The sequence below is a fragment of the Pseudomonas sp. DWP3-1-2 genome, from assembly GCF_049896285.1.
GTDB lineage: Bacteria > Pseudomonadota > Gammaproteobacteria > Pseudomonadales > Pseudomonadaceae > Aquipseudomonas.
On the sequence record NZ_JAFCTZ010000002.1, the window covers coordinates 399,343 to 456,341 of the forward strand.

49 protein-coding genes (2 of these 49 only partly in view) are annotated in these 56,999 nt (G+C 59.5%); 28 read left to right on the forward strand and 21 right to left on the reverse strand.

Going from position 1 to position 56,999, the window contains the following annotated elements:
• Window positions 1-304 carry the 3' portion of a fimbria/pilus outer membrane usher protein gene (locus ACP7B0_RS07670; RefSeq protein WP_426140530.1) on the forward strand. 2,033 nt of this gene lie to the left of the window's left edge, so 304 of the gene's 2,337 nt are visible here — the last part of the coding sequence; its start codon lies beyond the left edge, outside the window; it ends in the stop codon at window positions 302-304.
• The gene (locus ACP7B0_RS07675) at window positions 301-756 is read left to right on the forward strand and encodes a spore coat protein U domain-containing protein (RefSeq protein WP_426140531.1); all 456 of its coding nucleotides are present in this window, start codon (window positions 301-303) and stop codon (window positions 754-756) included. The genes ACP7B0_RS07670 and ACP7B0_RS07675 overlap by 4 nt, the downstream gene beginning before the upstream one ends.
• Before the next feature lie 16 nt (window positions 757-772).
• Here the strand turns inward: ACP7B0_RS07675 and ACP7B0_RS07680 are convergent, their stop codons facing one another.
• The 4 genes from ACP7B0_RS07680 to ACP7B0_RS07695 form a co-directional block, all read right to left on the reverse strand.
• Window positions 773-3,238 (reverse strand): penicillin acylase family protein, encoded by a 2,466-nt coding sequence (locus ACP7B0_RS07680; protein WP_426140533.1) that lies wholly within the window; start codon window positions 3,236-3,238, stop codon window positions 773-775.
• 200 nt (window positions 3,239-3,438) lie between these two features.
• On the reverse strand, window positions 3,439-4,083 hold the full coding sequence (locus ACP7B0_RS07685) for a glutathione binding-like protein (protein WP_426140534.1): 645 nt from the start codon (window positions 4,081-4,083) through the stop codon (window positions 3,439-3,441).
• Window positions 4,084-4,194: 111 nt separating this feature from the next.
• Window positions 4,195-4,404, reverse strand: coding sequence for an SEC-C metal-binding domain-containing protein (locus ACP7B0_RS07690; RefSeq protein ID WP_426140535.1), 210 nt, complete (start codon window positions 4,402-4,404; stop codon window positions 4,195-4,197).
• Window positions 4,405-4,409: 5 nt separating this feature from the next.
• Window positions 4,410-4,898: an LEA type 2 family protein gene (locus ACP7B0_RS07695; protein WP_426140536.1), complete on the reverse strand. Its 489-nt coding sequence runs from the start codon at window positions 4,896-4,898 to the stop codon at window positions 4,410-4,412.
• 99 nt (window positions 4,899-4,997) lie between these two features.
• Between ACP7B0_RS07695 and ACP7B0_RS07700 the strand changes: the two genes are divergently transcribed.
• On the forward strand, window positions 4,998-5,546 hold the full coding sequence (locus ACP7B0_RS07700) for a hypothetical protein (protein WP_426140538.1): 549 nt from the start codon (window positions 4,998-5,000) through the stop codon (window positions 5,544-5,546).
• Here ACP7B0_RS07700 and ACP7B0_RS07705 read toward each other — a convergent pair.
• Both ACP7B0_RS07705 and ACP7B0_RS07710 read right to left on the reverse strand, forming a co-directional pair.
• Window positions 5,530-6,012 (reverse strand): YchJ family protein, encoded by a 483-nt coding sequence (locus ACP7B0_RS07705; RefSeq protein ID WP_426140539.1) that lies wholly within the window; start codon window positions 6,010-6,012, stop codon window positions 5,530-5,532. The genes ACP7B0_RS07700 and ACP7B0_RS07705 overlap by 17 nt on opposite strands.
• A 3-nt stretch (window positions 6,013-6,015) precedes the next feature.
• Entirely contained in the window at window positions 6,016-6,513 is a 498-nt protein-coding gene (locus ACP7B0_RS07710; protein ID WP_426140541.1) for a DUF6231 family protein, read from the reverse strand.
• Between the two features lie 429 nt (window positions 6,514-6,942).
• Between ACP7B0_RS07710 and ACP7B0_RS07715 the strand changes: the two genes are divergently transcribed.
• From ACP7B0_RS07715 to ACP7B0_RS07725, 3 genes are all read left to right on the forward strand, one after another.
• Window positions 6,943-7,647 carry an OmpA family protein gene (locus ACP7B0_RS07715; protein WP_426140543.1) on the forward strand — a complete coding sequence of 235 codons (705 nt, stop codon included), beginning with the start codon at window positions 6,943-6,945 and terminating at the stop codon, window positions 7,645-7,647.
• 195 nt (window positions 7,648-7,842) lie between these two features.
• On the forward strand, window positions 7,843-8,118 hold the full coding sequence (locus tag ACP7B0_RS07720) for a DUF1145 domain-containing protein (RefSeq protein WP_426140545.1): 276 nt from the start codon (window positions 7,843-7,845) through the stop codon (window positions 8,116-8,118).
• On the forward strand, window positions 8,111-8,869 hold the full coding sequence (locus tag ACP7B0_RS07725) for a collagen-like protein (protein ID WP_426140547.1): 759 nt from the start codon (window positions 8,111-8,113) through the stop codon (window positions 8,867-8,869). The genes ACP7B0_RS07720 and ACP7B0_RS07725 overlap by 8 nt, the downstream gene beginning before the upstream one ends.
• A 155-nt stretch (window positions 8,870-9,024) precedes the next feature.
• On the opposite strand, the gene ACP7B0_RS07730 is transcribed toward ACP7B0_RS07725, so the two are convergent.
• Window positions 9,025-9,690 carry a response regulator gene (locus ACP7B0_RS07730; protein ID WP_426140548.1) on the reverse strand — a complete coding sequence of 222 codons (666 nt, stop codon included), beginning with the start codon at window positions 9,688-9,690 and terminating at the stop codon, window positions 9,025-9,027.
• A gap of 3 nt (window positions 9,691-9,693) precedes the next feature.
• Window positions 9,694-11,082: an ATP-binding protein gene (locus ACP7B0_RS07735; RefSeq protein WP_426140549.1), complete on the reverse strand. Its 1,389-nt coding sequence runs from the start codon at window positions 11,080-11,082 to the stop codon at window positions 9,694-9,696.
• Window positions 11,083-11,217: 135 nt separating this feature from the next.
• On the opposite strand from ACP7B0_RS07735, the gene ACP7B0_RS07740 reads away from it, so the two are divergent.
• The 3 genes from ACP7B0_RS07740 to ACP7B0_RS07750 are packed head-to-tail and all read left to right on the forward strand — an operon-like array spanning window position 11,218 to window position 16,979.
• Entirely contained in the window at window positions 11,218-12,417 is a 1,200-nt protein-coding gene (locus ACP7B0_RS07740; RefSeq protein ID WP_426140550.1) for an efflux RND transporter periplasmic adaptor subunit, read from the forward strand.
• A 3-nt stretch (window positions 12,418-12,420) separates the two neighbouring features.
• Window positions 12,421-15,573: an efflux RND transporter permease subunit gene (locus ACP7B0_RS07745; RefSeq protein WP_426140551.1), complete on the forward strand. Its 3,153-nt coding sequence runs from the start codon at window positions 12,421-12,423 to the stop codon at window positions 15,571-15,573.
• Complete coding sequence (locus tag ACP7B0_RS07750) at window positions 15,570-16,979, forward strand: efflux transporter outer membrane subunit (protein ID WP_426140552.1); 1,410 nt, start codon at window positions 15,570-15,572, stop codon at window positions 16,977-16,979. Before ACP7B0_RS07745 ends, ACP7B0_RS07750 begins: the two co-directional genes overlap by 4 nt.
• 82 nt (window positions 16,980-17,061) lie before the next feature.
• Here the strand turns inward: ACP7B0_RS07750 and ACP7B0_RS07755 are convergent, their stop codons facing one another.
• Complete coding sequence (locus tag ACP7B0_RS07755) at window positions 17,062-17,526, reverse strand: CopD family protein (protein WP_426140553.1); 465 nt, start codon at window positions 17,524-17,526, stop codon at window positions 17,062-17,064.
• A 132-nt stretch (window positions 17,527-17,658) separates the two neighbouring features.
• Between ACP7B0_RS07755 and dinG the strand changes: the two genes are divergently transcribed.
• From dinG to ACP7B0_RS07785, 6 genes are all read left to right on the forward strand, one after another.
• Window positions 17,659-19,803 carry an ATP-dependent DNA helicase DinG gene (gene dinG, locus ACP7B0_RS07760; protein WP_426140554.1) on the forward strand — a complete coding sequence of 715 codons (2,145 nt, stop codon included), beginning with the start codon at window positions 17,659-17,661 and terminating at the stop codon, window positions 19,801-19,803.
• 369 nt (window positions 19,804-20,172) lie between these two features.
• Window positions 20,173-21,321 carry a serine hydrolase domain-containing protein gene (locus tag ACP7B0_RS07765; protein ID WP_426140556.1) on the forward strand — a complete coding sequence of 383 codons (1,149 nt, stop codon included), beginning with the start codon at window positions 20,173-20,175 and terminating at the stop codon, window positions 21,319-21,321.
• A 151-nt stretch (window positions 21,322-21,472) separates the two neighbouring features.
• Entirely contained in the window at window positions 21,473-22,561 is a 1,089-nt protein-coding gene (locus ACP7B0_RS07770; RefSeq protein ID WP_426140557.1) for an OmpA family protein, read from the forward strand.
• Between the two features lie 69 nt (window positions 22,562-22,630).
• A complete protein-coding gene (gene pdxH / locus ACP7B0_RS07775; protein WP_426140559.1) occupies window positions 22,631-23,278 on the forward strand; it encodes a pyridoxamine 5'-phosphate oxidase in 648 nt (215 codons plus the stop codon).
• Between the two features lie 170 nt (window positions 23,279-23,448).
• Complete coding sequence (locus ACP7B0_RS07780) at window positions 23,449-23,913, forward strand: glycine zipper 2TM domain-containing protein (protein ID WP_426140560.1); 465 nt, start codon at window positions 23,449-23,451, stop codon at window positions 23,911-23,913.
• Window positions 23,914-24,313: 400 nt separating this feature from the next.
• Window positions 24,314-25,177 carry a hypothetical protein gene (locus tag ACP7B0_RS07785; protein ID WP_426140563.1) on the forward strand — a complete coding sequence of 288 codons (864 nt, stop codon included), beginning with the start codon at window positions 24,314-24,316 and terminating at the stop codon, window positions 25,175-25,177.
• A 55-nt stretch (window positions 25,178-25,232) separates the two neighbouring features.
• Here ACP7B0_RS07785 and ACP7B0_RS07790 read toward each other — a convergent pair whose 3' ends face one another.
• The 4 genes from ACP7B0_RS07790 to ACP7B0_RS07805 form a co-directional block, all read right to left on the reverse strand.
• Window positions 25,233-26,012 carry a hypothetical protein gene (locus ACP7B0_RS07790; protein WP_426140565.1) on the reverse strand — a complete coding sequence of 260 codons (780 nt, stop codon included), beginning with the start codon at window positions 26,010-26,012 and terminating at the stop codon, window positions 25,233-25,235.
• A 470-nt stretch (window positions 26,013-26,482) separates the two neighbouring features.
• Window positions 26,483-28,093: an NAD(P)/FAD-dependent oxidoreductase gene (locus ACP7B0_RS07795; RefSeq protein ID WP_426140568.1), complete on the reverse strand. Its 1,611-nt coding sequence runs from the start codon at window positions 28,091-28,093 to the stop codon at window positions 26,483-26,485.
• A 242-nt stretch (window positions 28,094-28,335) separates the two neighbouring features.
• Entirely contained in the window at window positions 28,336-29,013 is a 678-nt protein-coding gene (locus ACP7B0_RS07800) for a COG3650 family protein (RefSeq protein WP_426140569.1), read from the reverse strand.
• Window positions 29,014-29,075: 62 nt separating this feature from the next.
• Complete coding sequence (locus tag ACP7B0_RS07805; protein ID WP_426140571.1) at window positions 29,076-29,675, reverse strand: short chain dehydrogenase; 600 nt, start codon at window positions 29,673-29,675, stop codon at window positions 29,076-29,078.
• A gap of 113 nt (window positions 29,676-29,788) precedes the next feature.
• On the opposite strand from ACP7B0_RS07805, the gene ACP7B0_RS07810 reads away from it, so the two are divergent.
• The gene (locus ACP7B0_RS07810; RefSeq protein ID WP_426140573.1) at window positions 29,789-30,724 is read left to right on the forward strand and encodes a LysR family transcriptional regulator; all 936 of its coding nucleotides are present in this window, start codon (window positions 29,789-29,791) and stop codon (window positions 30,722-30,724) included.
• A gap of 74 nt (window positions 30,725-30,798) precedes the next feature.
• Here ACP7B0_RS07810 and ACP7B0_RS07815 read toward each other — a convergent pair whose 3' ends face one another.
• The 5 genes from ACP7B0_RS07815 to ACP7B0_RS07835 all read right to left on the reverse strand — a co-directional run bounded on the left by ACP7B0_RS07815 (window position 30,799) and on the right by ACP7B0_RS07835 (window position 35,929).
• On the reverse strand, window positions 30,799-31,500 hold the full coding sequence (locus tag ACP7B0_RS07815; protein ID WP_426140574.1) for an ABC transporter ATP-binding protein: 702 nt from the start codon (window positions 31,498-31,500) through the stop codon (window positions 30,799-30,801).
• Window positions 31,501-32,268 carry a high-affinity branched-chain amino acid ABC transporter ATP-binding protein LivG gene (gene livG, locus ACP7B0_RS07820; protein ID WP_426140576.1) on the reverse strand — a complete coding sequence of 256 codons (768 nt, stop codon included), beginning with the start codon at window positions 32,266-32,268 and terminating at the stop codon, window positions 31,501-31,503.
• A complete protein-coding gene (locus tag ACP7B0_RS07825) occupies window positions 32,265-33,521 on the reverse strand; it encodes a high-affinity branched-chain amino acid ABC transporter permease LivM (RefSeq protein ID WP_426140578.1) in 1,257 nt (418 codons plus the stop codon). Before ACP7B0_RS07825 ends, livG begins: the two co-directional genes overlap by 4 nt.
• Window positions 33,518-34,447, reverse strand: a complete 930-nt coding sequence (gene livH / locus ACP7B0_RS07830) for a high-affinity branched-chain amino acid ABC transporter permease LivH (protein WP_426140581.1) — start codon at window positions 34,445-34,447, stop codon at window positions 33,518-33,520. The genes ACP7B0_RS07825 and livH overlap by 4 nt, the downstream gene beginning before the upstream one ends.
• Before the next feature lie 354 nt (window positions 34,448-34,801).
• On the reverse strand, window positions 34,802-35,929 hold the full coding sequence (locus ACP7B0_RS07835; protein WP_426140583.1) for a branched-chain amino acid ABC transporter substrate-binding protein: 1,128 nt from the start codon (window positions 35,927-35,929) through the stop codon (window positions 34,802-34,804).
• A 322-nt stretch (window positions 35,930-36,251) separates the two neighbouring features.
• Between ACP7B0_RS07835 and ACP7B0_RS07840 the strand changes: the two genes are divergently transcribed.
• Together ACP7B0_RS07840 and ACP7B0_RS07845 are read left to right on the forward strand one after the other, a co-directional pair.
• Window positions 36,252-36,557: a DUF2288 domain-containing protein gene (locus tag ACP7B0_RS07840; RefSeq protein WP_426140585.1), complete on the forward strand. Its 306-nt coding sequence runs from the start codon at window positions 36,252-36,254 to the stop codon at window positions 36,555-36,557.
• 266 nt (window positions 36,558-36,823) lie between these two features.
• Complete coding sequence (locus tag ACP7B0_RS07845; RefSeq protein ID WP_426140588.1) at window positions 36,824-38,215, forward strand: spinster family MFS transporter; 1,392 nt, start codon at window positions 36,824-36,826, stop codon at window positions 38,213-38,215.
• A gap of 670 nt (window positions 38,216-38,885) precedes the next feature.
• Here the strand turns inward: ACP7B0_RS07845 and rapA are convergent.
• Complete coding sequence (gene rapA / locus ACP7B0_RS07850) at window positions 38,886-41,732, reverse strand: RNA polymerase-associated protein RapA (RefSeq protein WP_426140590.1); 2,847 nt, start codon at window positions 41,730-41,732, stop codon at window positions 38,886-38,888.
• 213 nt (window positions 41,733-41,945) lie between these two features.
• Between rapA and ACP7B0_RS07855 the strand changes: the two genes are divergently transcribed.
• The 3 genes from ACP7B0_RS07855 (at window position 41,946) to ccoM (ending at window position 42,814) form a co-directional block, all read left to right on the forward strand.
• The gene (locus ACP7B0_RS07855) at window positions 41,946-42,284 is read left to right on the forward strand and encodes an aspartate-semialdehyde dehydrogenase (protein WP_426140593.1); all 339 of its coding nucleotides are present in this window, start codon (window positions 41,946-41,948) and stop codon (window positions 42,282-42,284) included.
• Window positions 42,285-42,389: 105 nt separating this feature from the next.
• Window positions 42,390-42,551, forward strand: coding sequence for a hypothetical protein (locus tag ACP7B0_RS07860; RefSeq protein ID WP_426140594.1), 162 nt, complete (start codon window positions 42,390-42,392; stop codon window positions 42,549-42,551).
• Window positions 42,552-42,703: 152 nt separating this feature from the next.
• Window positions 42,704-42,814 (forward strand): cytochrome c oxidase subunit CcoM, encoded by a 111-nt coding sequence (ccoM, locus tag ACP7B0_RS07865; protein ID WP_426140596.1) that lies wholly within the window; start codon window positions 42,704-42,706, stop codon window positions 42,812-42,814.
• A 162-nt stretch (window positions 42,815-42,976) separates the two neighbouring features.
• Here the strand turns inward: ccoM and ACP7B0_RS07870 are convergent, their stop codons facing one another.
• On the reverse strand, window positions 42,977-43,447 hold the full coding sequence (locus tag ACP7B0_RS07870) for a MaoC family dehydratase (protein ID WP_426140597.1): 471 nt from the start codon (window positions 43,445-43,447) through the stop codon (window positions 42,977-42,979).
• A gap of 61 nt (window positions 43,448-43,508) precedes the next feature.
• The gene (locus ACP7B0_RS07875; RefSeq protein WP_426140598.1) at window positions 43,509-44,453 is read right to left on the reverse strand and encodes a lysophospholipase; all 945 of its coding nucleotides are present in this window, start codon (window positions 44,451-44,453) and stop codon (window positions 43,509-43,511) included.
• A 210-nt stretch (window positions 44,454-44,663) separates the two neighbouring features.
• On the opposite strand from ACP7B0_RS07875, the gene fadD2 reads away from it, so the two are divergent.
• From fadD2 to ACP7B0_RS07910, 7 genes are all read left to right on the forward strand, one after another.
• The gene (gene fadD2, locus ACP7B0_RS07880; RefSeq protein ID WP_426140599.1) at window positions 44,664-46,352 is read left to right on the forward strand and encodes a long-chain-fatty-acid--CoA ligase FadD2; all 1,689 of its coding nucleotides are present in this window, start codon (window positions 44,664-44,666) and stop codon (window positions 46,350-46,352) included.
• A gap of 394 nt (window positions 46,353-46,746) precedes the next feature.
• A complete protein-coding gene (gene fadD1, locus ACP7B0_RS07885) occupies window positions 46,747-48,438 on the forward strand; it encodes a long-chain-fatty-acid--CoA ligase FadD1 (RefSeq protein WP_426140601.1) in 1,692 nt (563 codons plus the stop codon).
• 174 nt (window positions 48,439-48,612) lie between these two features.
• A complete protein-coding gene (gene hrpA / locus ACP7B0_RS07890) occupies window positions 48,613-52,524 on the forward strand; it encodes an ATP-dependent RNA helicase HrpA (RefSeq protein ID WP_426140603.1) in 3,912 nt (1,303 codons plus the stop codon).
• Between the two features lie 341 nt (window positions 52,525-52,865).
• Window positions 52,866-53,987, forward strand: coding sequence for a beta-ketoacyl-ACP synthase III (locus tag ACP7B0_RS07895; RefSeq protein WP_426140605.1), 1,122 nt, complete (start codon window positions 52,866-52,868; stop codon window positions 53,985-53,987).
• A 6-nt stretch (window positions 53,988-53,993) separates the two neighbouring features.
• Window positions 53,994-54,602: an RNA polymerase sigma factor gene (locus tag ACP7B0_RS07900; protein WP_426140606.1), complete on the forward strand. Its 609-nt coding sequence runs from the start codon at window positions 53,994-53,996 to the stop codon at window positions 54,600-54,602.
• Complete coding sequence (locus ACP7B0_RS07905; RefSeq protein ID WP_426140608.1) at window positions 54,596-54,841, forward strand: zf-HC2 domain-containing protein; 246 nt, start codon at window positions 54,596-54,598, stop codon at window positions 54,839-54,841. Before ACP7B0_RS07900 ends, ACP7B0_RS07905 begins: the two co-directional genes overlap by 7 nt.
• Before the next feature lie 103 nt (window positions 54,842-54,944).
• Window positions 54,945-56,999, forward strand: partial view of an NEL-type E3 ubiquitin ligase domain-containing protein gene (locus ACP7B0_RS07910; protein ID WP_426140609.1) — the beginning only. The gene runs 2,979 nt beyond the window's last position; 2,055 of the gene's 5,034 nt are visible here — the first part of the coding sequence; it begins with the start codon at window positions 54,945-54,947; the stop codon falls past the right edge of the window.

The following is a 56,999-nucleotide window of genomic DNA, read 5'->3' on the forward strand; positions in this document are numbered from 1 at the left end:
GGACCGTTCGGGGGTTGTGGTGAAATTCCCTATTCAGCACAGTCGCAGCGCCACGCTGATATTGCTTGATGAGCAGCACAAGCCTTTGCTGCTCGGCAGTCAGGCCGTGTTGTCCGGCAGTGGTGAAAAGGGGGTGGTGGGCTATGACGGTGTGACCTTCTTCCAGAACCTGGCGGAGCACGAGCAGGTTTGGGTGAGTGGGCCAGGGCAACCTCCGTGTTCTGTCCGTTTCGACTATCAACCGCAAGCCGATGCCATCCCTCAGATAGGGCCATTGATTTGCCGCTCTGGAGCCAGACCATGAAATTACCGGCCACATTCTGCTGCCTTGGCATTGCTTTGATCGGGGCTCCGGCGATGGCTTACGACTGTTCGGTCGCTGCGACGCCGTTGAACTTCGGGATGGTCGAAGGTCGCACGGGGCAGGTCACGCGCAGCACCGCGACCCTGACAGTGGTGTGTCAGAGCGGCAACAGTGCGGCCACGGTCAGCTATCAGCTTTTGTCTGACACCTTCAGCGCGGGGGATAAAACCATGATGGGCGGTAACGGCGAGGCGAGCTATCAGCTGTACACCTCGAGAAGTTATCAACAGGTGTGGGGCGACACCTCGGGTAACGCTATTTCGGACAGCTATACCCTGGCGGCAAACACCTCGCAAACCCGTGTTTACACGGTGTATGCCCGGATGCAGCCCGGCCTCAAAGTAGGGCCGGGGCAGTACACGGGCGTCAGCACGGTGCGGCTCATCTATTGAGTGGCCGGGTACTCGGCTATTTGCCAGGTATCAAGGTCAGCCGCTGCTTGCCATAGGCCTTCTCAAGATTCTGCGACTGCACCGGAATCGTCTGATACAGGCCCTTGAGCGAAGGGTCGATGCTGTCTGCGTAATGGGGGCTGGCCGGGTTGCCGGATTGACCGGTATTGATCTGGGCCATCATGGGTTCGGTCTGACTGAAGTCCACGATCATGCGCATGCCGGGTACTACAGGGCTGTCGAAGTTCGTGCCCCACAAATAGCCCGCCATGTTCAAGGTACTGCTGTCGCCGCCAGCCGGGCTCGCCCCATGATTAAGGTTATTGCCCAGTAACGGGTTGCTCTGCCAGACGTAGCGATGCAACTTGCCCCACTGCCAGGCTTTGTGATCGCTGCCCAACTGGCTGTCGCCCGCGGTGATGGCAGCGGCGAGGCTACGGGCCAGAATCGTGGGTTTGTCTTCTTTCTGCGGGGTCTTCACATCGTCCCAGAACGGGCTGTCTTCGCGGCCCAGCAGGTGATCCGCCTGCGGCGAGTAGGACAGGCTTGCGTTCTGCACCAGCGCGACCCAGGCCGGGCTGCCTTCCGGACCCAGTTCGTCGAGAAAGATCTGTTTGGCGCTTTCCTGCAAAAACAGCTCATACAGCGCCGCATCGGCAGAGGTAGCCGCCAGCTTGCCGTCGAACGCCATCAGGCGCGTGTACGCCTCTCGCGCTTTGCCTCGCTCGGCTTCGGGCAGGGCATCAATGGCTTGCTTGAGCGGTTTGATCATGCCGGGTGCTTCAAGCATGTTCTTGAGCTTGGCGGCGAATGGGGTGGTCTGGTCGTACTGCATGGCAACGACACTGCGGCTGTCCTGTTTGGCGCCTCTGACCAGCTCGGCGATGCGCTCGGCGCGTTCCGGTGTCTTCCACGAGTTGGACAGCTGCATGCCGTAACCCTTGGGGAACGTGCGCTGATTGGCGGTCCCGACCCAGCCTTGGGTGGGGTCCTGATCGTAGGGGTGCAGCATTGAGTCCGCGAAACCGTCCCAGTCATAGCGGCTGTCCCAGCCCGGAGAAGGCAGCAGGCCCAGGCCGTCACGGCGATTCGGGAAGCGACCGGTGACTTGCCAGCCGATGTTCGAGGCATCGGCGAACACCATGTTCAGTGCGATAGCACGGATTTCCCGGCTTGCATCGAAGGCTTGTTCCACTTTCGGGGCACGGGACAAGTCAAAGAAAGCGTCCAGGCTCTTGTCGTCTTTGTAATCCGGGGTTTGCAGTGCCAGGCCCAAACCGTTGCTCAGTGCCTTGCCGCCCAGGTTGCTGTTGAGCAGCGGACCGTGGCGTGTCTCGAAAACAGTTTCGCGGATCGGGCTGCCGCCTTTGATGAAGAAGGTTTCTTCGTGGGCGGTTGCAGGCAGCCATTTGCCGTCAGCCATGTACATCAGGCGGCTGTTTTCGCGCTTGAGCTTTTCAAGAAACAGATCCTGGTTGTCGCCCATCACCGAGGCCATGGACCACGACAGCTTGCCGTTGAAACCCGACAGCATCAACGGCAGACCAGCGATGGTTGCACCGGCCGCCTGATATTTCGGCGCGCGGATCTGCACCGGGCTCCAGGCAGAAGACAACGCGGCGGGCAGCTGTGTGTCACTGGCCAGCAGGCTGCGGCCACTACGGCTGCGCTGCGGGGCAATGGCCCAGTTGCTGGAGGCCGCGACGCCCAGCATGTTCAAGTCCGAGAGTTGCAGGGCGACCTTGTTCAGATCGTCGAGCCCTGAAACCTGGCTACCCAGGTTCAAACCCTTGAGTTTTTCCGCCTCGGCGAAGGGCAGTTCTTCGTCCGGATAGGTCGGAATCAGCCAGGCCAGTTTGTCGGCGCCGACTTTCTGGGCCAGCACCAGCGAGGACAATTCTTCCTGCACATTCACCGACTGGCTGAAGTTCAGCAGGCTGAAAATCAGCGCCGAATCTTCAGCTTTCCAGTAATCCGGGCGGTAGCCGCTGGACGCCAGGTCTGCGGGGAGCTTGTCGCGATAGCGGAACAGGTAGGCGTTGACCCCGCGGGCATAGACTTCGAAGAAACGCTTGAGGCGGGGAGACGCTGCGTTGTACAGCTCGCCGGCGTTTTTCTTCAGGTTGGCGGCACGCATCAGGCGGTCAACGTTCAGGGCACTGGGCCCGACCATTTCTGACAGCCGACCCTGAGCGAGCAGGCGCATGCCGACCATCTGGGTGATGCGGTCGTTGGCGTGCACATAACCCAGGGTGAACAGGGCGTCGTGGAAGGTGCTGCTTTCTATCAGCGGCATGCCTTGAGGCGTGCGGCGCACCGAAACGTTTTGTGCCAGGCCTTTGATCGCCACGGTGCCTGAAGTGGGCATCAGCGTATCGGTGTCGCCCCCGCCGATCTGACAGCCCGCGAGACTCAGAAAACCCGCCGCAGCGGCGGCAGCGCCGAACCGGGGTAGAAATTTGGATAGGGCTGGCGAGGCCATGGGCGAAGCTCCTGCGGGGGTGGCGTATAAAAGGCGCTACGTTAGAGAGCAGGCGCGCGGCGCGCAAGCGGGTGGTGGAGTTATTTCAAGGTTTTTCGGTGTGCGGTGTCAGGCGAGGGAGACAGAGATGTTCCTACCTCTTCCCGGATAAAGCCGGTCCCAAGGTTGAACTGACCCCAAAAGTTGGACGCGCTCACGGATCAAGTCTTCGGCGGATTCACCTGATCAACCAGTGCGTACGCCCGTTGGGTGCCTTCGCGATGGGCGATGGTTTCGAACCAGCGCTTGAGGTGCGGGAAATCGTCCAGGTTTTGCTCCTGATAGGTGTGCGGCACGATCCACGGGTAGATCGCCATGTCCGCGATGCTGTACGCGTTGCCCACCACGAAGTTTCGGCCGTCCAGTTGCTTGTTCAATACACCGTACAGGCGAGCCGTCTCGTCAACGTAGCGTTTGATGGCGTAAGGAATTTTTTCCTTGGCGAAGCGATTGAAATGATGGTTCTGACCTGCCATTGGCCCCAACCCGCCCATTTGCCAGAACAGCCATTGCAGGGTTTCCTGGCGACCACGCAGGTCTTGCGGGATGAACTTGCCGGTCTTCTCCGCCAGATACAGCAGGATTGCGCCGGATTCGAACAGGCTCAAGGGGGCGCCGCCATCGGCAGGTTCGTGATCGACAATGGCCGGGATGCGGTTGTTGGGCGCAATTTTCAGGAACTCAGGCTTGAATTGGTCATTCTGGCCAATGTTTACCGGGAAAATCTTGTACGGCAGGCCGGCTTCCTCAAGGAACAGGGAGATTTTGTGGCCGTTGGGTGTGGTCCAGTAATGCAGGTCGATCATTAACAGCTCCTTGTGAGATCAGCAGATAAGACCACCTGTTTTACGCTGACTTCAGCGGGTCGCACAAATGAAAACGGCCTGCAAGGCAGGCCGTTGGCAATGCGGGACGCGTTAGGCGCCGTGGCATTTCTTGAACTTTTTCTCGCTGCCGCAGGGGCAGGGGTCGTTGCGGCCAACGTCTTTCAAGGCATTGCGCACCGGCTCCTGATGAGCATGGCCGCAGTTGGGGCCATGGACGTGACCGTGCTGGTGGTCGTGAGGGTGGTCATGGTCATGATCGTGGTTGCAATCAGGGCCGTGCACGTGTTCTTGCTGGGTCATCGGGGTTACTCCGGAATAAAATCGCCGGGGATTATCTCCCCATCACGGCCGATTCGCACGTTATGCCGGAACAAAAAGCCGGTCTTGAGCTTGCCTTCGAGGCGGTACTGAAGCGGCTGGTCAGAATTTTTCAGCTGTTTGGCGATGTATTTCATGTGCTGCCAGAGATTGGTCCTGATCGGCACCACAAAGTTCTTGTGGCCCTGGCCATCAACCACGAACCAGTCGGTGGACTCACCGTCCGCCAGCATGACCTCGCCGAGCATGATCTTGTAACGCAGGCTACGCACCAGCAGGCTGCCGCCGTTGGGGTTGTCGACGCGAAAATGCAGCTTGAAGTCCTGCTGCATCAGCCTGGCCTTGACCACCTCAACCCTGAGCAGGCGCACGGCGGGTTCCTGATAGTCACTGACCATCAGGCTTGAACATCCCGCCAGCACCGAGAGCAGCAGCGCCAGGCTTATGGTTTTTATCATGTGCGCCTGAGAAAACATGGTCGTGCTCCATTTGAGGCCTGAGTTTAGCAGGGCGGCGCGCTTGTTCCATGGGGTGAGGCTACGCATACTCATGCCACGAGCTACAGGGTGTGACCCATGAATCTTTATGAAATCGTATTTAATGGCAAATTGATACCGGGCGCGCAGCGTGAGCGGGTGCAGGCCAATCTGGGGAAGTTGTTTCACGCTGACGCCCAGCGGCTGGCGCTGCTGTTTTCCGGGCGGCGTCTGGTGCTCAAGAATAATCTCGACGCGCAAGCGGCCGAGAAGTATCGCTCGACCCTGGAACGCGCCGGGGCACTGGTCGACGTCGTGGGCATGGAACAGCAAATCGAAGAGGTTGAGCTGGCTCCGCCACCGGACGAACCGGCCTGGCGGCGCACGTCACCCAGGCGCAAAGGCCGCCTGCAGGTCGCGCCGCGGGATGTGTACATGGCGGCTTTCGTCGATGTCGATGCGCCGGATTTTGCCTTGTTGGAGACCGGCAGCGATCTTCAGGACGCCAAGCCCGAGGTGGTCGGGCCCCGGCTGGATCTGTCCCGGATGAGCCTGGCCCCGACGGGCAGCGACATGGGGCAGATGGAAAATCCCCCGGCCGGGCCGGCGCCGGATACCTCGCGCCTGAGCCTCAAGCCCCTGAACTGATGTAACTGGCGCAGCACTTCTTGAATTTCAGTTCGCTGCCGCACGGGCAGGCATCGTTGCGTCCGGCCTTGAGCGGGACCGTGGGGTCGATGAAGTACCAGCGGCCCTTGTTCTGTACGAAGGATGAGCGCTCGCGATGGCTATGTTCACCCGCTCCGTCGTGCCAGCGCGCGGTGAACGTCACGAAGGCATGCTCCGGCTTGCCGCCGAACACCTCAGTGCTCTCGACCTCCAGCCCCAGCCAGGTGCTTTGCAAACTCCATTGGCTGATCGACTCACGATCCAGCCCGGTCCTTTGCGCAGGCAACGTAGTGTCCAGAAGGTAATCGATCAGGCCCAGCACATAGGCGCTGTAGCGTGAGCGCATGAGTTTTTCCGCGCAGGGCGTCGGCTGGCCAGCGTGAAAAGGGCCGCAGCAGGCGATCAACAGATCGCCGCTGCCGCATGGGCAGATAGCGCTACTCATGGGTCACCACCAATATTTCCCGAAATTCTCCGGATTGGCCCAGAAACGTGAGTTGAGCCAGTCCGGTACTTGTTTGTATTCGCGCAGATCGTAGGTGAACAGCGTGAGGACCTGCTCGTCCCGGGTGAAGCGATCGTTCAATTGCAGGGCCAGGGAATAGAAATCGGTGTCCTGCCAGCCGCATGCCGGTAAATCCGCCAGCACGGCGATGCGGCTGGCATTCAGATTACGGATGCCGCCCAGCAGCTCCAGCCCGGCGCGTTTGGGCATGTGTTCCAGGCAATCGACGACCAGCGCGAGGTCGAAACGCTGCGCAGCCAGCTCCGACGGCAATGGGCCTGGCATCGCGCAGAACACCTCGGTTTCAGGATGTGCTTGTTTGAATGCCTGGAGCGCCGGGAACTCCTGAGCACCGATCATCAGCAAGCGTTGCGGGGCTTGTTGATCAAGCAGGGCGGCCAGGGCTTGCTGCGGCGTGTGGGTGGAAAAGCCTTCGCTCATCGAAAATCCTCGTAGGGGTCTGCAAGACTAGCGTGGTCTGGGTGACGGGCCTAGTCCTGTGAACGATCCCTCGTCCTCCAGACGCCGCGCTGTCGAGTTGTAAATCGTGCCCCCAGAAGTTGGACAGTCTTGTCGGGCAACTCGTGGCTGGGTTCTGTAGGCGTTCGCACAATGTTCCTGACACTGTGGGACCGGCTTTAGCCGGGAAGGGGTATTTCAGGCGATGCGGATGCAGCGAACGCCCTGGCCTCTTCCCGGCTGAAGCCGGTCCCTCGAGGTCGTTGTGAATCGTGCCGAAGCGGGGCCGGATATACACACACACACCCAACCCACTACCCAATAAATACGGGCCCAAACTGGCGCATTCGCCCAGCGCTGTCTTTACTCCACAAGCGGCGCATTGGGCCGAACCCTTGGGAGAAGAAGTCAATGAGAATAATCCGGACGGCGTTACCTCTAATTCTTGTAACCAGCGTATTGACCGGTTGTGCCGGTTTACAGAAAACCGATTGGCCGCTTTGCGCTGCTGGCGGGGCTTTGGCGGGTGCCGCCGCAGGGGCATTCCAGACAGCCGCCGTTGCCGCCAGCCTGGGTGGCGCAGTTGGCGTGATGGCCGGTGCCTATTGCTGGGTACACGGGGACGGCGACGATGATGGCGATGGGGTGAAAAACAGCATCGACAAATGCCCTGATACGCCAAAGGGTGTACAGGTTGACGCCACGGGCTGCCCGCTGACACCGCCTGCGCCGCCACCGGTTGTCGTTGAAGAAGTGGTTATCGTCAAGGAGGAAGTCATTGTCATCAACGACGTGCTGTTCGAATTCGATTCGGCACGCCTGACCGCCGCCGACAAGTCGAAACTCGACCTGATCGCCACTCGCCTGAAACGCGAAGCGCCGAGTGCGCAATTGCACGTCAGCGGTCATACCGACAGCGTTGGCCGTGATGCCTACAACCAGAAACTGTCCGAGAAACGCGCCATGGCGGTGACGGATTATCTGGTCAGCTCTGGCGTACCGCGCAGTGCGTTTGTGTCCGTTGAGGGTGATGGCGAAGCGCGTCCCGTGGCTGACAACGCTAAAGCAGCAGGCCGTTCGCTCAACCGTCGTGTGGAAATCAAAATCAACCGCTGATTTTTCCCCTCCCGATGCTGGCTCGGCGTGGTTGCCGAGCCAGTATTTCCTGCGCCGTTCGGCAGTTCAGTGTCGCTCATTGAAGAATTTTCATCGCCCCGCTGGCATATTCGCCAAGCAAGCCGTCTACTGTGCGCGCGCAAAACGCACACAATAATAAGCGTTCGCAAAAAAAAACATGACCAGGGGCGAGTAATGAAGGTGTTTTGGGGATTGGGGAAACTGCTGACGTCAGGGTTCTGGCTAGTGGTACTGCTGAGTCTGGTATTTGTGCTGCCGACGCCGTTCGGAATGCTGATCAAACTGGCCGGCAGCTTGTTGATATTGACGCACCTCGCTGAACTGTTGCTCTTCAATGGCAGCCTGCGCGGGCGCAAGCATCCTTGGCGTGATCGTTTGCAGATCCTGCTTTTCGGTATTTTTCATCTGCAATCCATACCTGAATCGTCCTCGGAGGCCGCTCATGCGTAGTCTTTTCCTGCTGGCCGCGCTGTGCAGTCCCTTGGCGATGGCGCAGGCCATCACCGTCGAATCCCATTCGCTGATGCGTTTGCCCAATGCCACCAGCGTTCTGCAACTGGAACGTCTGGAAGTCGCGGATTACGGCACTTTGCTTATTCCGGCTGGCCTGACCGAAGTGAAGGTTGATCAACTGGTGCTTGGCCATGAAGCACGCATTGCTATCGTGCCTGGTACTCAGCCGTTCAGCCTCGTGGTGCACCGTGGTCAGTTAGCTGAAGGCAGCCAGATCACGGCGCGTGGTTCGCCCGGCACCTACGAAAAAGCACCGTTGCCGGGGCGCAATCTGACCTTGCGCATAGAGTCGCTGGACGCTGCCGAGCTGTCGGTGGATGCCCGCGGCGGAACCGGGGCTCCCGGATATGTCGGCCTTGATGGCGCCAACGGCGAAGCGCCGGGTTGTACCTGGGGTCAGGCGGGGCGTGGCTTCAATGGCGACGACGGCGGCAATGGTCACGACGGCGCTGCTGGCGGCCAGGTGCGCCTGGAAGTCCCGGCAGCGTTCGCCGCCGAACGTATCAACGTCAATGTCGAGGGTGGGGCTGGTGGTGCAGCGGGTCAGGGCGGGCGTGCAGGCAAGGGCGGAGCGTCCAAGGGTTGCATCGTCTATCGCGCTGACGGCGGCAAGGCCGGACGCGAAGGTTTGCCAGGCCAGCCAGGCGTTGCAGGGCCGGCGGGTGCGTTGACCATTCAGCGTCTGTAAACTTTCACCCCCTCGCAGGTCATCCTTGAGACGGGGCCTGTCCGCGAAGGCATCAGGTTTGACGCTACCGCTGTCAGCCATGGTGTCGATTCGCGGGCAAGCGTTGCGCCGACGGGACCGGGTCTGTTCTGGTTTGATGTGCCGGGCGACAGGATTCATAGCTTCAGCGTGTACCCCATCCCATAAACCGACTGCACGATTTCCTCGCCGGGGCTGATCAGCTCCAGTTTGCGCCGCAGGTTTTTGATGTGGCTGTCGACGGTTCGATCCGTCACCACGCGATGATCGAAATATAGCCTGTCCAGCAGTTGATCCCTGGAGAACACTCGGCCCGGCGCCTTGGCCAGCGTGAACAGCAAGCGCATTTCCACCGGGGTCAGCCCCAGGTCTGTGCCGTCCAGCGTGGCGCGGAAGTGATCAGGGTCCACCACCAGTCGCTCGGGGTGGGCCTGTTCGATCAGTCGCCCGCGACGCAGGATTGCCTTCACCCGCGCCACCACTTCCCGAGGGCTGAACGGCTTGCAGATATAGTCATCGGCCCCCAGATCGAGGCCGATCAGGCGATCGGTTTCTTCGACGCGGGCGGTAATCAGGACGATCGGCACGCTGCAGAAACCGCGCAGGTCACGACACACGTCCAGGCCGTCACGGCCGGGCAGCATGATGTCCAGCAGAATCAGTGCGGGCTCGGCGGCACGCACAGCGGGCACGACGTCCAGGCCGTTGCTCAGGCAGCGGGGCTCGTACCCGGCGGCCAGCAGGTAATCCTGCAGCAGCGAGGCGAGTTTGGGTTGGTCTTCCACAATCAGAATGGACGTCATGGCTCAAGCGTCCAGTGGCAGGAGCAGCGTCAACCAGACGCCGCCCATGGGTGAATGCGCCGCCTGCAAGGTTCCGCCGTGGGCTACGGCGATACTGCGGCAGATCGCCAGCCCCAGACCTGCGCCCCCACTGCTGCGACTGCGCGAACTCTCGGCGCGATAGAAGCGCTCGAACAGCCGTGGCAGTTGTTCGTCGCTGACACCCGGCGCGGAGTCCAGCATATCGACCCGTACCGATTGGCCTTCACGCGTCGCTTCGATGCGCAACGTACCGCCTTGGTCGGTGTAGCGCATGGCGTTTTCCAGCACGTTATTCATCAACTGGCGCAAACGCTGATCATCCCCTTGCACCAACAGCGGGCCGTCGGGGAACTTCAGTTGTACGTCGATCCGACAGGCTCTGCTGCGCTCGAAAAACATCGCAACGCTGTCGCTCAACAACGGGACGAGGTCCAGTCGGTGTTTGCGATAGGTCAGGGCGCCCACGTCGGCCATGGACAATTCATACAAGTCATCCACCAGTTTGCTGAGCATGCTGACCTCGCCCTGCAGTGACTGCATCGAGCCGGCATTCAGTTGGCGGACGCCGTCTTCAATGGCTTCAAGCTCGCCGCGCATGACCGCGAGCGGGGTGCGCAGTTCGTGGGATACATCGGCCATGAACTCGCGACGCAGGCGCTCGTTGCTCTCGAGGGTGAGGGCCAGCTGGTTGAAATCACGGGCCAGTTGACCGACCTCGTCGTTGGCCGATACCACCACTCGCTCGGCGTAGTGCCCCGCCGCCAACCGGTGGGTGGCAGCGGCGACTTGTTTGACCGGGGCGAGCAGGGTGCGGGCGATCCACCAGGCGATGAGCATGGCCAATAGCAGCGACACGACGCCCATGGCGAGACTGGCCTTCAACTGATAATTCCCAAAACGCTGGCCGCCCGCTTCGGAAACGCTCTGGAACGGAATGACCGCCAGCCAACCGACGGTTTGACCGCCGACATTGATCTCTCGCAACAACGCCTGATCCGCAGCGCCGGGATAGCCCATCACAAGCGTCTTGTCCTTGTCGAACAGGGCAACGCGAAACACTGCGCCGGTCAGATCGGAAATGGGTGGCGTGCGCCATTCACCGTTCACGGCCAGATCCTCACCTTTTACCGGGCGCAGCAAGTCGAACCAGTTCTCGGGTGTTTCGCGCAGCGAATTCCAGCTCCCGTCGCGCTGCCAGACTCTTTCCAGACGCGGCAGAATCGGTTCCAGGCGCTGCATCGCCTGCTCGTTCAGGTAGCCCAGAAAACCACGGCCGAAACTCCAACTGGTGGCGACGCTCATGCTCAGGATCACGAAGGTCACGCTGGCCATGATCGCCAGAAACAACTTGGTGGAAATACTTGTTTTCATTAGAGCGCTCGGTGAGGTGCCTGACTATTTACGCGCCACAAGGCGGCAGATACAAGGCTTGAGGGCAATCTTCAATTTGTCTGCACATTTGCTCCGTAGCATTGGGCCATGTATTCCTGTAACGCCGAGGCTTCAATGTCCATCAAACGCTTTGCCGAATTTCTGGTGACGGCCACTTTTCTCCTTTGTGTGCTGGCGCTCGGCGCTTTGGGAGGTTGCTCCCCTCAGACGTCCGAGCCGCCGGCTGCCAAAGTGCCGCAAGTCACTGTCATGACTATCACGCCCCGGGCGCAAGCCTTTGAAACTGAATTGACCGGGCGTACCCAGGCGTTCATGGTCGCGGACATTCGCCCGCAAGTGGGCGGAATCGTGCAGAAGCGGCTGTTTGTCGAAGGTGCCCAAGTGAAGGCCGGGCAGGCGCTTTATCAGCTTGATCCGTCGACTTATCAGGCGTCACTGGCTGAGGCCCAGGCCACCCTGGCGAAAAACCAGGCGACCTTGACGTCTTCGCAGTTGACCGCCAAACGCAATGCCGGTCTGGCGAAGATCGACGCCATCAGCCAGCAGGACAACGAAGACGCCCAGGCTAATTTGCTCACCGCCCAGGCAGACGTGAAAGTCGCCCAGGCGGGGATTGAAACAGCCCGCATCAACCTGGCTTACACGCGAATCACTGCGCCCATCAGTGGCCGGATTGAAACCTCTACGGTGACGCCGGGTGCATTGGTGACAGCCAACCAGGACACGGCGTTGACCACGGTTCAGCAACTGGACCCGATCTATGTCGACGTCACTCAGTCCACTACGGATCTGCTGCGTCTCAAGCGTGACCTGGCCAGCGGCACCCTGCAAAGCAACAGCGCAGGGGAGGCGCAAATGTCGCTGTTGCTGGAAGACGGCAGCACCTACGACCAGAAGGGCCGCCTGAAATTCAGCGGCGTGAGCGTCAATGAAAGTACGGGCACCGTGACGTTGCGCGGGGTGATCGCCAACCCGGACGGCTTGCTGTTGCCCGGTATGTACGTGCGCGCCGTACTCGAACAGGGGCGTGATGAGCAGGCCATTCTGGTGCCGCAGAAATCCGTGACCCGCAGCGAGGGCGGCACCGCGTCGGCCCTGGTGCTGGTCAATGGCAAAGTCGAGCAGCGGGCACTGACCATCGGACGTGCCATCGACAACCAGTGGTGGATTACGTCCGGCCTGAAGGCCGGTGATCAGGTGATTGTCGAAGGCGGACAGAAGGTGCACGCGGGGGATGCGGCGCAGGGCGTTGAAGTCGATACAACGCCCAAGACTGACACTGTGGCTAACAGCACTGCCGTGAAGGAGGGCTGATCCATGGCTGGTTTTTTCATTGGTCGACCGATTTTTGCGTGGGTGCTGGCCATTGTCATCATGCTCGCGGGCAGCCTTTCCATCAGCCGTCTGGCGCTGGAGCAATACCCGGACATCGCGCCGCCTACGGTGCGGATCTCGGCCACCTACACCGGTGCGTCGGCCAAGACGGTGGAAGACTCGGTGACTCAGGTTATCGAGCAACAACTGACCGGCATCGACAACCTGACCTATATGTCGGCGTCGAGCAGTTCAGACGGCAGCGCCAGCATCAGCCTGTCGTTCAATGCGGGTACTGACCCCGATGTCTCGCAGATGCAGGTGCAGAACAAGCTGCAGCAAATCGAATCGCGGTTGCCCCAGGCGGTGCAGAACGAAGGTTTGACGGTCACCAAGGGCAACTCGGACTTCCTGATGATCGCTGCAATTGCCTCCAACAACCCGGCGACCACCGCGACACAAATCGGTGATTACATTTCCAGCACGCTGCTGGACCAGATCAGTCGGGTCAACGGCGTGGGTCAAGTGCAGACCCTGGGTTCGGGCTTCGCCATGCGTATCTGGATGGACCCGGCCAAGCTGGAGAAATACGCGCTGATGCCGTCGGACATCAGCGCCGCGCTTGAAGCCCAGAACACCGAAGTCTCGGTGGGCCAACTGGGTTCGCTTCCCGCCCGCGCGGGGCAGCAGTTGAATGCCACGATCAGTGCCCGCAGCAAGTTGCAAACGGTCGCGCAGTTTCGCGACGTGGTGGTCAAGTCCTCCAGCAACGGTGCGGTGGTGCTGTTGAGCGACGTGGCAAGCATCGAACTGGGCAGTGAGGATTACAGCATCGGCACGGCGCTCAATGGACGGCCAGCGGCGGCCATGGGTGTGCAGTTGGCGTCCAATGCCAATGCGCTGGACGTGGGCAAGGCAGTCAAGGCCAAACTCGCCGAACTGTCCGCGTTCTATCCCAAGGACATGCAGCTGGAAAACGTCATCGCTTACGACACCACGCCCTTCGTCAGTATCTCCATCGAAGAGGTGGTCAAGTCTCTGGGCGAGGCCATCGTGCTGGTGGTGCTGATCATGTTCCTGTTCCTGCAGAATTTTCGCGCCACGCTGATTCCGGCGGTCACGGTGCCGGTGGTCCTGCTCGGCACTTTCGGCGTGCTGGCGGTGTTCGGTTACTCCATCAACACCTTGACGATGTTCGCGATGGTGCTTGCCATCGGCTTGCTGGTGGATGACGCCATCGTGGTGGTGGAAAACGTTGAGCGCGTCATGGCCGAAGAAGGCCTGTCGCCCCTGGAAGCCACCCGCAAGTCCATGAAGGAAATCACCGGCGCGCTGGTGGGCATCGCTATGGTTTTGTCAGCGGTATTTATCCCCATGGCGTTTTTCTCGGGCTCCACGGGGATTATCTACCGGCAGTTCTCGGTAACGATCGTCGCTGCGATGCTGCTTTCGGTATTGGTGGCGATGACGTTAACCCCAGCGCTGTGCGCGACGATTCTGCGCCCAAGCGATGGCCATGACGCGATGTCCAAACGTGGTTTCTTTGGCTGGTTCAACCGCACCTTTGACCGAGGTTCCCAGCGCTATCAAGGCCTGGTGGGCAGCGTTCTCAACCGTGGCGGCCGCAGCATGCTGGTTTACGGGCTGATCATTGTGGTCATGGGGGTGGTGTATATGCGCCTGCCGACGTCGTTCCTGCCTGATGAAGACCAAGGCATTCTCATGGCGCAACTGCAATTGCCCGTGGGCGCTACCGACAGTCGAACCCAGGCCGTGATGAGGCAGTTCGAGGACTATCTGCTCAAGCAGCCGGAAGTCGAAGCGCTGATCAGCATCACCGGGCTTGGCGTGGGCGGTAACAGCCAGAACACCGGGCGGGCGTTCATCAAACTCAAGGACTGGAGCGAGCGCACAGGCGCTGACCAGGGTTCGGCAAAAATCGCCGCGCGGGCCACCGCTGATCTGTCGCAGATCATTTCCGACGCCAATGTGTTTGTCGCACAGCCGCCAGCGATTCGCGGTCTGGGCCAAAGCTCCGGGTTTGATGTGCAGCTCAAGGATCTGGGCGGCCTGGGCCACGATGCCCTCGTCAAGGCGCGGGCGCAGTTCATCGAGTTGGCCAGGCAACAACCGGCATTGCAAGGCGTGCGCAGCACCGGTCTGGACGATGCGCCGCTGTTGCACATTGCCATCAACGACCGCAAGGCGGGCGCCTTGAGCCTGACCACCAGCGACATCAATGACACGCTGTCGGCGGCGCTGGGCGGTAATTACGTCAACGACTTCCTGAATGAAGGGCGGGTGAAGAAGGTGTACATCCAGGGCGACGCCGCTGCACGCATGCAGGCCGAGGACCTTGATCACTGGTTCGTGCGCAACAGCAAGGACGAAATGGTGCCGTTCTCATCCTTTGCCACCTATTCCTGGAGCTTCGGCTCGCCGCTGCTGGAACGCTACAACGGCAGTGCTTCGCTGGAACTGGTGGGCGACCCCGCGCCGGGCGTGAGTTCGGGTGATGCCATGGATGCGGTGGAAGCCATCATGAAGCAACTGCCGGAAGGCATCGGTTACGAATGGACGGGGCAGTCCTATCAGGAACGGCTGTCGGGCTCTCAGGCACCCTTGCTGTACTGCGTGTCGATTCTGTTCGTTTTCCTGTGCCTGGCGGCGTTGTATGAAAGCTGGTCTGTGCCGTTCTCGGTGATGCTGGTGGTGCCGCTGGGTGTGGTGGGTGCTGTATTGGCGACGCACCTTGTGGGTCTGTCCAACGATGTGTATTTCCAGGTGGGGTTGTTGACCACCGTCGGATTGGCGGCAAAGAACGCCATCCTGATTGTCGAGTTTGCCAAGCACCTTCAAGAACAGGGCCAGGACCTGCGCGAGGCGACGCTCCATGCGGTGCGCCTGCGCCTGCGCCCGATTCTAATGACGTCGCTGGCCTTCATGTGTGGCGTGCTGCCACTGGCCCTGAGTACGGGAGCCGGCTCCGGCGGACGTCAGGCCATTGGCACCGGCGTGCTCGGCGGCATGCTGTCGGCAACCGTGCTGGGCATATTTTTCGTACCCTTGTTCTTCGTCTTGGTTCGGGGCCGGTTCAGCAAAGGGGTTGGCCAATCGAATGCCAGCCAGACAGATGCCAAGGCAGGTGAAGCATGAGCCTTCGTCGTAGTTTTTTGATGGGGTTGCTGCTGGCGCCGATCATCGGTTTGAGTGGCTGCATCAACCTGGCCCCCGACTACCAGCGCCCTGACGCGCCGGTCGCTGAGGATTGGCATTCGGGCACCCCGGTTGCCGGGGAGGCCGACGCTGCTGTTGGCTGGAAGAGTTTCTTCCTCGACGACCGGCTCAAGCAATTGCAGGCGCTGGCGCTGACCAACAATCGTGATATGCGCATTGCCATTCTGAATATCGACAAGGCCCGGGCCCAGTACCGGATCCAGCGTGCCGCAGAGTTCCCGTCGATCACCGCCGAAGGCAGCGGCACCAGCACGCGTACGCCAGGCAGCTTGTCCACCACTGGCCAGAGCACCACCAGCCACCAATACAGCGCCGATATCGGCCTGAGCAGCTATGAGCTGGATTTTTTCAGTAAGGCGAAAAACCTGAAAGGCGAAGCCCTGGAAGACTACCTGTCCTTGACCGAAACCCGACGCAGCACTCAGATCAGCCTGGTTGCTGAAGTGGCCACCGCCTGGTTGACCCTGGCGGCGGATAATCAACGCTTGAAACTGGCCGATGAAACCCTGCGCAGTCAGCAGGAAACTTACGACTTGACCAAGCGCAGCCACGATTTGGGCGGTTCGTCAGGGCTGTCGTTGGCCCAGGCGCAAACCACGGTGAACTCGGCCCAAGGAGACTCGGCGCAGTATCGCAGTCAGATTCTTCAGGATATAAACGCGTTGCGGTTGTTGGTAGGCGCTGAGGTCCCGGCGAATTTGCTGCCGGACGACTCGCTTCAGAACGTCGCCGTGCTGGTACAGATTCCAGCGGCCCTGCCGTCCAGCGTTCTGGAAAACCGGCCGGACGTTCTGTCGGCGGAGCACACCCTTAAAGCCGCCAATATGGACATCGGTGTGGCGCGGGCGGCGTTTTTTCCGAGCATCAGCCTGACGGCCAGTGCCGGTTCCGCCAGCTCAGACCTGTCGAGTTTGTTCAAGGCGGGCAGTGGTGCATGGACCTTTGCCCCATCGATCAGCGTGCCAATCTTCAACGCCGGCAGTAACCGCGCGACGCTGGATCAAGCCAAGGCCGAAAACGAGATCCAGGTGCAGACTTACCAGCAGACCTTGCAGACGGCATTCCGGGAAGTGGCCGACGCCTTGGCGGTACGCAGTACGTTGGCCGAACGCCTTAAAGCACAGCAGGACCTGACCGATGCCAGTGCCGTCAGCTATCAGCTGGCCGACGCGCTGTACCGTGCCGGTTCGCAAAGCTTTCTCGAAGCGCTGGATTCTCAGCGCTCGCTGTACAGCGCCCAGCAGGATCTGATCACCCTCCAACTGACGGAGCAGTCCAATCGGATCACTCTGTATAAAGTGCTCGGGGGTGGGTGGAAGGAGTAATTTCAACGCCTCTTACCGTAGGCGGCGCGGCGAACTTGGCTAATCGTTAAGCTCGCCGTGCTACGCCTACGGTAACCAGGCCTCAGAACCCGGGCCTCGCGGAGGCAATCACCACCACGGCCAATCCCACCAACAGGTTAATCCCCACTAACCGGCGAATTCGGCCCAGTACGGCAGCGCCTTCGGGCCAGTTTTCGGATTCCACCGTACGACGCAGTTCCGGCAGTTGTAACGACTGGATACGAATGAACAGCGCGGTCATGACCACGTACAGGCCCATCATCATCTGTACATACCGAGGCGCGCCGTCGAAGCCGCCGAAGTGCAGGTGCATCATGCCCACGCCGGTGATCGGCAAGACCACGACCGTGGCCCAGACCCAGACGAAAAACCGTGGGAACACCTGGACCCATAATTTCAATCGGGACGGGCCTTCCAGCGCCGCTCCGACCGCCGGTCGCAAGACCATCCAGGCGAAAAACATGCCGCCAACCCAGACCAGAGCGGCCAAAAGATGCAGCGTGTAGACAAGGGCGAAAGGTGTCATCAGGTACTCCGTTCTGCGCGGATGGGATTTGCGGGGTATGATAGCCGGCCGTTGGAACTACTGAAGATATATCCAGCGGTTTTGCCTGTTAATTGTCACCGATGCCCAGCAGCGCCGAGCCCGACCGAAGCCATGATCAGTAACGAACTCAAATCCCAGATTCAGGGCGCTTATTCGCGTTTCCTCGAAGCCAAGAGCCTCAAGCCGCGCTATGGCCAGCGTTTGATGATCGCCGAAATCGCCAAAGTGCTGGGCGATGTGGACACCGACGAGGAAGGCCGACGTTCGGGCGACCCGGCGGTGGTGGCTGTTGAGGCCGGAACCGGTACGGGCAAGACCGTGGCCTACGCCATCGCGGCGATCCCCACGGCCAAGCTGGCGGGCAAGCGGCTGGTGATCGCCACGGCGACCGTGGCGCTGCAGGAGCAGATTGTCTACAAGGACCTGCCCGACCTGATGCGCAACAGCGGCCTGAACTTCACCTTCGCCCTGGCCAAGGGGCGCGGGCGCTACATGTGCTTGTCCAAGCTCGACATGCTGTTGCAGGAAGGCGACGCCACCAATGCCACGGCGCAGCTTTTCGAAGAAGAAGGCTTCAAGATCGAGGTCGATGAGGCCAGCCAGAAGCTGTTCACCACAATGATCGAAAAACTCGCCGGCAATAAATGGGACGGCGACCGGGACAGTTGGCCCCAGGAACTGGCCGATCAGGACTGGGCGCGTCTGACCACCGATCATAGCCAGTGCACCAACCGCCATTGCCCGAACTTCCAGCAGTGCGCCTTTTACAAGGCCCGGGAAGGCATGGGCAAGGTGGACGTGATTGTTACCAACCATGACATGGTCCTGGCCGACCTCGCCTTGGGTGGCGGTGCGGTGTTGCCCGACCCACGTGAGACGCTGTACGTGTTCGACGAAGGTCATCATCTCCCGGACAAAGCCATCGGCCACTTCGCCCACTACACCCGCCTGCGCTCCACCGCTGACTGGCTTGAACAAACGGCCAAGAACCTGGCCAAGCTGCTGGCTCAGCATCCGCTGCCGGGCGACCTGGGCAAATACGTCGAGCAAGTGCCGGAGCTGGCCCGGGAGATCAAGGGCCAGCAGCAATTCATGTTCACCGCCTGCGAACAACTGGCCGACTTCCGCGCCGGTGAAGACATGCAGGGGCGTGAACGGCCGCGCCACCGTTTCATCGGCGGGGTGGTGCCCGAGCACATCCGCGAGATGGGCATTGAACTGAAAAAAGGCTTCGCACGGCTGGACGATCTGTTCACGCGCCTGACCGACCTGCTCAAGGAAGGCATGGATGGCGAGGTCAACATCGGCATTGCCAGCCATCAGGCCGAAGAATGGTATCCGCTGTTCGGCAGCCTGCTGGCCCGTGCCCACGGGAACTGGGAACTCTGGACCGCCTTCACCGCCGAGGATCCGGAAGACAGTCCGCCCATGGCTCGCTGGCTGACGCTGGCCGACAGCGGCTCGTTGTTCGACATCGAAGTCAACGCCAGTCCGATTCTCGCTGCCGAGATGCTGCGTCGAAACCTGTGGAACATCGCGTATGGCGCGCTGGTGACTTCCGCCACGCTGACCGCGCTGGGCAAGTTTGATCGCTATCGCATGCGGGCGGGCTTGCCCAAGGGCGCCGTCACGGCGGTGGTGCCAAGCCCGTTCCATCATGCCGATGCCGGCGTGCTGCGGGTGCCGGACCTCAAGGCCGATCCCCGTGACTCCGTCGCCCATACCGCCGCGATCATCCGTGACTTGCCGGATCTGGTGGAAGGCTCCCGGGGTACGCTGGTGTTGTTCTCTTCGCGTAAGCAGATGCAGGACGTGTTCGACGGCCTGGAGCGTGACTGGCGCAAGCAAGTCTTCATTCAGGGCAATCTGTCCAAGCAGGAAACCCTTAACAAACACAAGGCGCGGGTCGACAGCGGCGAATCCAGTGTGTTGTTCGGGCTGGCGAGTTTCGCCGAGGGCGTCGACTTGCCCGGTGCGTATTGCGAGCACGTGGTCATCGCCAAAATCCCGTTTGCGGTGCCGGACGATCCGGTCGAGGCCGCATTGGCCGAGTGGATCGAAGCCCGTGGCGGCAATCCGTTCATGGAAATCGCCGTGCCCGACGCTTCGTTGCGTCTGGTCCAGGCCTGCGGCCGCCTGCTGCGCACCGAAGAAGATCGCGGCACTATCACGCTGCTCGACCGCCGCGTGGTGACCCAGCGCTACGGCAAGGCCATCCTCAACGCCTTGCCGCCGTTCCGCCGGGAAATCTCCTGACACTGCCTTGGCAGCCTGTGCGCCGGATCGGCTCTGCCCCATCCTCGTGGGACCGGCTTCAGCCGGGAAGAGGCCAGGGCGTTCGCTGCATCTGCATCGCCTGAACTACCTTTTCCCGGCTAAAGCCGGTCCCACGGTGTCAGGAACGTTGTGCGAACGCCGACAGAACCCAGCCGCGAGCGGCCTGACAAGACCGTCTAACTTTTGGGCGCAGTTCACAGCAGGGGGTAATCATCCATGAATCAATGCCCGTCAACTGCCCGAACCCTGCGCCCGCCGTTCACTGTCGGCGGCTGAGTCTGTTCCCAAACTGTTCAATCGCTGAAACAATGCACGCCTTTTCGGACCAGTCGTAGCGGGAGCCATCGGGTGCAGATTCAGGGTCATTTCGAGCTTAAATTCGAAGCGGTGCGCGAAGCGTTTGCTGCAATCTTCGACGATCCTCAAGAGCGCGGGGCGGCGCTGTGTATTCAGGTCGGCGGGGAAACCGTGGTTGATCTGTGGGCTGGCACCGCCGACAAGGATGGCGCCGAAGCCTGGCACACCGACACCCTCGCCAATCTGTTCTCCTGCACCAAGACCTTCACGGCGGTCACCGCCCTGCAACTGGTGGGCGAGGGCAGGCTGAAACTCGATGAGCCCGTCGCCCGCTTGTGGCCTGAGTTCGCCGCTGCCGGTAAAGAAGCCATCACCCTGCGCCAGTTACTGTGCCATCAGGCCGGTTTACCCGCATTGCGCGAGCTCCTGCCCGCTCAATCGTTGTATGAGTGGGGCACCATGACCGCTGCGCTGGCGGCGGAAGAACCCTGGTGGACGCCCGGCCAGGGCCACGGCTACGCCGCCATCACCTATGGCTGGCTGGTGGGTGAGATGCTGCGCCGCGCCGATGGTCGAGGGCCGGGGGAGTCCATCGTGGCTCGGGTTGCCCGCCCGCTGGGGCTGGACTTTCATGTCGGGCTGGCCGATGACCAGTTTTATCGCGTCGCGCATATTGCTCGCGGCAAAGGCAATATGGGGGACGAGGCGGCACAGCGTCTGCTGCAGGCCACCCTGCGTGAGCCGGACTCCATGACGGCTCGAGCCTTCACCAATCCCCCGTCGATCATGACCAGCACCAACAAACCGGAATGGCGCCGCATGCAACAGCCCGCGGCCAATGGCCACGGCAACGCACGCAGCCTCGCCGGCTTCTATAGCGGTCTGCTCGACGGCAGTTTGCTGGAGCCGGAACTGCTCAACGAACTGACCCGAGAGCATAGCGTTGGCCCGGACAAAACCCTGTTGACCCGGACGCGCTTCGGTCTGGGGTGCATGCTGGATCAACCGGATGTGCCTAATGCCACCTACGGGCTGGGGGCAAAAGCGTTTGGTCATCCGGGTGCTGGCGGCTCCACCGGTTTCGCCGATCCTGAGCGGGATGTGGCTTTCGGCTTCGTGACCAACACGTTGGGGCCCTACGTTTTGATGGATCCCCGGGCGCAAAAACTGGCCCGTGTGCTAGGTGAGTGTTTGCTCTAGGTTATGCGCTTAAGTGCTTGTTTCTTACCGACTGTCGATTAATACCCTGTAACAGGAACCGTGTGACGGTTTCCTTTTCCAACAGTCTGTTTATGCGTGTTATATGAGCTCTACCAAGTCCCCTGTCTGTCTACTTTTTTGTGGGTCACCCATGTCGTCGAATAAAAGCCTCGCTATCGCCCTATGTCTTGCTGTTACGGGCTGTGCTCAAACCCCTCAAAATGGTTCCGCCGCCGCCGGATCAAACTGGTGGCCGTTCGGTGCCGACGCCGTAGCCGACAGCGCTCCGGCCAAGGCACCGGAAGCCAAGCCCGCTCCAGTCGCTGCTGCGGATAACGGCACCCATTGGTACTGGCCGTTCGCATCCAGTGACAGTGACAGCGCCGCGCCGAAGGCCGAAGCGGTCAGCAAACCCGTCAACAAGAACGTGGCGCCCCTGATTGCCAAGTCCGAGACTGATACTCAATGGTGGTGGCCGTTCGGTGGCGCTAAAAAGGACGAGCCTCAAGCTGCACCGAAGATCGATCCCAAAGTGACCCAGGCCTGGCTCGACGAATACGAGCCGCGCCTGCGTCTGGCCATCAAGGACACCCCGTTCGAAATCGAACGCCGTGATGACCTGCTGGTGGTGACAGCGCCGGTGGACAGCTCCTTCAACCCGGATCGTCCTGCCATGTTGCTGCCAGTGACCCTGGGGCCTATCACGCGTCTGGCCAAGATCGTTGAAGGTGACTCGAAAACCGCCGTGTTGGTGCTGGGCCACGCCGACAGCTCTGGCCCGACTGCGGCTAACCAGAAGATCAGCCAGGAACGTGCCCAGTCGATTGCCGCGATCTTCCGCCTCAGCGGTCTGGAGCGTAACCGCCTCAGCCTGCGCGGGATGGGTGCGGTTCAGCCACGTGCTGCAAACGACAGCGCCGAAGGCCGCAAACTGAACCGCCGTGTCGAAATCCTCATGACGCCGGAAAACACCATGGCCGCGTTGATGAGTAAATATGCCCTGCCGCCAGCGCCTACCATGGTCGCGGTGCAGGACGTCAAGCCGGCGCCGGCGCCGGTGGCTGCGCCCAAGCCCGCAGTGAAAGCAGCACCCGCCAAGGCCGCTGCCAAAAAGCCGGCCGCCAAGGCATCACCTGCGAAAAAAACCACCCCGGCGAAAAAGGCGGCTCCCGCCAAAGCAGCGCCAGCCAAGGCACCCGTGAAGAAGAAAACTGACGCGACGGATCAGGCCAGCAACTGAGTACTTGGTCGGGCTCGCGGTGCATAATGCGCGTCCGACCCAGTATTTTTTTAGCGAAGGATGGACGTCATGACTCAGTCTCTGGCCGAGATGCGCCGCGACTACGCTCGCGATGGCTTGACCGAAGTGCAATCTCCCGAAGAACCGTTTGCCTTGTTTCACCAATGGTTCGCCCAAGCGGTTGAAACCGAACAGGCACCCGTTGAAGCCAACGCCATGACGCTGGCAACGGTGGACGAGGAGGGACGACCTCACTGCCGGATTCTGTTGCTCAAGGGGCTTGATGCCCAAGGCTTCACGTTCTTCACCAATTACGACAGTGCCAAGGGGCAGCAGCTGGCGGCGCGTCCATTTGCCGCAATGACGTTCTTCTGGCCGACCCTGGAGCGTCAGGTACGCATCGAAGGACGCGTGGTCAAAGTCACGCCCGAAGAATCTGATGCCTACTTCCAGGTTCGCCCGCTGGGTAGCCGCCTGGGCGCCTGGGCGTCACCGCAAAGCCGGGTCATTGCTGATCGTGCCGAACTGGAAGGCATGATCAAAGAGACCGAGCAACGCTTCCTCGACACCCAGCCTCATTGCCCTGATCACTGGGGCGGCTATCGGTTGCTGCCCGAACGCATCGAGTTCTGGCAGGGACGGCCGAATCGTCTGCATGACCGCCTGAATTATTGCCTGTCGGGTGATCGGTGGAGTCGCGAGCGACTTGCGCCCTGAGGCCGGACAGCGACAGTCGGGATGTTTGAATTTTTCACTTCGCCAACCGTCATACGGCTATGACAACCGCGCTGTATGACGCCTGAATGATCTTAAATTAACGAGGCGGGGCCGTGACAGCGCGTGGCGCGCGGAGTCTAATGGCTACCTGTTCTTCTGGAGATATTGATATGCGTAAGTCTGTTCTGTTGGCCGCCTCTTTCACCGCGATGGCGCTGACATTGGGCGGTTGTACTTCCAATCTGACCGGCGATTCCTACTCCCGTGATGAAGCGCGGACAGTGCAGACCGTTCGAATGGGGACCATCGAGTCGTTGCGTCCCGTCAAAATCGAAGGCACCAAGACACCTATCGGCGCAGGCGCAGGCGCAATCGTCGGCGGCGTAGGCGGTAGTGCCATTGGTGGCGGTCGCGGCAGTGTCGTCGCGGCAGTCATTGGTGCCGTCGCCGGTGGCCTGCTGGGTTCGGCCACCGAAGAAGGGTTGACCCGTACCCAAGGCGTGGAAATCACCGTGCGCGAAGACGACGGCTCCATGCGCGCCTATGTGCAGCAAGTCGAGGAAAACGAAATTTTCCGCGTGGGTGAGCGCGTGCGCATCATGACCGTCAACGGCACGAGCCGTGTAGCGCACTGATGATCTGACAGCAGGCCCGAAGGGGCCTGCGCAACCGTAAAGCGAAATGCCCGTGTCTTTGGATACGGGTATTTTTTTGTCTTGATTTTATGCCCATGAGTAATCGGTGTGCGAATTTAGCGGCTATCGGCTTTGTTGCATGTAGGAAAGTGCGTGTTCGTAAGTAAGTTACTTCGGAGTTTGCGGAAAATTGAATAAATGTTTATGAGCTGTCGTGTTTGGCGTTGACAGCAAGTCTTGCGATTGATTACGTCCTGATTGTCAGTTTTTAAACAGCTGCCCGTTGGCGTCGTCCAAGTGCGCCTGCGATTGTTTTATTGATGATTGATTAACAGCCGTTAAGGGGCGGCCTTCTAATGCCCCGGAGATGACGGCTGAAAATAAAAAAGGAATCTGGATCATGAATACGTATTTGTGTAAGAAGCGCGGCTTGTATATGGCTGTTGCCTTCGTGTTGACGGGTGGGGGCGGGAATGCAGTGACTGCTATGGCTGAGCAAAGTATGGGTGATACAACGTTGGCCGCACAAGTTGCGGAGCCGCCGGTTGTCTTGCCGGATAAGTTGAACGGTATAAGCGGCTTTTTGCAAAATGATGACGACGTTAAGTATTACAGTTTTACGGCTATGCGTGGACAAAACGTCATGTTCAGGGATACGCGTCCGGCAAGCTGGTCATTGGGTGTTGATTATGAATACAAAGCCGGAGATGTCTGGCAACGGCTGCCGGGTCACGGTGTTCATATTTTCGATAGCCTAACCCCCGGCGATGACGTGCTGATTAGGGTTTTCAAACGCCCAAACAGTAATACGGTGTCCCGTGCCTATGACTTTCGATTTGGTTCTGCCCCTTATCGCGCCACCGCCGACTTGATCAGGAGCGACGCTCAAGGTTTACCGCTTTATGCCGGGATTTTTCAGGCATTCAGGGAAGTCAACTGGTCCATCTACATCCATGACTCAACCGGACAGCCGCTGGAAGGGGCAAGGGCAAGTATTAAAGTTGGCGTTGTAGAAGAAACCGCTGTGTACACCGCTGCCGATGGTCGCGTTGCACTTACGATCGCTCTGCCTGCCTGTGAAGGCAGCATGGTGTCCAGCTCATTTTCCACGGGAAGTGGTTCGTTGAAACGGTGGTGGAATCTCCGGTATAACCCGGGTCGATTGGTCGCCAAACTGGAGGATGATGACTCAGGCAGCAAGTGGAATCCAGGCACCATCGACAGCACCTTTGGGCATATCTGCAAGCAGTGGTTGCTGCGTTGATTAGCACTGGGTGAGCCGGGCGCATCTCCGTATGCGCTCGGTCTGCTCATGCACATCATTTTTCTGGTTTGTTTTCAGCCTGCTGCTGCTCCAGTATTTTCTCGGCCTTCACCTGTAATTGCTCAACCCAGGAGAACCCCCTGGCTGGGCTGGTGCCGCCATTTTGAAGCAGCAGGCCGTAGTCAATAAAGGTGTAGATATTTTTCAAGGTCACAAGGCCCTCATATCGGGTCAATTCGGGCACATGGTTCAGGCTGTGAATGACCAGTTTCGCATGTTCAAAGGTCAGCTCTTTCAAGTCGTCCAGATCATTGAGCCAACCGTTCAACTGGTTGGTTTCTTTATCGGTCAGAGCCCCTTCCGGGGAAGTCACTTCCAGGAGGCCATGTTCATTGACGGTGAAACCGAAATTTTTATCCGCCAGATCAGGGAGGCATATGCGCAACTGGTCTTTGAAATCAGTAAATATCTCCTGCATTTGCTCAATTCTTAAATTCATCATCCAGTTGAGATTCCAGTTAGCACTGTCTTCGTACTTGCCTAATGATTGACAAAGTCTGGATTCAAATTGTGGCGGAATTTTTTCGAGCTCATCATTAGAAATGCTAAGGCCGATTTTGTTGTTGGGCTCTCGGACAGTGGTGTATTCAATCCCCTCCATAGAAAGCAGTGATTTATAGGTTTCTTCCCGCTCGGGTGTAATCGTTCCTTCTTTCAGGTCTGTTTCATAATCCTGCCTTACAGACTGCCAATAATTCAAGCCTGGAGAAAACGTTGGGGATATGTAGGTTTTCACTGGACCGGCTGGCGAAAACGTAACGCTGTAAGCGGCCATGACGCCTCCTGTTGTGTTTTCTCGTATAGGGGTTGCATCCTCCTCTATGACGGCAGGACAAACGGCTCCATGACCTGAACAGGTCGTGCGGAATTTCTCAGGGGTGTGTAGGAAGTTAATGACGGATGTTGAGAAAACAGTGGGCGAATGAGTGGGCGAGGCGCGCGCCTTGGTTAAACAAAGAATCGCCCTCTAATCCATCATTGCACTTGCAAAACGAATACTTATATCCGGTTTATGAGGGAGTGATAGGGCTCGCGTGTTTAACGGTCTGACACCAACATGAAATATCGCCGTTTCTACCATGTCGTCCGAGCCTGCCAACTTAGGCTCTTTACGAAAAGTGGCCGCGCTCGGTGACGCGGCGTTAAAAAAACAGGCTCGGAATGCTCATTTACTGCCAGTAGGCTCCGCTTCCTCGCCTGTTTTTGCCTTGCCTGACCTTCGCTCGCCGACGTTTCGTACAGACCCTAGCTTTCGATCCCTAACATATCTTTCGCCAACGCTTCAGCAATACGAATGCCGTCCACGCCTGCGGACAGGATCCCTCCGGCATAGCCCGCGCCTTCACCCGCTGGATACAGGCCTTTGGTGTTCAGGCTTTGCATGTTTTCGCCACGGGTGATGCGCAAAGGTGCCGAGGTTCGCGTTTCAATGCCGGTCAGCACGGCATCGTGCAGGGCGAAACCTTTGATCTGTTTGTCGAAGGCGGGCAGAGCTTCACGAATGGCTTCGATGGCGTAGGCGGGCAGGGCGTCAGCCAGGTCCACCAGTTTCACGCCGGGCTTATAAGACGGTTCTACGCTTCCCAGTTCAGTGGAAGCTTTGCCGGCAATGAAATCGCCCACCAGTTGCGCGGGCGCTTCGTAGGTGCTGCCGCCCAGGACGTAGGCGTGGGATTCCAGACGCTCCTGCAACTCGATGCCAGCCAGCGGGCCGCCGGGGTAATCTTCCGGCGTGATGCCGACCACGATGCCCGAGTTGGCGTTGCGTTCGTTGCGCGAGTACTGGCTCATGCCGTTGGTGACGACCCGATTAGGCTCGGACGTCGCCGCTACAACGGTGCCCCCTGGGCACATGCAGAAGCTGTAGACCGAGCGACCATTCTTGGCGTGATGCACCAGTTTGTAGTCGGCAGCGCCCAGCTTCGGGTGCCCGGCGTATTTGCCCAGGCGCGCCCGGTCAATCAGCGATTGTGGGTGCTCGATGCGAAACCCCACCGAAAACGGCTTGGCTTCCATGTACACGCCACGGCCGTGCAGCATGCGGAAGGTGTCCCGGGCACTGTGGCCCAGGGCAAGGATGACGTGGCGAGACTCAATGCGTTCGCCGCTGTCGAGTACCACTCCTTGCATCTGACCGTTGTCGATGAGTACGTCCGTCACGCGCTGCTCGAAACGGACTTCGCCGCCAAGCGCCTTGATTTCCTCACGCATGGTTTCCACCACGCCGGTCAACCTGAAGGTGCCGATGTGCGGTTTGCTGACGTAGAGGATTTCTTCCGGCGCGCCCGCTTTCACGAACTCGTGCAGCACTTTGCGGCCATGGAATTTGGGGTCTTTGATCTGACTGTAGAGCTTGCCGTCGGAGAACGTCCCCGCGCCGCCCTCGCCGAACTGCACGTTGGACTCCGGGTTGAGGACGTTCTTGCGCCACAGGCCCCAGGTGTCTTTGGTGCGCTGACGAACTTCCCGGCCGCGCTCGAGGATGATCGGCTTGAAGCCCATTTGCGCCAGCAGCAATCCGGCGAAGATTCCGCAGGGGCCGAAGCCGACCACCACCGGGCGCTCTTTGAGGCCTTCGGGGGCATGGCCAACGACTTTGTAGCTGATGTCGGGCGCTGGATTGAGGTGGCGGTCATCGGCGTGCCTGTGCAACAAGGCGGCTTCGTCGCGGACCTGGAAGTCGATGGTGTAGATAAAACACAGCTCGGAAGACTTTTTGCGTGCATCGTAGCTGCGTTTGAACAGTGTGAAGTCGAGCAGTTCATCGCTGTCGATACCCAGGCGCTGCAAGAGGGCAGGTCGCAGGTCTTCTTCCGGGTGATCGATCGGCAGCTTGAGTTCGGTGATTCGTAACATGAAGAGATCCAGTTTCCGGGCCGCAGGTTAAGCCCGACAGCGCTACAAGAACCGGCGATTATAAGCCACATTGAGTGGCAGGCGCGAAGCAAACCCATACCGTTGGAGCGTGGCTTGCCCGCGAACCGCATTACATTAACAGTCGATATCCCTTTTGACACAGGACCTGATGCTCGCCAACAAGCTGGCGCTTACCGAACACCGCGTGATCCTCTGAATGGATAAGGATCGTGGGCCCGGCCTCAATCATTGCGCGCCCCACCGTAATAACCGCAACCCCGCTGAGTCTGGCCATTGAGGCGCAGTTCGGCGGTCAGGTGCTGCACCGCGCCGGTGACACTGTCGACGCAGCGCTGCGGTGCGACCCACAGCTCCATGGTCTGGCCGTTGGCTTCACTGCTGACACTGAAGCGTCCGTCCGGCAGCTGTTCTTCCACGTACGGGACGGCGATCGGCTCTTTGCCGAGGCGTTCGATGACCATGCCCTTGCCGCTGACATTGACGTTCCAGGCCGGATTATTGCCGTTGACGTGCAGGGTCAGGCGTTTGAAGTTCGGGTCCTCACAGGCCTGGCCGGCACGTTCCACGCGATACAACTGTTGCAGGTCGAGCAGGCCGTCGCTGTTGACCGCCTTGCCAGCCACGAAGCTGCCGCGCAGATCGGCGAAGACCTTGCCGGACGTGTTGGCCAGCGCAGCGGCTTCCTGCAAGACGCCGGTGTTGCCGACGTCCTTGACCACGAAGCGACGTTGTTCATTGCAGGGCTGGAACAACAGTTTGCCGCCTTCACCCGTCAGGGAGCCTTGCATGCGGGTCCAGTTCGCCTTGGATACCGACGACTCAGACGGGGTGCCCAGCATCTGGCATCCGGCAAACAGGGGTAACAGGGCAAACATTAGAACGGAACGGGCAGCGAACATGGGAGGGTCTCCAGACAAGTGCCGCCACGTTACTCAGCCTGCCGCGCCATCACAAGGGGGATTTAGCCGACAGAGTAGGTCTGACCCGTCTGTAGCCCCTCGACACTTTTGGCGTAAGCCAGCGCCACTTGCTCCGCCGGGACCGGTTTGAAGCCGCGAAAGTACGGCGCATAGCTGCCCATGGCTTCCACCAGGACATTGGGGCTTACGGAATTGACCCGCATGCCCCGAGGCATTTCGATGGCTGCCGCTCGCACGAATGCGTCAATGGCACCATTGACCAGGCTGGCCGATGCACCGCTACGAATCGGATCGTGACTGAGGATGCCCGTGGTGAAGGTGAACGAAGCGCCGTCATTGGCAAACTCGCGGCCGATGAGCAGCAGGTTGACCTGGCCCATCAGCTTGTCCTGCAACCCCAGGGTGAAGTCCGCCTCTTTCATGTCGGCCAACGGGACGAAGTTCACATTGCCGGCGGCGCAGATCAATGCGTCGAACGGGCCTATCCGTTCGAACAGTTTCCGGATTGAAGCGCTGTCACTAATATCGACTCGTTCTTCGCCACTGTGGCGACCGATCTTTACGAGTTCATGGCGTGGGGCCAGTTCTTCGGCGATAGCCGAGCCGATGGTGCCGCTGGCGCCAATCAAGAGAATTTTCATGGTGTTGCTCCGGGCATTGTTATTCAGGGACGTGGAGCACAAAGTCTAGGAGGCGTGATTGCCGTTGATAAGCGTGCTAATCGGAAACCTTTGGTTCTTGTGGGGAAACAATGGTGAGTGAAATTGACGATCTGGCCGCGTTCGCTGTTTTGATCGATTCAGGTAGTTTCACCGCGGCGGCGGCACGTCTGGGGTGCAGCAAAGGGTATTTGTCCAAGCGCATCAGCCATCTTGAGGAGACGTACTCCGTGATGCTGCTGCACCGCAGCACCCGCAGCCTCAATCTGACGTCTGCTGGCGCGGCCTTGTTGCCTCAGGCGCAACAGTTGATCGCCAGCATGGCCAAGGCCCGTAATATCGTGGAGTTGCTGCGTGATGACGTGGTGGGGGAGGTCCGCCTGACCGCGCCGGTGTCGCTGGGGGAAACCTTTTTCGACGGCTTGCTCATGGAGTTTGCCGAGCAGTACCCGCAGGTGACGATTGAGCTGGACCTCAATAACAGCTTTCGCGACCTGCGCCGCGATGGCTTCGACCTGGCGATTCGCTCGTATGTGGCCCCCGACGAGCGCCTGATTGCCAAGCCACTGTTGGCCATGCAGGAGCTGACGTGCGCCAGTGCCGAGTACCTTGAGCGATACGGCCAGCCACAAACCCCGGACGAACTGGTTACCCATCGGTGCCTGCTCAACAGCCACTATAACGGTCGTCACGAATGGCTTTATCACCAGAATCACGAACTGACTCGGGTTCAGGTCAGCGGCGCATTCGCCAGCAATCACTACGGCCTCTTGAAGAAAGCCGCGATGGTCGGTGCCGGTATTGCTCGCCTGCCGTCCTACATGGTTCATGCCGAGATCAACGATGATCGCTTGCGTTGGTTGTTCCGCGATTATCAGACCAGCATTTCCCCGCTGTTTCTGGTGCATCCCTACGAGGGCGAGTTGCCCAAGCGCATGCAGGTGCTGGCGGAGTATCTGACGGGGTGGTTTCAGCGCAGCACGGCGGCGCTGGAACGCCTTGGAACGCTGGATACAAAAAACGGCCCGTAACGGGCTGTGTGAAAACGTCACGACCGTAGTCGTTTCACACAGCCCGGCAGGCCGTTCTTTGCGTTGCCGCGGGTTTATCCGCCGAGGTAGGCGTCCCGCACTTTCGGGTCGACCAGCAGCTGTTCGCCCGTGCCTTGCATGACCACTCGGCCGTTTTCCAGCACGTAGGCGCGATCAGCGATTTTCAGTGCCTGGTTGGCGTTTTGTTCAACCAGGAACACCGTCACGCCATCCCGGCGCAGTTGTTCGACGATCTCGAAAATCTGCTGGATGATGATCGGTGCCAGCCCCAGAGACGGTTCGTCCAGCAACAACAGCTTGGGCTTGCTCATCAACGCCCGGCCGATGGCGAGCATTTGCTGTTCGCCGCCGGACATGGTGCCGCCGCGCTGGTTGAAGCGCTCCTTGAGACGCGGGAACAAGTGCAGAACCTTGTCCATTTGCTCCTGGTAGTCGCCCTTGTCGGTGAAGAACCCGCCCATGGCGAGGTTCTCCTCGACGGTCAGCCGGGCAAACACACGGCGGCCTTCCGGCACCACCGCGATGCTCTTGCGCATGATCTGCGCCGATTCCAGGCCCACCAGCTCTTCGCCCATGTAGCGGATGCTGCCGCTGTGGGCGCGAGGTGAACCGCACAAGGTCATGAGCAGGGTGGATTTGCCCGCGCCGTTGGCACCGATCAGGGTCACGATCTCGCCCTGGCGCACTTCCACGTTGACGTCATGCAGTGCCTGGATCTTGCCGTAGAAGGTGGAAACGTTTTCAAATTGCAGCATTTACGCTTCCCCCAGATAGGCTTTGATCACGTCCGGATTGTCGCGGATCTGTTCCGGCGTGCCATCGGCCAGTGGCGTGCCCTGATTGATCACCACGATGTGGTCGGAAATACTCATCACCAGTTTCATGTCGTGCTCGATCAGCAGAACCGTGGCGTTGTGTTCATTGCGCAGCATGCCAATGAGGGCCTTGAGGTCTTCGGTTTCCCGTGGGTTCAGGCCCGCAGCCGGTTCGTCGAGCATCAGGATCCGCGGTCGGGTCATCATGCAACGGGCAATTTCCAGGCGACGCTGCTGACCGTAGGCCAGCGTCCCGGCCGGACGGTTGGCAAACTCCTTGAGGTTGACCGCCTCCAGCCAGTGGGCGGCGTAGTCCATGGCTTCGTGCTCGCTGCGGCGGAACCCCGGCGTGCGGAACAGCCCGGCAAAGAAGTTGGTGTTCAAGTGCCGGTGCTGGGCAACCAGCAGGTTTTCCAGCGCGGTCATTTCCTTGAACAGACGCACGTTCTGAAACGTGCGCACCACGCCCTTGCGGGCGATCTCGTGCCCGGCCAGGCCTTGAATCGGCGCGCCGTCGAGCAGGATGGTGCCCGCCGTCGGTCTGTAGAAACCGGTCAGGCAGTTGAAGACCGTGGTTTTGCCGGCCCCGTTGGGGCCGATCATGGAGACGACTTGTTTTTCATTGACGGTCAGGCCTACGCCGTTGACCGCCAGCAGACCGCCAAAGCGCATGCTCAGGCCACTGACTTCTAGAAGCGGACGGCTCATTTACGCAGCTCCATGTGTGGACGTTGCATGGGCAGCAGACCCTGAGGACGCCAGATCATCATCAGCACCATCAAGGCGCCGAACATCAACATGCGGTATTCGCTGAAATCACGCATCAGCTCCGGCAGCAGGATCATCACCACGGCGGCAAGGATCACCCCCAGTTGCGAGCCCATGCCACCCAGCACCACGATGGCAAGGATGATCGCCGACTCGATGAAGGTGAAGGATTCCGGCGTCACCAGCCCTTGGCGAGCTGCGAAGAAACTACCGGCGAAGCCCGCAAATGCAGCGCCCAGGGTGAAGGCCGACAACTTGATAATGGTCGGATTCAGGCCCAGGGCCCGGCAGGCGATTTCATCTTCACGCAATGCTTCCCAGGCACGCCCGATTGGCATGCGCAGCAGGCGATTGATGACGAACAGCGCCGCCAGCGCCAGCACCAAGGCAACCAGATAAAGGAAGATCACCTTGTTGATGGAGTTGTACTCCAGCCCGAAAAACTCGTGGAAGGTCTGCATGCCTTCCGCCGCCCTGCGTTCGAACGACAAGCCGAACAGCGTGGGTTTTTCGATGTTGCTGATGCCGTTTGGCCCACCGGTGAGGTCGGTCATGTTGCGCAGCAGCAGACGGATGATTTCTCCGAAGCCCAACGTCACGATGGCCAGGTAGTCACCCCGCAGACGCAACACCGGGAAGCCCAGCAGAAAGCCGAACGTTGCCGCCATCATTCCGGCGATGGGCAGGCAGATCCAGAAGCCCAGCCCGAAGTAATGGGAGAGCAGGGCATAGCTGTAGGCGCCAACGGCGTAGAAGCCGACATAGCCCAGGTCCAGCAGCCCGGCCAACCCGACCACGATGTTCAGGCCAAGGCCGAGCATGACGTAGATCAGGATCAGCGTGGCGATATCCACCGCGCCTCTGGAGCCGAAGAACGGCCAGACCAGCGCCACCATGATCAGGGCCAGAATGATCCAGCGCTGAGTGGTCGGCAGGGTCAGGAAGTTGCTGGCCTTGGTTGGCATGACCGGTATGCCGGGTGACGAGCGCCATGCCGCAGAAATCTGCTCATGGAACATGACCCGCAAAAACATGGCGATGGCGCAGGCAAATATGATGCTGACCGTGGTGGAACTGGCGCCGATGACGGCCAGATTGACACCGACGATTTCCAGCTTCAGGCCCAGTATCGGGTAAGCGACAGCCAGCACCAGCAAGGCGCTGAACAACGCTGATTTGAGTTTCCTGGTCATACTTTTTCAACCTCCGGACGGCCAAGCAGGCCGGTCGGCCGGAACAGCAACACCAATACGAGAAGACCGAACGCCACCACATCCTTGTACTGGTCACCGAAAATATCGGCGCCAAAGGCTTCGGCAACGCCCAGCACCAGGCCGCCAAGCATGGCTCCCGGAATACTGCCGATCCCGCCCAATACCGCAGCGGTGAAGGCCTTGATGCCGACCAGGAAGCCGGCGTTGGGGTTGATCACGCCGTATTGCATGCTGAGCAATACCGCAGCGACCGCCGCCAGGGCAGCACCGATGACAAAGGTCAGGGCGATGATGTTGTTGGTATTGATGCCCAGCAGGTTGGCCATCTTGATGTCTTCGGCGCAGGCCCGGCAGGCGCGGCCCAGGCGAGAGCGCGAGATGAACCAGGTCAGGCCGAGCATCGCGATCAGGGTCACGATGAAGATCAGCACCTGCATGTAGGAGATCACGACTTCATGGGTGCTGGCCGAGCCAAACACGAAGTTGCCGGGGATCAGGTTGGGGATCGATTTGTCTTTGGAGTCCTGGGCCAGCAGAACCGTGTTCTGCAGGAATATCGACATACCGATCGCAGAAATCAGCGGGATCAGACGGTTGCTGCCGCGCAAGGGGCGATAAGCCACTCGCTCGATGGCATAACCGTAGGCACTGGTCACGACAATACTGGCAACAAAAGCGGCAGTGATCAGCAGCGGCAGGCTGTCCAGCCCCATCATCGTCAGGCCCGCGAGGGCGATGAACGCGACGTAGGAACCGATCATGTACACCTCGCCATGGGCGAAGTTGATCATGCCGATGATGCCGTAGACCATCGTGTAACCGATGGCAATCAAGGCATAGGTGCTGCCAATGGTCAGGCCATTAACCAGCTGTTGGAAAAAGTGATAGATGTCTATCTCAGGCATTACAGCGCTCCTAAAAACCTGCTCGGTGTTCCACTGGTGAAGTCTCTTCCCGCTCGCATGCCGTGGTCTGGGTCCACGTTGAACACGAGCCCAGTGAATCACTGGTAACGGTTTCAAGATGTTCAGCGATCAGCGATCTTGTGGATGGCCTACGCTCGTAAAACAAAGCCCACTGCGGATCAGGTGGTCTGAAAACTGCTGCGCTTGACAATATTGCGTTAAAAACAGGCTCGGACTGCTCATTTAGGAGCCTAAACTCCGCGTCCTCGCCTGTTTTTGCCTTGTCTTGTCTTCGCTCGCTACGTTTTCATACCACCTGATGCAGTGGGCTCCGGGTTAACCGATAGCGAATGCTTATTTCATGGGCGCTTCGGTTTTGGTGCCGTCTTTGTGCCAGGTGTAGACCACGAATTTGAAGTCTTTCAGGTCGCCCTTGGCGTCGAACGACAGGTCGCCAGTCGGGGTCTTGAACGTGTTGGCGCGCAAGGCTTCTGCCACTTTGGCGGTGTCTTCGCTCTTGGCTTTGGTGATGGCTTCAGCGATCACTTCAACCGCGGCGTAAGCCGGGAACACGAACGGGCCGCTTGGGTCTTCTTTCTTGGCCTTGAATGCATCGACCAGTGCCTTGTTGGCAGGGTCCTGGTCGAACGAGGCCGGCAGCGTTACCAGCAGACCTTCGGACGCGTCCTGAGCGATCTGGGAAATCGATGCGTTACCCACGCCTTCCGGGCCCATGAAACCCGCTTTCAGGCCTTTTTCCTGCGCCTGGCGCAGAATCAGGCCCAGCTCAGGGTGGTAGCCGCCGTAGTAGACGAAGTCGACGTTGGCTTGTTTCATCTTGGCGATCAGCGACGAGAAGTCCTTGTCACCCGCGTTGATGCCTTCGAACAGAGCGACTTTGACGCCGTCTTTTTCAAGAGTCTGCTTCACGGCTGTCGCGATGCCTTCGCCGTACTGCTGCTTGTCATGAATGACCGCAACGATTTTAGGCTTGACCTGCTTGGCGATGTAATTGCCAGCGGCCGGGCCTTGGGCGCTGTCCAGGCCGATGGTGCGGAAAATCAGCTTGTAGCCACGCGCGGTAATTTCCGGGCTGGTTGCAGCCGGGGTCACCATGATGATCCCTTCGTCTTCATAGATATCTGAAGCCGGTTGGGTAGAGCTGGAGCACAGGTGGCCGACGACAAACTTGACACCGTCGTTGACGACTTTGTTGGCGACCGCCACGGCTTGCTTGGGATCACAGGCGTCATCGTATTCAACCGCTTCGAGCTTCTTGCCATCCACGCCGCCTTTGGCGTTGATTTGCTCGATGGCCATTTTCGCGCCGCTGAACTGCATGTCGCCATACTGGGCGACTGCACCGGTTTTAGGACCGGCAATACCGATCTTGATGGTGTCTGCGGCGAACGAATGGCTGGCAACCCCCGCCATAACCAGTGCGGCAAACAGCTTCGAAAGCTTTTTAGTACCCTTAGTCATGATGCTCCACTCTTGTGTTTTAGTTTTTATAATCCTGACGCCAACGCTGCAGGACCGGATAGATAATCCGGTTTTCCCCCCGGCAACTGTACCGGAACAGTTTAGAGCGCCGATTGATCGCTTGGAAAGCTGGCTGCAGGGGGCAAAACCGGTTGATGTCGCTAAATTGAAAGAAAGATACAGAATCAAGCCGGTGGATCCGAATCTCGATCACCCAACGCCTGAAATGACTGAACTTCCCTGCAATCAATCACTTGAATCTGGGTTTGTCTAAAGAAAATGCAGCGCTATCATTGCGCCGATTTTCCATTTGGTGAAACCCATGACAGAAGAACCTAGCACCCTCTATGCCAAACTGCTTGGCGAGACCGCCTCGATCACCTGGAAAGAATTGCAACCATTCTTTGCCAAGGGTGCCCTGTTGTGGGTCGAACCCTCTTTGGACTTAATCGAAGTCGCGCAGGCAGTTGCTGAAAACGACGCAAACAAAGTCAGCGCATGGCTGGGCACGGGAGAGGTCGGCAAGGTGTCTGAATCGCAGGCGTTAGCGCTATTGGATCGCGATCCCCCGCTTTGGGCAGTGGTAGTGGCACCCTGGGTACTGATCCAGGATAGAGCAACCACCTGATCCGCGACCTTTTTTGGTGCGTCAGCGGGTCGGTTTTTGTGTCGGTCAGTAACTTGCCGCCCCGTCATGTAGCGAAAAACCCCACGTCTCAAGCGCCGGATTTGAGTCAATTCGGCGTCGATTCAATAGCCTGCAACCACCGGGAATTGAGCGGCGGGCATGACGGATGATTCCCTTTACGAATGTTTACAGACAAGCGCTCTTCGCCGTCCTAGATTGATCTGCATGGTTTCTATTGCCCGACAATAAAAACAAAGGGATCAATCATGCACAGCACTTCGCCGAAAACCTCAACCCAGGCGACCAACGCTTGGCGTGTCCTGTTTTTGCTGTTCCTGGCTAACCTGTTCAATTTTTTCGACCGTACCATCCCGGCAATCATCATTGAGCCCATCCGCATGGAATGGCACTTGAGCGATTTTCAGCTGGGGATCATCGGCACGGCGTTCACGCTGGTCTACGCCATTGCCGGGTTGCCTTTGGGGCGCATGGCTGACAACGGATCGCGTAAAAAGCTCATGGGTTGGGGGCTGGCGGTGTGGAGCGGGCTGACGGCGGTGAACGGACTGGCCGGTAGTTTCTGGACCTTTCTACTGGTGCGCATGGGCGTGGGGATCGGCGAGGCCAGCTATGCGCCAGCGGCCAACTCTCTGATAGGCGACCTGTTCCCGGCCCATCGGCGGGCTCGCGCCATGGGTATTTTCATGCTGGGCCTGCCGCTGGGTCTGCTCCTGGCATTTTTTACCATTGGAGCCATGGTCCAGGCCTTCGACAGCTGGCGCGCGCCGTTCTTCATTGCCGCTGTGCCGGGGCTGATCCTGGCGGTGTTCATGTTCTTCATTCGCGAACCCAAGCGCGGTGCTGCCGAAAGCGTGCGGATGTCGGAGGAGAAAATCCACAGGCCGATCCGACGTGTGCTGTCGATACCCACCTTTGGCTGGCTGGTGCTGGCCGGGCTGACCTTCAACTTCGCAACCTACGCGTGCAACTCGTTCATGGTGCCCATGTTGCAACGGTATTTCCTGCTGCCTTTGCAGGACGCCGCTGTGGCGACCGGGATCATCGTCGGTGTCACCGGGCTGGTGGGGCTGACCGCCGGAGGCTGGATCGCTGACAAGCTGCATCAACGTTTTGCCAACGGTCGATTGATGTTCGCCGCGGTGAGCATGCTGATCGCGACACTGGCCACCGGTTACGCCTTGCACGCCGGACGCATCGAGATCGGTGTGTTTGTGGGGGTGTTCAGCCTGGGTTGGCTGTTTGCCTATAATTTCTACACCTGCGTTTACACCGCCATTCAGGATGTAGTGGAACCTCGCTTGCGCGCCACGGCCATGGCGTTGTTTTTCGCCGGTTTGTATTTGTTGGGCGGAGGCCTGGGGCCGGTGGTTGTCGGGCTGTTATCAGACCATTTCGCCCACTCGGCGATGGCGGCTGCCGGCGCGTCGGAAATGGCCGAGTCCTTCAAAGCGGTGGGTTTGCATGACGCCATGTATTTGATACCGGTGGCGTTGTTCATGACGTTGCTGTTTCTGCATCAGGCTTCGCGGTGCTTCAGTCGCGATGCGGAGAAGATGAGAGAGGGAATGGTGGCCAGTGAGCCGGTGGACGCTGGGGCGGGAAAGGCGTTGGAGCCGACAAGCGGGCCTGTTTTGTAGGCGCCCGCGTATTGGCGAGGTGACGATCCATGTGGGTGGCGCCTGTTGAATCGGGTAGCACTCACACCCTTTTCAGCGTTGCGGACTGAGGTTCCGTCCTGACGGCCGGGTCCATTTTGTCGTGGCAAAATAGACGAAAACCGTTTGCGCTGACGTCCGGCCCCTGCTTCGCAGGGGTTCCTTCGCTCCAGTGTCGGGGTGGGGCGACGCGCCGACGGGCCATCCATGGCCCAACGGCGCTCGCTCGGCATCCATGCCGAGCGCACCCCACCCCAACACCTCCACTCAGCCTCCCGACGCGCGTTTGGCGGTGTCTGCCAGAATCGCAGCACGGAAAATCAAAGCAAAAGCAAATCCGCATTGCGGATTTTTCAGGCGGTATTTTTTGCCTGGCTCACCTCAAACCTTGGGCGGGTAAATGTGCGCAGGACTCAAGGGTGACGACAACGTGACGCGCCGTAAGGGCGCAAAGGCGACTGTGCGTCGCCGCCGCTGCTGGATATGCTTGCGATTCCAATACTCTGCAACAGAGTATCTACGTAGAGAACCACTTGACCCGTTGGAGCGAGGCTTGCCCGCGATTGGGGCGTGCAAACGAAGCAGTTTCGTCTGACCTGACGCTTTCCCAAGCAAGCGGCGCTTCAACACAAGCGCCGCTCACTTTCGTGGATCAGCCTGCCACCAACACCCGAATCGCTTCCAGACGCAGCGCGGCTTTATCCAGCATCGCCAGCCCTTGCTCGCGCTGTTCGCGCAGAGCCACCAGTTCGCTGTCGCGTACTGTCGGGTTCACGGCTTGCAGGGCCGTGAGGCGGGCCAGTTCTTCATCGGTGTCAGCCGCCAGACGACGTTGCGCTTCGGCCACGCGTTCGGCGTGTTTCGGCGCGATCTTGGCTTCCCCGGCGTTGATCTGCGGATTGAGCACGTCGCGCTGGGCCTGGATGAACTTGTTGGCACTGGCACGGGGCACGCTTTCCAGTTGTTCATTCAGGGTCACGAAGGACACCCGGCCCGACAAGTCATTGCCATTGGCGTCCAGCAGGCAGCGCAGGGCGGCGGGCGGCAGGTAACGGCCCAGTTGCAGGGAGCGCGGCGCAACCACCTCGCTGACATACAGCAGTTCCAGCAGAACGGTGCCCGGCTTCAGGGCCTTGTTCTTGATCAGCGCCACGGCGGTGTTGCCCATGGAGCCGGAGAGCACCAGATCCATGCCGCCTTGAACCATCGGATGTTCCCAGGTGATGAACTGCATGTCTTCGCGAGACAGCGCTTGGTTTCGGTCGTACGTGATGGTCACGCCTTCGTCATCACCCAGCGGGAAGCTGGCGTCGAGCATTTTTTCGCTCGGCTTGAGGATCAGAGCATTTTCCGAATGGTCTTCGCTGTCGATGCCGAACGCATTGAACAGGGTTTCCATATAGATCGGCAGCGTGAACTGATCGTCCTGTTCGAGGATCGCTTCAACCAGCGCCTCGCCTTCGCCGGCGCCGCCGGAGTTAAGCTCCAGCAGGCGGTCGCGACCTGTGTGCAGTTCGCTTTCCAGACGCTCGCGCTCAGTGCGCGCCTCATTAATCAACGCCTGCCATTCGTCGTCATCGCCGCTTTCCAGCAACGGCAGCAGGCGCGGACCGAACTGGTGTTGCAAGGCGTTGCCGGTGGGGCAGGTATTGAGAAATGCGTTGAGCGCTTCGTGATACCACTGGAACAGACGCGCTTGCGGGCTGGTTTCCAGGAAAGGCACGTGCAGCTCGATGGTGTGCTTCTGGCCGATCCGGTCCAGACGACCGATACGTTGTTCCAGCAAGTCAGGGTGAGCCGGCAGATCGAACAGCACCAAGTGATGCGAGAACTGGAAGTTACGACCTTCGCTGCCGATTTCCGAACAGATCAGCACCTGGGCGCCGAACTCTTCATCCGCGAAATACGCCGCAGCGCGGTCGCGCTCCAGAATGTTCATGCCTTCGTGGAAAACGGTCGCCGGAATGCCGGAGCGCACGCGCAGCGCGTCTTCCAGGTCCATCGCAGTTTCGGCATGGGCGCAGATGACCAGCACCTTGACGCGCTTGAGCATTTTCAGCGTGTCAATCAGCCAGTCGACGCGCGGGTCGAAACGCCACCAGCGCTCTTCTTCAGTGATCTCCGGTTGCGCCTGGAAGCTGACTTCCGGGTACAGGTCGGCGTGCTCGCCCAAAGGCAGTTCAAGGTATTCAGCCGGGCAGGGCAGGGGATACTGATGCAGTTTGCGCTCAGGGAAGCCCTGAACAGCGGCCCGTGTGTTGCGAAACAGCACGCGGCCGGTGCCGTGGCGGTCAAGCAACTCGCGGATCAGGCGGGCGCTGGCTTCTGTGTCGCCGTCGTTGACGGCCGCCAGCAGCGCTTCGCCTTCGCTGCCAAGGAAATCGTGAATCGTCTTATGCGCTTCATTCGACAGGCGACCCTTGTCCAGCAGTTCCTGCACCGCCTGAGCCACCGGGCGGTAGTTTTCGCTTTCGGCACGGAAGGCTTGCAGGTCGTGGAAGCGGTTCGGGTCAAGCAGACGCAGGCGTGCAAAGTGGCTGTCCTGCCCCAGTTGCTCAGGAGTCGCGGTCAACAGCAATACGCCGGGGATGACCTCGGCCAACTGTTCCACCAGCGAGTACTCCGGGCTGGCCTTTTCTTCATGCCAGACCAAGTGGTGGGCTTCATCGACCACCATCAAGTCCCAGCCGGCTGCAAACAGCGCGTCCTGGGCCTTATCGTCTTCGACCAGCCATTCCAGGGCAACCAGCGCCAGTTGGGTGTCTTCGAAGGGGTTGCTGGCATCGCTTTCGATGAAGCGTTCTGCATCGAATAGCGCGACCTGCAGATTGAAGCGGCGACGCATTTCCACCAGCCATTGGTGCTGCAGGTTTTCCGGGACCAGAATCAGTACGCGACTGGCGCGGCCGGACAGCAGTTGGCGATGGATGACCAGACCGGCTTCGATGGTCTTGCCCAGACCCACTTCGTCGGCCAGCAACACCCGTGGCGCGATACGGTCAGCGACTTCACGGGCAATGTGCAACTGGTGGGCGATAGGCTGCGCACGTACACCGCCCAGACCCCACAGCGAAGACTGCAATTGGCGGCTGGTGTGTTCCAGCGTGTGATAGCGCAGGGAGAACCATGCCAGCGGGTCGATTTGCCCGGCGAACAGGCGGTCGGTGGCCAGGCGGAACTGAATGAAGTTCGACAGCTGGGTTTCCGGCAGGGTGACGGGTTCGTTCTGCGCGTTCAGGCCGTGATACACCAGCAGGCCGTCGACATCGTCGACTTCGCGCACGGTCATCTTCCAGTTTTCGAAGTGGGTGATCACATCCCCCGGTGAAAAGCGCACGCGGGTCAGCGGTGCGTTACGCAGCGCGTATTGACGCGTGTCGCCAGTGGCCGGGTAGAGCACGGTCAACAAGCGACCGTCCTGTGCCAGAACGGTGCCCAAACCCAGCTCGGCTTCGCTGTCGCTAATCCAGCGTTGCCCCGGTTGATACTGCTGCGCCATGCTGCCTGTCTCCCGCCTTGAAAAAGCCGACTATCTTAACGGAACACGCTGTCCAGTCCAAAGGCGGCGTGAAGATTCACCGGTATTTCTCCTGTAATTGCAGTGATAGGCAGGTTTCGCGGCACTAGTTGTTCAAACGATAGTCGAATCTTTCTCATTCAATGGTCAAGTTGACGAAACGACGGCCGATACCCCTCAAAAGGAGATCAAATCATGTTGCTACCGACGCTTCCCTTGAGTGTGGTGCCCGTGACTTCCCAGCTGGACTCGGCCAAAAACGTACCGGATATTCCGGCCGTGGCGCCGATTCGGCCCAGCTCCAGCGAAACCACGATCGACCTGCGCAACCAGGATCCCGAGCACAGTGCCTTGTTGTTGCGTGAAGAACAGCAGCGTCATCACGAACAGCAAAAGCGCCGCGAACAGGGCTCCGACGAGCCTGAACACCTTGCCGTTCCCGGCCACTCCCTCAATGCCGATAACACGGTCCCGGTGGTGCCGCTGATGGACGAGGTGGAACGTCAGGGGTTGTGGGTGGATATCCAGGTCTAGGCGCGATGAGCACTTTGCGTTGCACTCAATGCTTTGCTGCGCTGGTCATGGCCCGTGAGATTGCGCATTATTAGCGCCACTACCCTGTGTTCGAGAATGCAGCCCATGAGCGGAGACGAAAAACTGATCGACCTGAGCGCCGAACGGGCCAAGCGGGTGCATGATCTGAATGACAAGCGACTGAACGAAGTGCGCAATGCCTTCGAGCAAGCCATGCCGCTGAACCCGGGCAAGAAAAAGCCGAAGAAAAAGCCGAAAAACCGCTGAATCCCCCCAGTTCCATTGATCCAGATCAGTTATCCGTGCGCTTGTGGAATGAGCGCCTGGCGCCATTGATGTGGGTCAATTTTCATCGCCCGTCCTCTGGGTAGTCTTGCTCCATCGAACAGTGGATAACGCAAAGCAAAGGAGGCGCGGTTATGTTTTTCGACAATGTGGTTGTGGCCGGTGTCGCTACCGTTGGCCTGATGCTGGTGTTTTTCGCAGGCTTCGGATTTTTTATCTGGAAGGACTCACAAAAGAGCAAATAAAGGCAGAGGCCTTCTACAAAAAGAGCACGCAAGGCATTTTGGGCGACTTCGGTCGCCCTTTTTTTTTGTTCAAAAAGCGGGTCGGACCGCTTTAGGCGCGCACGTGTGAGCGGGGTGTTCGTTGGAACGCCGTCCGCTCGCTCCAACAAATCGCTCGCAGAATCAACCGATGCTGATCGCCGGCAGTTCTGTCAGGGTCACGGTCTGCTGTTTGCGCGGGGCAATGATCTCGGCTTCGCCATCGACTACCAGTTCGTCACGCTGGTTGAACACACGGGTGGCGATACGGACGCGGAATTTAGGCATTTTTTCCAGGATTTCCAGGCGCACGGTGAGGGTGTCCCCCAGCTTGACCGGCTTCTGAAACGTCATCTGCTGACCGATGTAAATAGTGCCAGGACCAGGCAGCTCACAGGCGACGGCCGCGCTGATGAGTGCGCCGCTGAACATCCCGTGTGCGATGCGCTCCTTGAACATGGTTTGTGCGGCGTATTCGGCATCCAGATGCACCGGGTTGTGATCACCGGACATCGCGGCGAACAACTGGATATCACGCTCTTCAACGGTTTTGCTGTAGCTGGCGGTCTGGCCGACTTCAAGGGCTTCGTAAGGGGTGCTGGTAACCTGAGTCATGGATGATCCTGGGTATTCAAAGGAGGTGATGAACCTGGCAGTGACGGACTAAGCGGCTCGATCATTCCGCCCGACGCGGTCTTGGCTGTTGCAGGGTCTGCTCCAGCCAGTCGAGTACATCACGCGTGACTTCATCGCGATTGGTTTCGTTGAAAAGCTCATGCCGTGCCTGCGGGTAGATCTTCAGTTGTAACATTTGATGACCTGTCTGAGCCAATGCATCGGCAAGATCCTTGAGACGCTTGCCGTCGCTCACCGGATCACATTCTCCACCAATAACCAGCAATGGCAGGGTCGGATCGATCTGTTTCAGGTTCGACAGCTTGCTGATCTGCTGCAGGCCGCCGAGCAAGTCGAGCCAGAACTGGTTGGTGCAGCGAAAGCCGCACAGCGGGTCTTTGATGTACTGATCCACTTCCTGCGGGTCGCGGCTTAGCCAGTCAAAGCGGGTGCGCGCCGGTTTGAACGCCTTATTGAACGAGCCAAACGACAACCATTCGATCAGGCGACTGCGTCCGGTCGGCCCTTGTCGCCAGCGCTCAAGGCGGGCGATGGTACTGGCGCTGCGGTACAGGGAAACCGGCTGGAAGTTCGAACCACTGAGTATCGCCCCCTGCATACTGGCACCGTGATGCTGCAACCAGGCCTGGGCAATGTAGCTGCCCATACTGTGACCCAGAAGAAACACCGGTGTATCCGGGTGACGCTGGCTGACGGACTGGCTCAGGCTCGCCAGGTCATCCACCACTTTGCCCCAGCCGTTCTCATCGCCGAAATGACCACGCATGCCTTGGGCCGCCGTCTTGCCGTGCCCCCGCTGGTCGTGGGCGTAAAGCGCAAATCCGGCCTCGCACAGGGCCGCCGCCAATCGAGCGTAACGCCCGCTGTGCTCAGCCATCCCGTGAGAGAGCATCAGCACCGCCCTGGGCGCAAGCGTCGGCAGCCAGACATTGACGAAGAGTCGACTGTGATCGCTGGCATCAAGCCAATAGACTTCGTGTTTCATGGCGACTCCTTTTTGGCTGACTGCGCTGACGCTCCGCCTCTATTGATCAAGTGTATAGCCGATGACCCGTTGCAGCCTGATCAGCGTGAGATTCACGCCGCTGATGACGCATTGGCCGCTATTTGCCTTCCTGCCGATTGCTGCTAACGTCCGGCAAGCCCCCGCTTTGAAGCCGCGGGGTAGACACTCTCAGGTAAGAGGACAAAAACAATGCAACCTGATTTCTGGAACGACAAACGCCCGGCAGGCGTGCTCCCTGAGGTGGACCTGCTCGCCTACACATCAGTCATCGAAGTGTTTGAACGCAGTTGCCGCAAGTTCGCCGATCGCCCGGCGTTCAGTAATATGGGCGTCACCCTGACTTACGCCGAGCTGGATCGCCATTCGGCGGCCTTTGCCGCATTCCTCCAGCAGCACACCGACCTCAAGCCTGGCGACCGCATCGCGGTGCAAATGCCCAACCTGTTGCAATACCCGATCGCCGTGTTTGGCGCTTTGCGCGCTGGCTTGATCGTGGTCAACACCAACCCGCTGTACACCGCCCGGGAGATGCGCCACCAGTTCAAGGATTCCGGTGCCCGGGCACTGGTTTACCTGAACCTGTTCGGCAAGCTGGTCCAGGAAGTGCTTCCCGACACCGATATTCAGTACCTCATTGAGGTCAGGATGGGTGACATGCAATCGGCGGCCAAGGGTTGGCTGGTCAATACGATTGTCGACAAAGTCAAAAAGATGGTCCCGGCCTACGACTTGCCTCAGGCCACTCCGTTTAAAAGTGCGTTGCATCTGGGACGCAGTCATCACCTGCAAACCGTGCCGCTAGGGCTGGAAGATATCGCGGTGTTGCAGTACACCGGCGGTACCACAGGGCTGGCAAAGGGGGCGATGCTCAGCCACGGCAATCTGGTGGCGAACATGCAACAGGTATACGCCTGCATGTTGCAGCACAGCGATGAGGGCGGCCCGCTGTTTCATGAGGGCAAGGAGATCATGATCGCGCCGCTGCCGCTCTACCATATCTATGCCTTCACCGCGAACTGCATGTGCATGATGGTCAGCGGCAACCACAATGTGCTGATCACCAATCCGCGGGACATCGGTGCGTTTATCAAGGAGCTGGGCAAGTGGCGCTTTTCAGCCATGATCGGCCTCAACACGCTGTTTGTGGCCCTGATGAACCACCCGGATTTCAAATCCCTGGATTTTTCCAGCCTGAAACTCACCAATTCCGGTGGCACGGCATTGGTCAAGGCCACCGCCGAGCGCTGGGAGCAGCTCACCGGTTGCCGCATCGTCGAAGGTTACGGGCTCACCGAAACGGCTCCAGTGGCCAGCACCAACCCGTATGGCGTCAAGGCGCGACTGGGCACGGTGGGGATTCCGGTGCCGGGTACGGCGATGAAAGTCATCGACGATGACGGCAATGAGCTGGCTCTGGGCGAGCGCGGCGAACTGTGTATAAAAGGCCCGCAGGTCATGGTTGGCTACTGGCAACGCCCGGAAGCCACCGCCGAAGCCATGGACACCGAGGGCTGGTTCAAGACCGGAGACGTCGCAATCATCGATCCTGACGGCTTTATCCGCATCGTTGACCGCAAGAAAGACCTGATCATTGTGTCTGGATTCAACGTCTATCCCAATGAGATCGAAGACGTGGTCATGGCCTATCCCAACGTTGCCAACTGTGCGGTCATTGGCGTGCCGGACGAGCGCACCGGGGAAGCGGTAAAACTGTTCGTGGTGCCCCGTGAAGGCGGGGTCAACGTTGACGAGCTCAAAGCGTTCTGCAAGGAAAACTTCACGGCTTATAAAGTGCCCAAGCACATCGTGCTGCGCGAGTCGCTGCCCATGACGCCCGTGGGCAAGATTCTGCGGCGGGAATTGCGGGATATCGCGTAATACTTGTCGGATCGCGCTGCGTGATTTGTTGGCGCGAGGCTTGCCCGCGAACCAGGCGCCTGGGTGGTCCAGACCCATTGCGTTATCGTTCTTCGCGGGCAATTCTCGCTCCAGCGAATAGCGTTCAATCGACGGCCCTGGACCCGTCATTTCGGCCAGATTCGCGACAAATAGTATGATTGCTCTAAACGTGACTAATGGCCAGTTTAAAGTCATTTAAGTGACTGTAGGGGCCTCCTTTGCCTCTAGGCGACCCTTGGCAAAGCTGCTACTCTCGGCGCGCTTTTGGATCGGTCTTCCGGTCAAAAGCGTGAACTGCAAAATTCCAAAACACAAGAAAATCACCGCGTTCAAGCGGTGTGAAGAATTCGCTGCTGCTCAGGAGCCGGCTTCCATGATCGAAAATTTCTGGAAGGACAAATACCCGTCCGGCATTGCTGCCGATATCAATCCTGACGAGTATCCCAACGTCCAGGCCGTATTGAAGCAGTCTTGCCAGCGTTTCGCCAATAAACCGGCCTTCAGCAACCTGGGCAAGACGCTCACCTACGGTGAGTTGTACGAGTTGTCCGGTGCCTTTGCTGCCTGGATTCAGCAGCACACAGACCTGCAGCCCGGCGATCGCATCGCGGTGCAACTGCCCAATGTGTTGCAGTACCCGATTGCCGTATTTGGTGCGATTCGTGCCGGACTGATCGTGGTCAACACCAACCCGCTGTACACCGCGCGGGAAATGGAACACCAATTCAACGACTCCGGTGCCAAGGCGCTGGTGTGCCTGGCCAACATGGCGCATCTGGCGGAAAAGGTCGTGCCCAAGACTCAGGTCAAGCACGTCATCGTTACCGAAGTGGCCGACATGCTGCCGCCGCTCAAGCGTCTGCTGATCAACAGCGTCATCAAGTACGTGAAGAAGATGGTCCCGGCTTATCACCTGCCCAAGGCCGTCAAGTTCAATGATGTCCTGAGCAAAGGGCAGGGCAAGGTCGTCAATGACGCATCCCCGGCGGCCAATGACGTTGCCGTGCTGCAATACACCGGCGGCACCACCGGCGTGGCCAAAGGCGCGATGCTGACCCACCGTAACCTCATCGCCAACATGTTGCAGTGCAAGGCATTGATGGGTTCCAACCTCAATGAAGGTTGCGAAGTACTCATCACCCCGTTGCCGCTGTATCACATCTATGCGTTCACCTTTCACTGCATGTCGATGATGCTGATCGGCAACCACAACATCCTGATCAGCAACCCGCGCGATTTGTCGGCGATGGTCAAGGAACTGTCGAAGTGGAAGTTCAGTGGTTTTGTCGGCCTTAACACGTTGTTCGTGGCGCTGTGCAACAACCAGGAATTCCGCAATCTGGATTTCTCTGCGTTGAAGGTCACGTTGTCCGGCGGCATGGCGCTGCAACTGGCAGCCGCCGAACGCTGGAAGGAAGTGACCGGTTGCGCCATCTGCGAAGGCTACGGCATGACCGAAACCAGCCCGGTGGCCACGGTCAACCCGATTCAGAAGAACCACATCGGCACCATCGGTATTCCCGTGCCGTCGACCTTGTGCAAAGTCATCGACGACGCCGGCAATGAACTGCCGCTGGGCGAAATCGGCGAGCTGTGCATCAAGGGCCCGCAAGTCATGAAAGGCTACTGGCAGCGCCAGGACGCCACGGACGAAATGCTCGATGCCGATGGCTGGCTCAAGACCGGCGACATCGCGATCATCCAGCCGGACGGCTACCTGCGCATCGTCGACCGCAAGAAGGACATGATTCTGATCTCCGGCTTCAACGTCTATCCCAACGAACTCGAAGACGTGCTGGCCACCTTGCCCGGCGTGCTGCAATGCGCGGCCATTGGCATTCCGGACGAGAAATCCGGCGAAGCCATCAAGATTTTCGTGGTGGTCAAACCGGGTGCCAACCTGACCAAGGATCAGGTCATGGAACACATGCGCGCCAACCTGACCGGCTACAAGGTCCCGCGCAGCGTGGAATTCCGCGATTCCCTGCCCACCACCAACGTCGGCAAGATCCTGCGCCGCGAGTTGCGTGACGAGGAATTGAAGAAGTTAGGGGTGAAGAAGTAAAGGTTGTTGATGAGTTCAAACCCCGTCCTGTGCGGGGTTTGTTGTTTTTGATTCGTTGGAGCAAGGCTTGCCCGCGAAGCCTGATGTTCGCCAGCCAACTCCGCATCTGCATCATCCTTGCCAAATCTGCGACAATCCCCGCCTTTGCACCCTTCAGAAGACCCTGCGCACCTGATGACCGATCAAACGCCTTCCATTGACCAACTGCTGAAAAACCTCGACCACGCGATGATCAGTGAACGGCATCGTTTGCGTCGCCAGTTGCACGACCTGCGCAAGAAGCCCGATGAGGCGAAGCTGGCGCAATGGGTTGCGAAGGTGCAAGCTTCGTTTGCCCAGGTGACGGCGCGGCGCGACAGCGTGCCGGTGATTCGTTATGACGACAGCCTGCCGATTGCCGCCAAGCGTGACGAAATCAAAGCGGCGTTGCTCAAGCATCAGGTGTTGATCATTGCGGGCGAAACCGGATCGGGGAAAACCACGCAACTGCCGAAAATCTGCCTGGAAATAGGCCGCGGTCAGCACGGTTTGATCGGCCACACCCAGCCGCGTCGTATTGCGGCGCGCAGTGTTGCCAGCCGGGTCGCCGAAGAACTCGGTACGCCACTGGGGGCGCTGGTGGGTTATCAGGTGCGTTTCGAAGATCAGAGCGACAGCAACACCCTGATCAAGCTGATGACCGACGGCATCCTGTTGGCGGAAACCCAGCACGACCGGTTTCTGGAGCGCTACGACACGATCATCGTCGACGAGGCGCATGAGCGCAGCCTCAACATCGACTTCCTGCTGGGCTATCTGAAAACCCTGCTGCCTCGTCGCCCGGACCTGAAGGTCATCATCACGTCCGCGACCATCGACCTGCAGCGCTTTTCCGAGCACTTCAACGACGCCCCTATCGTGGAAGTCTCGGGTCGGACTTTTCCGGTTGACGTCTGGTATCGCCCGCTGACGTCCGAGCAGGACGAGGAGGGCAACAGCGTCGAAGAAGATCTGACCGTGGATCAGGCCATTCTCGCGACCCTTGACGAGCTGGCGGCCTTTGAACGCAGCGAGCGCAAGAGTCCCGGCGATGTGCTGGTGTTCCTGCCCGGCGAGCGGGAAATCCGCGACGCCGCGGAAGTGCTGCGCAAGGCACAGCTCAAGCACACTGAAATCCTGCCCCTGTATGCGCGCCTGTCACCGGCGGAACAGCAGCGGATTTTTCAGTCGCATCCGGGTCGGCGCGTGGTGCTGGCAACCAACGTCGCTGAAACCTCGCTCACCGTGCCGGGCATTCGCTACGTGATCGACACCGGCACCGCACGCATCAGTCGCTACAGCTACCGCGCCAAGGTGCAGCGTTTGCCGATCGAAGCCGTCTCCCAGGCCAGCGCCAACCAGCGCAAAGGCCGTTGTGGCCGGGTCGAGCCGGGCCTGTGCGTGCGCCTGTACAGCGAAGAGGATTTCAACGGCCGGCCTGAATTCACCGATCCGGAAATCCTGCGCACCAACCTGGCCGCGGTCATCTTGCAGATGCTGCACCTGCGCCTGGGTGAAATCACCGATTTCCCGTTTATCGAACCGCCCGATGGCAAGGCCATCAGCGATGGTTTCAACCTGTTGCAGGAGCTGTCAGCGGTCAACCGCGAGAATCAGCTGACCCCTTTGGGCCGTCAACTGGCGCGCTTGCCCGTGGACCCGCGCATGGGCCGCATGCTGCTGGAAGCGGCAAAGCAGGGCAGTTTGCAGGAAGTGTTGATCGTCGCCAGTGCCATGTCGGTGCAGGACGTGCGCGAGCGTCCACCAGAGCGGCAACAAGCGGCGGATCAGGCGCATGCCCAATGGAAAGACGCGGATTCGGATTTCGCCGGGCTGGTCAATCTGTGGCGTGGCTTTGAAGAGCAGCGCCAGGCGTTGACCGCCAGCCCGTTGCGTAACTGGTGTCGCCGCAACTTCCTCAATTACCTGCGCCTGCGCGAATGGCGTGATTCCCATCGGCAACTGAGCTTGATTTGCCGCGACCTGCAATTGACCCTGAATAAAGAACCGGCTGACTACCCGAAATTCCATAAGGCGATTCTTTCCGGTCTGCTCAGCCAGATTGGCCAGAAAGCCGACGAAGGGGATTACCTGGGGGCGCGGCAACGACGTTTCTGGATTCACCCGTCGTCCGGCCTGGGCAAAAAGCGCCCGCAATGGCTGATGGCGGCGGAACTGGTGGAAACCACCAAGCTGTATGCGCGGATGGTCGCCAAGATCGACGCCGACTGGATCGAGCCGTTGGCCGGTCACCTGATCAAGAAGAACCACTTCGAGCCCCATTGGGAGAAGAAGCGCGGTCAGGTCGTGGCGTTCGAGCAAATCACATTGTTCGGCTTGATCGTGGTGGGTCGTCGGCCGGTGCACTACGGCCCCATTGATCCCGTGGTGTCACGCGAGCTGTTCATCCGGGAAGGTCTGGTGCGCGGCGAAATTCATTCCCGGGCCAAATGCCTGACCGCCAATGCCAAGCTGCTGGAAAGCCTCGACGAGCTGGAAGCCAAGGCCCGTCGCCGCGATATTCTGGCCGACGAAGACACGCTGTACAGCTTCTACGAAGCGCGCATTCCCGCCGAAATCCATCAGACGGCAACCTTCGACAGCTGGTACAAGACCGAAAGCCAGAAGAACCCGCAACTGTTGATCATGCGCGAGGAAGACGTGCTGGCGCGGGAGGCCAGTGAAGTCACCGCGACGTATTACCCTGACACGCTGCGCCTGGGCGATCTGACCTTGGCGTTGACCTATCACTTCGAACCCAATCATCCCCGCGACGGCGTGACCGTGCGTGTGCCTGCGCCGCTGTTGCTGTCGCTGCCCGCCGAGCGTCTGGCGTGGCTGGTGCCGGGTTTGCTGGAAACCAAGTGCATTGCCCTGGTGCGCAACCTGCCTAAAGCCATTCGCAAGAACTTCGTGCCAGTGCCGGATTTCATCAAGGCCGCCTTGCAGCGCATGACGTTCGGTGAAGGCTCGCTGCCCCAAGCGTTGGGCCGCGAATTGCTGCGCATGACCGGCGCACGGGTCTCGGATGAGGCCTGGGTTGAAGCGGCGCAGCAGCTGGAAAATCATCTGAAGATGAACCTGGAAATCGTCGATGCCGAGGGCAAGTTCCTCGGCGAAGGCCGTGATCTGGATGAGCTGACCGCACGCTTTGCGCAAGCCAGTCAGGCTGCGTTGGCCGTGCCGCAAACGGCGAAAAGCCAGCAGCCGGTGGAGGCGAAAGTCTTTGCCCCGGTTGCCGAGAAAACCCAGCAGAACATCGCCGGACTGTCCATGACGGTTTACCCGGCCTTGGTTGAAGAGTCAGGCACGGTCAAGGAAGGCCGCTTCTCGACGCTGGCCGAAGCCGAATACCAACATCGTCGCGCCTTGCAGCGCCTGTTGTTGCAGCAACTGGCCGAGCCGGCCAAGTTCCTGCGCAGCAAATTGCCAGGGCAGACCGAGCTTGCGTTGCTGCATCGGGAATTGGGGCGCGTTGACGGGTTGATCGAAGACATCCTGTTGGCCAGCCTGGACAGCTGCATTCTGGAAGGCGAAGCCAGCCTGCCTCGGGACGGTGCCGGGTTGCTCGGTCTGGCCGAGCGTAAACGCGGCGGCTGGACCGAACACGCCGAGCGTCTGGCCAAACTGACCCTGGAAATTCTCAAGCTGTGGCACGGCCTGCAAAAACGCTTCAAGGGCAAGATTGACCTGTCTCAGGCCGTCGCGCTCAACGACATCAAGTCGCAGCTTGGCCATCTGGTTTATCCGGGCTTCGTGCGCGAAACCCCGGCCCAGTGGCTCAAGGAGCTGCCGCGCTATCTGAAAGCCATCGAAATGCGTCTGGAAAAGCTTCCGGGCCAGGTTCAGAAGGATCGGGTCTGGAGCACCGAGTTGGCGGGGCTGTGGGCTCAGTATCAGGCCAGGGCCAGCAAACACGCTCAGGAAGGCAAGCGCGACGCCGAACTGGTGGCTTATCGCTGGTGGCTTGAGGAGTACCGGGTTTCGCTGTTTGCCCAGCAGTTGGGCACCAAAATGGCGGTGTCGGACAAGCGCTTGAGCAAACAATGGAGCTTGGTGGAAGGCTGATTCGATACGGCAGCGTTGAAACCCACTTGTGGAGCGGATTTATCCGCGAGGGCGGCGGTATGGGCGACGCAGGTCGTTGGCGCATGGGTTGGCTTCTTCGCGAATGAATTCGCGCCCACAATAGACCGGCCGCTGTAATGCCTTATCACACGCCCGGATAGCGCCAAATCCGGGCCGATATGGCACACTTCGCCCCTTGAGCCCCCATGTGTTGCCCGGTTTTATTCGCCTGGGGCGTTTTACAGATTCGCATTGGTACGTCGGTCCCAACTCTCTGTTGGCATTGGCGACAATGCTCGAGCAGGTCGTTACCTGCATTGATCAATAAGAGAGGAACGACCGTGCACAACGTCGTCATCAGCGGCACAGGCCTGTATACGCCGGCCAACAGCATTTCCAACGAAGAGCTGGTGCAGTCTTTCAATACCTACGTTGCGCAGTTCAACAGCGAACATGCCGACGCCATCGAGCGCGGCGAGGTGCAGGCGCTGACCGAGTCCAACGCCGCTTTCATCGAAAAAGCGTCCGGCATCAAAAGCCGCTTCGTGATGGACAAGGAGGGCATTCTTGATCCTCGACGGATGAAGCCGAATCTCCCCGAGCGCTCCAACGAGGCGTGGTCGATCCTCTGTGAAATGGGTGTTGCCGCCGCTGAACAGGCGTTGGCGCGGGCGGGCAAGACGGCTGCGGATATCGATGGCGTGATCGTCGCGTGTTCCAATCTGCAACGTGCGTATCCGGCCATTTCCATCGAAATCCAGGCCGCGTTAGGCATTCAGGGTTTTGGCTATGACATGAACGTCGCCTGCTCGTCTGCCACCTTCGGTATTCAGGCGGCCAGCAACAGTGTGCAACTGGGTCAGGCGCGGGCGCTGCTGGTGATCAGCCCGGAAATCTGCACCGCGCATTTGAATTTTCGCGATCGGGACAGCCACTTCATCTTCGGTGACGGTGCGACTGCCGTGGTCGTCGAGCGCGCCGATCTGGCGACGTCGGCCTATCAGTTCGATATCGTCGGCACCAAACTGCTGACGTCGTTCTCCAACAACATCCGCAACAACTTCGGCTTCCTCAATCGCACGTCTGATGAGGGCGAAGGCACGGCGGACAAACTGTTCGTTCAGGAAGGCCGCAAGGTGTTCCGTGAGGTCTGCCCGATGGTGGCTGAGCTGGTGGGCACCCACCTGGAAGAGAACGGGCTTAACGCCAGTGACGTGCAACGCTTCTGGCTGCATCAGGCCAACCTGAGCATGAACCACTTGATCGTCAAGAAGCTGCTGGGCCGTGAAGCGACCATCGAGGAAGCGCCGGTCATTCTCGATACCTACGCCAACACCAGTTCGGCGGGCTCGGTCATTGCCTTTCACACCTATCAGGATGATTTGCCCAAAGGCGCGCTGGGTGTACTCAGCTCGTTTGGTGCCGGCTATTCCATCGGCAGCGTGCTTCTGCGCAAGCGTTGATCGTTCATGCCTGAAACGGCTGAAGCGAAACTGATCGAGCGCCTGCTGGCGGGTGAGCAGCGGGCGTATTGCGAACTGGTGGCGAGCTACCAGAACGCCATGCGCGCGGTGGCCCACGCCATTGTCGGCCCCTTGCAGGTTGATGAAGTGGTGCAGGACGCCTGGCTGGCCGTGGTGCGTCATCTGCCGGGTTTTCAGGGCCGTTCGAGCCTGAAAACCTGGCTGCTGACCATCACGGCCAACACCGCCAAGAGTCGCTACACCCGCAACCGTCGCGATGCCTTGATCGAATCCCCAGCGCCTCACGGCACCCTCGGCGATGAACGCTTCGCCAGCGACGGCCATTGGAAGGCCGCGCCCATCACCTGGCATGAAGACAGCCCCGAAGCCCTGCTCACCGAAGACGAACTGCGCCAATGCCTGGAGCACACGCTGCTCAGCCTGCCGGAACTGCAAAGCAGCGTTTTGCTGCTGTGGGAGCGGGACGGCGTGGAGGCTGAAGTCATTTGTAATCTTCTCGGCCTTTCTCTCTCTAATGTGCGGGTGTTGTTACATCGGGCGCGCTTGAAGGTCTTCGCGTCCATCGAGCATTTCGAGGAGACCGGGGAATGTTGACGTGCAAGGAACACGTGGCGCTGTCGAGCGACTTTATTGATGGCCAACTCGCATGGACGCAGCGCTTGCGCATGCGTCATCACCTGTTGTTTTGCCCGGATTGCCGACGCTTTATCGGCCAGTTGCGGCTGGTGTGCAGAACAATTCAAGCGCTGCCCGAGGTGCCGTCCGATGATGTGAACGACATCGCCGAGCGCCTCGCCCGAGAACGCTTGAACGCCAACGCTGGCGACCGCTGACCGCTCCCCTGTGTTTTGCCCGGGTAATAGCCGGGTATGTCATCTTGCTGTGCCGGATCAATACCGTGAATGAACTCTTCAAGCGTCATTCAAGGATTGACCGATGTCTGCGACACAGGCCCTCAGCGGCACACACGTAACTTCTTCGACCCCGGCGTCAACCCAGGCAGACGCTGCCGAGCGCGATGATTCTCAGCCTTTTGGCACGGGCCACGCCAATCTGGAGTTTCTAAAAGAAGCGCTTCCGGCCTGGTACCTCAAGGCACCCAAGCAGATGCGCGAGGCACTGCGTCAGAGCCAGTTGAAAAGCCTGGGATCTCAGCGGGTGCTGGAACCGATCCGGGCCCGGTTGCAGTCCATCAATGCCTTTGCCACGCCCTTGCTGGAGCAGGCGCTGCTTGATCACTTCAAACTGCGTCTTGATGTGACGGCCAATCAGTTGGTGACCATGCAGGTCAAGGATCTGCTGCTGGTGCAGACACGCACGCCGGTCAAACAAACGCTGCTTGAAGCGGCTCTGCAGAATTTCGAAGCGGGCGAGGCCATCGACGGCGGCTTTGGGCATGGCGCGGCGCTGTTGCCGGTAGACGGTTTGCAGGTGGAACTGGTCTACGGCTCCGGCCTGATACCCAAGCTGCCACGTTTTCGTTACCGCTATACCGGCACGCTGGACATCAAGCCTGAACGCTTCGCGAAGCTAAGCCGCGTTCTGGACCTGGGCGGGCGTTATCAGACGCATCTGGACAGTGTATTCAAACCGGTAACACCGGCCGGCCAGCCCCCGGGTTCAGCAGCCCAGGAAGTCGCGGCCGCTTACATGAACGGTGAGCGTGATGCGTTTGAGGTCCTGGCGTATACGGCATACATGGAGGGCCACCTCTACGATGAGGTTCACGCCATGCTGCTGGAGATGGTCAAACCCGACGGCAACCCACGCTGGGACGGGTCGCCCGTGCGTTATCGCCAGTTGCATATGCTCGACACGTACGCGTTTCCCGGCAGCACTCTGTATGGCGCATTGGTGATCGAGCCGGATCAGCCCGGGGAGGATCTGCCATGCGTGGTCTATCTGCCCGGCGATCCCGAAACGCCCCTGAAACACTACAGCTCATTCACCGGGTTCACGGACGCGCTGCGTCTGAAACTTACCGACACCCGGTATCAGGCGTATTTCCAGCGGTTTGTCAGCCTGGAACAGAGTCACCTGTTCTTCACCAAACTCAATGAGCGCTTGAGGCCGTCACCGGCTTCAACGGTGGGTGGCGGTCAAGGGGCTGCGCCGTTCAATGTCAAGGCCGAGCTGTACCTGACCAAACGCCCCATCAGCAAACCGCCGTTCGAGCTGTTGCACGATCATTTGGTGAGCAAAACCTATGCGGACTCCCGAGTTGTCGCGGTGCCGACAAGCGACGAAGACCGCAAGAGTCGCCTCAAGCGTTGGCAAGCGTTCGAGTCTGCCGGTATGAACCTGTTGATGGTGGCCGGGTTTTTCGTACCGGTACTGGGGGCCGCCATGACAGTGATTGTGGCCGGTGAGTTGTTGCATGAGGCGTTCGTCGCGGTGGAGGACTGGACCCACGGCGAAACCGAAGAAGCTATCAACCACCTGTTCGATATCGGGGAGAACATCGCGGCGATGGCCGCACTGAGCGGCGCGCTTCATGTCGGACGCCAACTCGTGCCCTCAACCTTCATCGAGAGCCTGAGCCCGGTCAAACTGCGCAACGGCCTGACCCGGCTATGGAAGCCGGATCTGGCCTCTTTTCGGCAAGAGCTTACCTTGCCGCAGTGGATCAGCGCCGATGCCCAGGGCTGCATCAAGCACCACGGCAAAACCTGGCTGCCGTTGGCCGGCAAATTCTATCGGATCGAATTCGACACAACGCTGAACAAATGGCGCGTCCTGCACCCTTCGGATGCCGACACGCTGTCCCCGATCCTTGAACACAATGGTGAAGGGGCCTGGCGTCATGAAGGCGAAAACCCCATGGGCTGGGATGAGCTCACCGCCTTCAAGCGTTTGAACGCCGACTATCACACCTTCACCGATGAAACAGCCAGCCGATTACTGCAGATTACCGGAGCAGACGAGGCGGTGTTGCGTCAGGTGCATGTGGATAAACTGCCGGCACCGGCCTTGCTCAAGGATGTGGTGCAC

Excerpts from the sequence above, each read along its gene's own strand:
- ACP7B0_RS07855 (WP_426140593.1), top strand. The coding sequence starts at position 41,946 with ATGTTGCTACCGACGCTTCCCTTGAGTGTGGTGCCCGTGACTTCCCAG.
- ACP7B0_RS07735 (WP_426140549.1), bottom strand. The coding sequence starts at position 11,082 with ATGAAAACAAGTATTTCCACCAAGTTGTTTCTGGCGATCATGGCCAGC.
- ACP7B0_RS07685 (WP_426140534.1), bottom strand. The coding sequence starts at position 4,083 with ATGATCGACCTGCATTACTGGACCACACCCAACGGCCACAAAATCTCC.
- ACP7B0_RS07845 (WP_426140588.1), top strand. The coding sequence starts at position 36,824 with ATGCACAGCACTTCGCCGAAAACCTCAACCCAGGCGACCAACGCTTGG.
- livG (WP_426140576.1), bottom strand. The coding sequence starts at position 32,268 with ATGAGCCGTCCGCTTCTAGAAGTCAGTGGCCTGAGCATGCGCTTTGGC.
- fadD1 (WP_426140601.1), top strand. The coding sequence starts at position 46,747 with ATGATCGAAAATTTCTGGAAGGACAAATACCCGTCCGGCATTGCTGCC.
- ACP7B0_RS07690 (WP_426140535.1), bottom strand. The coding sequence starts at position 4,404 with ATGACCCAGCAAGAACACGTGCACGGCCCTGATTGCAACCACGATCAT.
- ACP7B0_RS07705 (WP_426140539.1), bottom strand. The coding sequence starts at position 6,012 with ATGAGTAGCGCTATCTGCCCATGCGGCAGCGGCGATCTGTTGATCGCC.
- ACP7B0_RS07675 (WP_426140531.1), top strand. The coding sequence starts at position 301 with ATGAAATTACCGGCCACATTCTGCTGCCTTGGCATTGCTTTGATCGGG.
- ACP7B0_RS07835 (WP_426140583.1), bottom strand. The coding sequence starts at position 35,929 with ATGACTAAGGGTACTAAAAAGCTTTCGAAGCTGTTTGCCGCACTGGTT.
- hrpA (WP_426140603.1), top strand. The coding sequence starts at position 48,613 with ATGACCGATCAAACGCCTTCCATTGACCAACTGCTGAAAAACCTCGAC.
- ACP7B0_RS07700 (WP_426140538.1), top strand. The coding sequence starts at position 4,998 with ATGAATCTTTATGAAATCGTATTTAATGGCAAATTGATACCGGGCGCG.
- ACP7B0_RS07720 (WP_426140545.1), top strand. The coding sequence starts at position 7,843 with ATGAAGGTGTTTTGGGGATTGGGGAAACTGCTGACGTCAGGGTTCTGG.
- ACP7B0_RS07790 (WP_426140565.1), bottom strand. The coding sequence starts at position 26,012 with ATGGCCGCTTACAGCGTTACGTTTTCGCCAGCCGGTCCAGTGAAAACC.
- ACP7B0_RS07725 (WP_426140547.1), top strand. The coding sequence starts at position 8,111 with ATGCGTAGTCTTTTCCTGCTGGCCGCGCTGTGCAGTCCCTTGGCGATG.
- fadD2 (WP_426140599.1), top strand. The coding sequence starts at position 44,664 with ATGCAACCTGATTTCTGGAACGACAAACGCCCGGCAGGCGTGCTCCCT.
- ACP7B0_RS07825 (WP_426140578.1), bottom strand. The coding sequence starts at position 33,521 with ATGACCAGGAAACTCAAATCAGCGTTGTTCAGCGCCTTGCTGGTGCTG.
- ACP7B0_RS07755 (WP_426140553.1), bottom strand. The coding sequence starts at position 17,526 with ATGACACCTTTCGCCCTTGTCTACACGCTGCATCTTTTGGCCGCTCTG.
- ACP7B0_RS07785 (WP_426140563.1), top strand. The coding sequence starts at position 24,314 with ATGAATACGTATTTGTGTAAGAAGCGCGGCTTGTATATGGCTGTTGCC.
- ACP7B0_RS07900 (WP_426140606.1), top strand. The coding sequence starts at position 53,994 with ATGCCTGAAACGGCTGAAGCGAAACTGATCGAGCGCCTGCTGGCGGGT.
- ACP7B0_RS07780 (WP_426140560.1), top strand. The coding sequence starts at position 23,449 with ATGCGTAAGTCTGTTCTGTTGGCCGCCTCTTTCACCGCGATGGCGCTG.
- ACP7B0_RS07740 (WP_426140550.1), top strand. The coding sequence starts at position 11,218 with ATGTCCATCAAACGCTTTGCCGAATTTCTGGTGACGGCCACTTTTCTC.
- ccoM (WP_426140596.1), top strand. The coding sequence starts at position 42,704 with ATGTTTTTCGACAATGTGGTTGTGGCCGGTGTCGCTACCGTTGGCCTG.
- ACP7B0_RS07710 (WP_426140541.1), bottom strand. The coding sequence starts at position 6,513 with ATGAGCGAAGGCTTTTCCACCCACACGCCGCAGCAAGCCCTGGCCGCC.
- ACP7B0_RS07730 (WP_426140548.1), bottom strand. The coding sequence starts at position 9,690 with ATGACGTCCATTCTGATTGTGGAAGACCAACCCAAACTCGCCTCGCTG.
- ACP7B0_RS07795 (WP_426140568.1), bottom strand. The coding sequence starts at position 28,093 with ATGTTACGAATCACCGAACTCAAGCTGCCGATCGATCACCCGGAAGAA.
- ACP7B0_RS07840 (WP_426140585.1), top strand. The coding sequence starts at position 36,252 with ATGACAGAAGAACCTAGCACCCTCTATGCCAAACTGCTTGGCGAGACC.
- ACP7B0_RS07875 (WP_426140598.1), bottom strand. The coding sequence starts at position 44,453 with ATGAAACACGAAGTCTATTGGCTTGATGCCAGCGATCACAGTCGACTC.
- ACP7B0_RS07870 (WP_426140597.1), bottom strand. The coding sequence starts at position 43,447 with ATGACTCAGGTTACCAGCACCCCTTACGAAGCCCTTGAAGTCGGCCAG.
- ACP7B0_RS07750 (WP_426140552.1), top strand. The coding sequence starts at position 15,570 with ATGAGCCTTCGTCGTAGTTTTTTGATGGGGTTGCTGCTGGCGCCGATC.
- ACP7B0_RS07680 (WP_426140533.1), bottom strand. The coding sequence starts at position 3,238 with ATGGCCTCGCCAGCCCTATCCAAATTTCTACCCCGGTTCGGCGCTGCC.
- dinG (WP_426140554.1), top strand. The coding sequence starts at position 17,659 with ATGATCAGTAACGAACTCAAATCCCAGATTCAGGGCGCTTATTCGCGT.
- ACP7B0_RS07805 (WP_426140571.1), bottom strand. The coding sequence starts at position 29,675 with ATGAAAATTCTCTTGATTGGCGCCAGCGGCACCATCGGCTCGGCTATC.
- ACP7B0_RS07695 (WP_426140536.1), bottom strand. The coding sequence starts at position 4,898 with ATGTTTTCTCAGGCGCACATGATAAAAACCATAAGCCTGGCGCTGCTG.
- rapA (WP_426140590.1), bottom strand. The coding sequence starts at position 41,732 with ATGGCGCAGCAGTATCAACCGGGGCAACGCTGGATTAGCGACAGCGAA.
- ACP7B0_RS07860 (WP_426140594.1), top strand. The coding sequence starts at position 42,390 with ATGAGCGGAGACGAAAAACTGATCGACCTGAGCGCCGAACGGGCCAAG.
- ACP7B0_RS07745 (WP_426140551.1), top strand. The coding sequence starts at position 12,421 with ATGGCTGGTTTTTTCATTGGTCGACCGATTTTTGCGTGGGTGCTGGCC.
- pdxH (WP_426140559.1), top strand. The coding sequence starts at position 22,631 with ATGACTCAGTCTCTGGCCGAGATGCGCCGCGACTACGCTCGCGATGGC.
- ACP7B0_RS07815 (WP_426140574.1), bottom strand. The coding sequence starts at position 31,500 with ATGCTGCAATTTGAAAACGTTTCCACCTTCTACGGCAAGATCCAGGCA.
- ACP7B0_RS07715 (WP_426140543.1), top strand. The coding sequence starts at position 6,943 with ATGAGAATAATCCGGACGGCGTTACCTCTAATTCTTGTAACCAGCGTA.
- livH (WP_426140581.1), bottom strand. The coding sequence starts at position 34,447 with ATGCCTGAGATAGACATCTATCACTTTTTCCAACAGCTGGTTAATGGC.
- ACP7B0_RS07905 (WP_426140608.1), top strand. The coding sequence starts at position 54,596 with ATGTTGACGTGCAAGGAACACGTGGCGCTGTCGAGCGACTTTATTGAT.
- ACP7B0_RS07800 (WP_426140569.1), bottom strand. The coding sequence starts at position 29,013 with ATGTTCGCTGCCCGTTCCGTTCTAATGTTTGCCCTGTTACCCCTGTTT.
- ACP7B0_RS07770 (WP_426140557.1), top strand. The coding sequence starts at position 21,473 with ATGTCGTCGAATAAAAGCCTCGCTATCGCCCTATGTCTTGCTGTTACG.